The organism is Pseudomonas sp. GW458-11-26-14-LB4, from assembly GCF_059423925.1.
Genome location: NZ_JBWKYU010000016.1, coordinates 57,672 through 115,342, shown reverse-complemented (window position 1 = coordinate 115,342; position 57,671 = coordinate 57,672). Strand labels below are relative to the sequence as shown.

The window sequence follows — 57,671 nt, the reverse complement described above, 5'->3', positions numbered from 1 at the left end:
GCGAGTACTCGATCGCCTCGATTGCCGCCGACGGCGTGCTGGAGCTGATCGTGCGTCAGGAACAACACGCCGACGGCAGCCTCGGCATCGGTTCCGGCTGGCTGACCGAGCATGCTCCGGTCGGCGGCAGCATCAGCCTGCGGGTCCGCCGCAACAGCGGTTTCCATCTGCCGAACGCTCCGGTGCCAATGATCCTGCTGGGCAACGGCACTGGCCTCGCCGGGCTGCGCAGCTTGCTCAAGGCGCGGATCGCCGACAATCAGCAGCGTCATTGGCTGCTGTTTGGCGAGCGCAATCGCGAGCACGATTTCCTCTGCCGTGCGGAGCTGGAAGAGTGGTTGATCAATGGCGATCTGGAACGCCTGGATCTGGCGTTCTCGCGGGATCAGTCCGAGAAGATTTACGTGCAGGATCGTCTGCGCGAATCGGCCGGCGAGTTGAAGAAATGGCTGGCGGACGGTGCGGTGATTTACATCTGCGGCAGCCTTCAAGGCATGGCGTCGGGCGTGGATCAGGTGCTCAATGAAGTGCTGGGCGCCGCTGAAGTCGAACGCCTGATCGAACAGGGTCGCTATCGCCGCGACGTTTACTGATTCACCTTGGGTCACTGTGGGAGCAACCTTGCTCCCACAGATTCAGCGCTGCATTCAGACCGGCTGCAACTTCTGCTCGAACACCGCAACACCCTCCAGATCCCGCAACACCATGCTCATCTCCCCGCTCTGCCCATCAATATTCACCTCTCCGAAAAACTGAAAACCGGCAAACGGTGAAGCGTTTTGCGTCGGGGGCGCTTTGTGAAACACCACTTGCGGGCCAAAGGTCTTGTCCAGCGGATTGGGTCCGAAACTGCCGGCGTTCAACGGTCCTGCGACAAACTCCCAGAATGGTTCGAAATCCTGGAACGCCGCGCGATCAGGGTGATAGTGATGCGCCGCGCAGTAATGCACGTCCGCCGTCAGGAACACGAAATTGCGCACCTGCTGCGCGCGCAAAAAGCCCAGCAGTTCGGCGATTTCCAGCTCACGTCCCTGCGCCGGGCCAGGGTCGCCGTTGGCGACCGCTTCCCAGCGCGCAACACCGGGACTGACCTCGCCATCCGGCACGCCAAGACCAATCGGCATGTCGGCGGCGATGACTTTCCACTGGGCTTTAGAGGCCTTCAATCCGCGCTTGAGCCAGTTCAGTTGCTCACGCCCGAGGAACGGTTTTTCCGCCCCGAGATTGTCATCGTTGGCGCCGCGATAACTGCGCATGTCGAGCACGAACACATCGAGCATCGGCCCGTAACTGAGCTTGCGATAGATCCGCCCGCCGCCATCGGCTGCCTGCAAACGCATCGGCGAATATTCGAGCCAGGCCTGGCGCGCACGACCGACCAGGGTGTGGATATTTTTTTCCTGATAACGCTCGTCGAGCTGTTTGCCCGGCGACCAATTGTTGACCACCTCATGGTCGTCCCACTGCCAGATCTGCGGCACTTCGGCATTGAAGCGGCGGACGTTTTCGTCCATCAGGTTGTAGCGGTAATTGCCGCGATAATCGTCGAGGGTCTGGGCGACTTTGCTCTTGGCCTCCGTGGTGAGGTTACGCCAGATCCGGCCACCCTCCGTGGTCAGTTGCGCCGGCACCGGGCCGTCGGCATAGATGGTGTCGCCGCTGTGGATAAAGAAGTCCGGCAGGCGCATGCGCATGGCTTCATAGATGCGCATGCCGCCGATATCGGGGTTGATGCCGAAGCCCTGGCCGACGGTGTCGCCGCTCCACACGAAGCGGATATTGCGCCGCGCGGTCGGTGCACTGCGCAAGTGACCGAGCCACGGTTCGCTGGCGACGCCGGTGCGGGCGTCCTTGAAATACACGCGGTAGAAAATCGCCTGATCGGCGGGCAGCCCGGTAAGTTCGACGCGAGCGGTGAAATCGCTGCGGGCATCGGCCAGTGCCGAGACGACCCGGCGCGGATGGCGGAACTGGCTGCGGGTGTCCCACTCCACCACCATCTGCGCCGGGCGGTCGGCGCGGCTCCAGATCATCGCCCGGTCGCCCTGCAAGTCGCCGGATTGCACGCCGTCAGTGAGTTGCGGTCGATCCTTGACCGACGCGATCACGGCCGGCGCCAGCCCCGGCATCAGCAGTCCGGCACCGACGGCTTGCATCACGCGCCGGCGACCGGGATTGAAATCGCTCATGGTGTTCTCCCTGAAAAAAGGAAAACTTAAGCACTGCTAGATGAAAGGGGTGTGACACCTCACGCCTTCGCGGGCTCCAGCGCCAGCTCCACGGCTTCCGGCCGCTTGACCAGCGCGTACACCACCGCCGTCAGCAGACTGCCCGCGACAATCGCCAGCAGGTACAACAGCGCATGGTTGATCGCGTTCGGAATCGCCAGCACGAACAGCCCACCGTGCGGCGCCATCAGCTTGCAGCCGAAATACATCGACAGCGCACCGGTCAACGCACCGCCGGCAATGCTCGCCGGGATCACCCGCAACGGGTCTTTCGCGGCAAACGGAATCGCCCCTTCGGAGATGAAGCACAACCCGAGCACCAGCGCCGCTTTACCGGCTTCGCGCTCAGTCTGGGCGAACTTGCGCCGGGCGATGAACGTGGCGATGCCCAGACCAATCGGCGGCACCATGCCGGCGGCCATGGTCGCGGCCATCGGTGCGTAACTCTGCGAGGCCAGCAGCCCCACCGAGAATGCATACGCAGCCTTGTTGATCGGCCCGCCGAGATCGACGCACATCATGCCGCCCAGCAGCACACCGAGCAGAATCGCGTTGGTGGTGCCCATGCTGTCGAGGAAATGCGTCAGCGCCGCGAGCATCCCGGCCACCGGTTTGCCGACCACGTAAATCATCACCAGTCCGGTGAACAGACTGGCGAACAACGGGATGATCAGAATCGGCTTCAGCGCCTCCAGACTTTGCGGCAACGCGACATAACGACTGATCGCCTTGGCCGCGTAGCCTGCGATAAAACCGGCAACGATCCCGCCAATGAAACCGGCGCCCAGGGTGCTCGCCAGCAAACCACCGATCATGCCCGGCGCGAGTCCGGGGCGGTCGGCAATCGACCAGGCGATGTAACCGGCCAGCAACGGCACCATCAATTTGAACGCGGTCTCGCCACCGATCTGCATCAGCGCCGCCGCCAGCGTGCCTTCTTCCTTGAACGCGGTGATGCCGAACACGAACGACAAGGCGATCATCAGACCACCCGCCACCACCATCGGCAGCATGAACGACACACCGGTCAGCAGGTGTTTGTAGACGCCGCTTTTCTCTTGTTTGGCCGGGGCCTTGCCGTCGCTCGCAGCGCTTTCCTGCTTGCCTTCGGCCAGGGCTTTTTTCAGCGTGGCTTCGGACTGCTTCAACGCAATCCCGGTGCCGCAGCGATAGATTTTCTTGCCGGCGAAACGCTCGGTCGCGACTTCGATATCGGCCGCCAGCAGCACCACGTCAGCCTCGGCGATGGCTGCCGCACTCAGCGGATTTCGCGCGCCGACCGAGCCCTGGGTTTCGACTTGCAGGTCGTAGCCCAGACGCTTGGCAGCCTGCTGCAAGGCTTCGGCGGCCATGAAGGTGTGGGCGACGCCGGTCGGGCACGCAGTGACCGCGACCAGTCGCGGCGCTTGCGCGCTGGCAACCACCGGCGGCGCTTCGGCAGCGACGTAAACCTCGGCCTCGACGGCGCCACGCCGCAGTACTTCTTCGACATCCTGCAGGGCTTGCGCCGGTGCAATCCGAAAGACTTTCTTGCCGATGAACCGGGTCATGTCCACCGGTCCCGTGGCCACCAGCAACACCCACTCGGCAGCCTCGATGGTGGCCGCCGACAATTCACGTTCCGGGTGCGCCGCGTCCACCACTTCGACGCTGGTGCTCCAGCCCTGACGCTGGGCCGCGGCATCCAGCAGCCGGGCGCACAGCACACTGGTGACCATGCCGTTCGGGCAGGCCGTGACAATGGCTAACTTCATGACAAACCCTCTTATTGTTCTGTCAGGGGGCGCACGCGCACGCCCTGTTCGAGCTGCGCCAGTTGCGCGGCATCGTGAATACCGAAACCGATCTGGGTCACCGCCTGCGCCGCAATCGCGGTGGCCGTGCGCAGGGTTTGCTCCGGCGTGTCGGCGCTGAGCAGACCGTGGAGCATGCCGGCCAGCAACGAATCGCCGGCCCCGACCGTGCTGGCGACGCTGACTTTCGGCGGCGTCGCATGCAGCGCCGAGCCGACGCTGAACCAGTTCACACCGTCGGCGCCGTGGGAAATCACCACATGCTCGATGCCCTGGGCGTGCAACCGATTGGCCGCTTCAGCCTGAGACGCGTGGGACACCACTTCACAACCCAGCGCATCGGCCAGCTCTTCGGTATTCGGTTTGATCAACCATGGACCGGCCTTGAGCGCTGCGCGCAAAGCTTCGCCGCTGGTGTCCAGAGCGACTTTCAGGCCCAACGTTTTCAAGCGTCCGACCAGTTCGCGCAACCACTGTGCAGTGACTCCGCGCGGCAAGCTGCCCGCAACTACAACCGCGTCATGCCCCGGCGCGATCTGCACCAGTCGATCCAGCAACGCCTGTTGCGCCACTACGCCGACCACCGGCCCCGGGCCGTTGATGTCGGTGATGCGTCCATCCTGCTCAGCGACCTTGATGTTGCTGCGGGTTTCGCCGGGCACCCGGATAAACGCATCGGTGAAGCCACGTTTGGCGAACAGGGTTTCGAAGGCTTGCAGATTGTCTTCGCCGAGAAAGCCGCTGACCGTCAGTTCATGACCGAGGTCGGCCAGCACTTGTGCGACGTTGACGCCCTTGCCGGCGGCGTGGGTATGCATCTCGTCGCTGCGATTGACCTGACCGGCCTCCAGACGTGGCAACTGCACCGTAAGGTCCAGCGCCGGGTTGAGGGTCAGGGTGAGAATCTTGGCCATTACAGGGCCTCCACTAATGCGCGCACTTCGTTGGCGCTGCCCACGGCCAGGGCTTGTTGAGCAAGGGTTTGCGATTGCGTCAGGCTGAGTTCGCGGATGCGCGCCTTGACCTCGGCGATGCTGCGCCCGGAGACGCTCAGTTCATCCACACCGAGGCCGACCAGCACCGGCACCGCCAGCGGATCCGCCGCCAGCTCGCCGCACACACCGACCCATTTGCCATGGGCATGGGCCGCGCGCACGGTGATGTCGATCAGTTGCAGCACCGCCGGGTGCAGGCCGTCAGCCTGGGCGGACAGGGTCGGATGACCACGGTCGATGGCCAGGGTGTATTGGGTCAGGTCGTTGGTGCCGACGCTGAAGAAATCCACTTCCTTGGCCAGGACCGGCGCCAGCAAGGCGGCGGACGGCACTTCAATCATGATCCCCAGTTGCAGGTCAGCAACCGGGATTTCCAGGCGCAGCCGTTCGGTCATGTCGCGGGCCTGACGCCACTCTTCGACGCTGCCGACCATCGGGAACATGATCCGCAATGGTCGGTTGTCCGCCGAACGCAGCAAGGCGCGCAACTGCGCTTCCATGATCTGCGGACGCTGCAAGGTCAGGCGAATCCCGCGTACGCCGAGGAACGGGTTTTCTTCCTTGGCGATCGGCCAGTACGGCAGCGGTTTGTCGCCGCCGACATCGAGGGTGCGCACCACCAGCGGCCGACCGGCGAGGCCGTCGAGGACGCGGCGGTATTCGGCTTCCTGGGTCGCCTCGTCCGGCGCCTGTGGATGAGCCATGAAAATCAGTTCGGTGCGCAACAGACCGATGCCTTCGGCGCCCTGCTCCACCGCGCTGATCACACCGGCGCTTTCACCGATGTTGGCGAACACTTCCACGGCGTGGCCATCGGTAGTGTGCGCCGGTTGATGGCGTTGTTCGGCGGCGGCTTTCAGGCGTTGTTCGCGGGTGTCGCGCTCCTCGCTGGCGCGTTGCAGGGTCGCTGCATCCGCGTCCACATGCAGGCGACCGCGCTGGCCGTCGAGCAGCAGCGGCGTGCCCGGTTTCAGCAGCAATACCGCAGCGCCCGCGCCGACCAGCGCCGGAATCCCCAACGCGCGAGCCACGATGGCACTGTGCGCGGTGGCGCCGCCACGGGCGGTGAGAATCCCCGCGACCCGTGCCGGATCCAGACGCGCTACGTCGGACGGGCCGACCTCATCCATCACCAGAATGTACGGTTGCTCAGGCTCGGCGGGCGTCTGTACGCCACACAGTTGCGCCAGCACCCGGCGGCCAATGTCGCGCAGGTCGGCGGCACGTTCAGCGAGCAACGCGTCCTGCAACGCTTCCTGTTGTTTCGCGGCGGCCTCGATCACGGCCATCCAGGCTGCTTCGGCGCTTTCGCCCTGCTTGAGGCGAGTGTCGACTTCGTCGGTGAGTTCCGGGTCGTCGAGCATTTCCTGGTGGGTGATGAAAATCTCGCGGATCGCCTTGGCCTTGCTGCGTTCGATCAGGCCTTGAATGTCCTGACGCACGTCGGCCAGCGCTTGCTTGAGACGCTCGCGCTCGATGGCAGCGGACTCGCCGCGCAACGGGTAATCGATGGTTTGCTGGACCTGAATGTGCGCCGGGCCGATGGCGATGCCGGGGGCGGCAGGGATCGCTTGCAGCAGACTGCCGGAGGCCGGGGCAGTCAGCACTTCTGCAATGTCCGTAATCACTTCACGCTGTTGACTGACTGCGGGCAACGGTTCGACTTCTTCGCCGAGGCCTTCTTCGATGGCGGCCAGCAACGCCGGCAATGCGTCAGCGGCGATGCTCGGTTCGGCGATAATTTCCAGCACCTGCCCGCGACGGGCGCCGAGGCTCAGCAGTTTGCTCAGGCTTTTCACCGATACCGCGCTGTCCTGACCGTCGACGATGCGCACACGGATTTCGCCGTCAAAACTCTTCGCCAGTTGCGCGAGGATCTTCGCCGGCCGCGCGTGCAGACCATGGGCGTTGGCCAATGCGATACGCGCACTCGGCCAGTCGGCCGGCAACTCACCGCCGAGCACCTCGAGGACTTTGCGGCTGCTGGTGGCGCGGCCCAGTTCATGGCCGCGACCTTCGATCAGCAACGCGCACAACCGCTCAAGCAACGCCTGATGCGCTTCACCGAGACTGGCCAGACAGAACAGACCGCTGAGCGGCTGGCCGAGGTAGCGCATCGGTTTGTCCGGCGTGACGAACGCCAGCCCTGGACGCTTCACGGTCTGTTCGCTGTGCAGCCACCACAGGCCATCGCCCAGCGGCAGCGCTTCAACTTGCTGCAACACCCCTGCGAAACCGTTGCTCACGCAATCGGCCTGGCGCAGCAGACGTGCCCCGCGCCAGACCAATTCTTCGAAATCGTCGGCGGAAACCCCGAGGCCAATCATCTGCGCATCCAGCGCCAGCTCTTGCGGCGCGCCTTGCAGCAGTTTCAGCAGCGCTTCGGGCGAACTCGCGCGGCGCAGGGCCTGACCCAGATCGGTCTCGCCGAGGGCGCGGGTCAGCAGTTGCAGCAGGCGCAGGTGTTCGTCGGATTTGGCGGCGATGCCGATGGCCAGATAAACGATCTGGCCATCGCCCCAGTCCACGCCGTCGGGAAACTGCATCAGGCGCACGCCGGTGGCGAACACCTGATCGCGGGTTTCGGGCGTGCCGTGGGGGATCGCAATGCCTTGGCCGAGGAAGGTCGAACCCTGAGCCTCCCGGGCCTGCAGGCCGGCGAGGTATCCGTCGGCGACCAGACCATCGGCGACCAGATGACTGGCCAGCAATTGCAAAGCGGCGGGTTTATCCACAGCCGACTGGCCCATGGATATCTGCTCTACAGTGAGCTCGAGCATGCGATCTCCTTTTTGGCGCGGTGGTGCGCCAGGTATTGTTTTGAATGGTTGCAGCTTAGGCGCTGTAGGCCATCCTTTTCAGGAGGCAGTTTTGGCGGTTTCACGGCAGAACCGGCCAAAGGCGTCTAAAACGTAGAAAATACGCTTGCTGAAACGTTTAATCTAGATTGATCGGCACGTTACTCGATAATGTCCCATCCTTGAAGTCCAACTTGTCGGATGCGCTGCGACAATGGTCGCCTGCCTGAATCGGGTAGGATTGGCGAAAATGTCGCGGCAAGCTCGAAAAAAAAGGAAATCCCGGGTTGAAACTCAGTGATATCGCGCGGTTGGCCGGAGTGTCCGTGACCACCGCCAGCTACGTCATCAACGGCAAGGCCGAACAGCAACGCATCAGCACCGCCACCGTCGAGCGGGTGCGGGCGGTGGTCGATCTGCACGGCTTTACCCCCAATCCACAGGCGGCCGGGCTGCGCAGTCGGCACACCCGGACCCTGGGTTTTATCCTGCCGGATCTGGAAAACCCCAGTTACGCGCGGATCGCCAAACTGCTGGAGCAAGGCGCCCGTGCGCGGGGCTATCAGCTGCTGATCGCCAGCTCCGACGATGCACCGGACAGCGAGCGGCAACTGCTGCAACTGTTCCGCGCCCGACGCTGCGATGCGTTGATCGTCGCCAGTTGTCTGCCGGCCGGTGACGACAGTTATCGCCAGTTGCAGGCCAAGGGTCTGCCGATCATTGCCATCGACCGGGTGATGGATGCCGAGCATTTCTGTTCGGTGGTCAGCGATGACCGCGAAGCCAGCCTGCACCTGACCGAAAGCCTGCTCGACCCGCAGCCGAAACAGATCGTGCTGCTGGGCGCCCGCCCGGAACTGAGCATCAGCCAGGAACGTGAAGCCGGGTTCAAGCAAGCCCTGGCCGGGTTCAAGGGCGAAGTGCTGATCGAACACGCCGAGTCCTTCAGCCGCGAGTGCGGCAAGCAGTTGATGGAAGAACTCCTGCAACGCCTCGGGCATTTGCCGGATGCGCTGGTGACCACGTCCTACGTACTGTTGCAGGGCGTGTTCGACGCGCTGCATGACTTCCCGTTAAAAAACCGTCCGCTGCGCCTCGGCACATTCGGCGACACCCAGTTGCTCGACTTCCTGCCGCTGCCGGTCAACGCCATGGCCCAGCAGCACCAGTTGATCGCCGACAAGGCGCTGGAACTGGCACTCGCAGCGGTCGAGCAATCGGACTATCAGTCTGGCGTGCAAGCCATTGCCCGTACCTTCAAGCAGCGTATTCACCGGGATTGAGCCGTGGAGCTGATCGACAGCCACACCCATCTGGACTTCCCCGACTTCGACGCCGACCGCGCGGCGCTGCTCACCGAAAGCCGCGCCCTCGGGGTGCGGCGAATGGTGGTGCTCGGGGTCTACGAGGGGAACTGGCAGCGGGTGTGGGATCTGGTGCAAAGCGACGCCGATTTGTACGCTGCGTTCGGATTGCATCCGGTCTATCTCGATCAGCATCGGCCTGAAGACCTGCATGCACTGGGCGATTGGCTGACACGGCTGAAGGGTCATCGGCAGCTGTGTGCGGTCGGCGAAATCGGCCTGGACTACTTCATCGAAACCCTCGACCGCGAACGCCAGCAAGCGCTTTTCGAGGCACAACTACAATTGGCGGCAGATTTTGAACTGCCGGCATTGATCCATGTGCGGCGCAGCCATGCGGCGGTGATCGCCACGCTCAAGCGCTTCAAGCTCAAACGCGCCGGCATCATTCACGCCTTCGCAGGCAGCCGTGAAGAAGCGCGGGAATACATCAAGCTCGGTTTCAAACTGGGTCTTGGCGGTGCGCCAACCTGGCCGCAGGCGTTGCGCATGCACCGGGTGCTGGCCGACTTGCCGCTGGATTCGGTGGTATTGGAAACCGACTCACCGGACATGGCACCCGCCATGTTCCCCGGCGTGCGCAATACGCCGGCGCATTTGCCGGCGATCTGCACGTCACTCGCCGCTTTGATGAACATCGATCCGGAACAACTGGCCGCCGCCAGTACGGCTAACGCTTGCCAACTGTTTCACTGGTAAACAGTCGGCAGGACACGTCAAACCCGGAACGCGCTGATCAATTGCTTCAACTCGACCACCTGCGCCGACAACGCGCGGCTGGCATCTTCGGTCTGATGCGCGCCTTCTGCGGTGCGCTCACCGGCACGGTTGATCTCGACGATGTTCTGGTCAATGTCGTGGGCCACGGCGGTCTGCTGCTCGACGGCGGCGGCGATTTGCTGATTCTGGTCGACGATCATGCCGACAGCGCCGAGGATGTTTTCCAGCGCCTGCTGGACCTTTTCTGACTGCCCCACCGTGCCGTTGGCCATCTGATGGCTGACGCCCATGGCCTTCACCGCCGCACCGACGCCACCGTGAAGCTTGGCGATCATCTGCTCGATTTCTTCGGTCGATTGCTGAGTGCGTTTGGCCAGCGTCCGGACTTCGTCAGCGACCACGGCAAAACCGCGCCCCTGTTCGCCAGCCCGCGCAGCCTCGATCGCGGCATTGAGCGCCAGCAGGTTGGTCTGTTCGGCGATGCTCTTGATCACTTCCAGAACGCGGCTGATCGACTGACTGTCGCTGGCCAACTGGTTGATCACCAGCACCGACTGATCGATTTCGCTCGCCAGTGCCGCGATGCTGCCCTGCTGCGATTCCACCAGTCCGCGACCACTGATGGTTTCGTCGTTCACGCTGTGGGCGCTGCTGACCGCGGCCGCCGCACTGCGTGCCACCTCCAGCGACGTTGCCGACATCTGGTTCATCGCCGTCGCCACTTGTTCGATCTGTGTGCGTTGCCCGGCGACCGCCTGATTGCTTTGCGCCGAGACGTTTTCCACCTGCCCCGCCTGCCGCTCGACCTCGCCAACGGTGTGGCCGACCCGTTCGATCAGGTCATGGATCTTCCTCACCGTACCGTTGAACACTTCGCCCAACTCGCCGAGTTCATCGCGGCTGTTGGCGCGGAAATTCACCGTCATGTCGCCTGCCGCCACCTTGTCCATCATTGCGCCGAGGTTTTTCAGGGTGGCGCGGGTCGAGGCATAGAAGCCACCGTAGAGATAGAAAATCAGCACGAACACCAGCGACAACGCCACGGCTTGCAGCACCATGTGCGTACGATTTTGCCCCAGGCGCTGTTGCAATTGGGTGTCGAGGAATTTCAGGGTGGCGTCGTTGAGCTGATAGGTCTGGTCCATCAGCCCGGTGACCTGGTCATAAAACCCCTGCCATGGAGCGTCGAGGGTTTCGGCCATCACCACTTGTTCTTCGATCAGTGTGCCGGCCTGTTTCAGCGATGCCTTGCTGGCATCGGCCGGTGCACTCAGGGAATCACGGGCGGCTTTGCTGGAGCCCAGCGCGTCCTGCAATTTCAGGCCATATTCGGCCTGAAGTTTTTCGATCTGCACCAGCAACTCGTCGAAGCGGGTGCTCGACGAACTGTTGAGAAAGCCCTGGCCCAATGAATACGAGCCCATCGCCCGACCTTCGCCCAAGGCCTGGGTGATGGCCGGCGTGGTCGCGGTGATCAGCTCGCTGAGCTGGCGTATGTCGCTCTGATTGTCGCGACTCAATCCGGCCTGACTGGCCACGATCTGGCTGAAAATCTGCGCATTGCCCAGCAGTTTGCCGATCAGCGCACTTTTGCTTTGCAGGGAGTTTTCCGCTTGCTGGGCCTTGAAGGCGGCGATCATTTCATCGCGCTTGGTCTCGAAGAACTTGATCTGCTCCGGATCCTCCGTCATGGGCGTCAGCCCTTGCAGGCGCGCCAGGACGTTTTGCTCAAGGCTGGTGATCTGCGCCTCGACATTGCCGGCCTTGCCGGACTGGCCGAGGGTGACATTGATCTGCACCAGATTGTTGAGGGTTTCCAGATCCCGGCGCAGGGTCAGGCTGCTGCCCAGCAGATCGAGGCTCTGCAGCTCCACCCGGGTGCCCTGGAATTCACGGTAGGAATCGCGCACCAGATAGAAATTGGTCACCAGCATCGGCACCAGGAACAGCACGCTGATCAGGCTGAACTTCATGCCGAAGCTCAAGCGGTTCATCAGCGAGACGGCGGGATAGAGCAAGCTCTTCACTGGAAGTCTCCCTTGGTTTTTTCTTGTTTTTATTGGCAGGCGCGGGGCGACAGCAGATAGCCACTATCGGGCGCCATCTCTGTATAGCTCAAATCGAAGGGAGGTTTTGTAACTTAAGGTTAACGAGGGGGATTGCCCCCCTCGTCACGCGAACGGCCTACGCCAGCACTGTCCACAGGGCAAATCCGGCATACCACAACACCGCCGCCCGCAGCAGCAGTTCCCACAGGCAGTCGAGGGTGTTGATGCCTTCGGGACCAACAGCGGCCGGCGGGATTTCCCCGGCAGCCAGCCCGACCTTGTTGATCAGTTGGGCGGCGCTGATGTTCCAGTTCAGCAGTTCGTGCAGCATCACCCGGCTGACCGCGACGAAGTTGCCGACCAGAGCAAGACTCGCCGCCAGCAGGCGTACCGGCACCCAGTCGAAGGCGTGGCGCAGTTGCCCTGCCCGTTCCGCCACCGCCGGGTTCTGGGCATTTTCTTCCGCCAGCGCCAGCAAGCGATAGCTCAGCGCCGCGACCGGGCCGAGCAGGAAGTACCAGAAAATCACCGCAAAGAAACTCTGGTAGGCCTGCCACAACAGATGCCGTTGCACTTGCTCCAGCAATTGCTCGCCGCTTTCGGCGCAGATGTTCAGATCACGCTTGGCCACATGGGCGGCGGCCTGCAGATCCTCACGGCGCCAGGCGTCGCGAAACGGCCCGAGTTCGCCGAGCAGGTCACCCCGCCCCAGGCTGTAAATCACCACCAGCAAATGCACCGGCAACGCCAGCAGACCGTAGGCCACCGGGTCCAGCACCACCAGCAGCAATCCCAGCAGCGCTACCGGCAACAGAACCAGAACGGTCAGCACCAGCCACGGCTGTTTGGCCAGCCCGCCGGTTTCCAGCTTGTGCAGTTCGCGGATCCATCCGCCATCGCGTTGAACCCGTTGGCGCAGGGCCGAGAACTTCTCGATCCATACCGCCAGCAGTAACACCAGAAAACTCATTGTCCTTCCTCTTGTGCCAGGGCGGCGCGGTAGCGTGCCCAGTCGAATGCGGGTCCGGGGTCGGTCTTGCGTCCGGGGGCGATGTCGCTGTGCCCGCAGATGCGCTCGACGGTGATCGCCGGAAACGCCGCCTGTATCTGCCGGGTCAGCACGGTCAGCGCCTGGTACTGCGCATCGGTGAACGGCAGATCATCGGTGCCTTCCAGCTCGATGCCTACGGAAAAATCGTTACAGGTTTCCCGTCCCTCGAACACCGAAACGCCGGCATGCCAGGCACGCTCAAGACAGGAGACAAACTGGGTCACCTTGCCGTCACGTTCGATCAGAAAATGCGCAGACACGCGCAGGTCGGCGATCCCGGCAAAGTAGGGATGTTCCGTGACATCCAGACGATTCTGGAAAAATTCCTGCACCTTGCCGGTGGCGAACTGCGCCGGCGGCAGGCTGATGTTGTGGATGACCAACAGGGAGACTTCGCCCGCCGGGCGTTCATTGAAGTTGGGCGAAGGGCAGACCTGCACCCCGTGACACCACCCGCTTGCGGGATCCAACTGCATACCGATTCCTTCAACGCCGACTGTGTTGGCGACCAGTATGCCGTGATCGGCTCCCGGCGCGCGATCACTTGCCGCGATTGAGCCGCCGCAGATTGCCGATTACCGACTCCAGCGCACGGTCGAACAACAAGGTGTCGTCCAGCGTCCGCACCGCGCCGCGACGGAATGCCAGGGCCAGTTCAGTGCGGTCGCGCTCCAGCACTTTCATCCCGGTGCGGTCGACGAACACGTACTTGTTGGTGGCCTCGATGATCGCCGCCAGCTTGCAGCGCAGGGTGTGTTCTTCGTCTTCTTCGAACGCCACCCAACTGCCCAGGCGCAACTGATCGACCTGACGCAAACCTGCGTCGTCGGCCGGCAAACGCGCCGGCGTGCGTGGCTGAAGGCCATCGTCGGCCATCTGCAAGACAATCGCCTGCGACACTTCAATCATTTCCGGCAATGCGGTTTGATCCGGCTCGCTGGACGGTTCGAGCAGGCGCACATGCAGCGCTTCCAGTTCACTGAAGAAGCCGCTGGTGGCAAACGGATCGAAGGCCGAACTGCTCAGGCCGTCGCGCAATGACTTGAGCAACCCCGGCACCAGTGCCAGCAGACGCAGACCGGCTTCGGCGTCGTCTTGGCGCTGCACGCTCCAGATCAATTGCTCCATGGTCTGCACGTCGGCCTGCCACTCGGCAGACTGATCGCCGTGCTTGAGGCAGGTCAGCAGCAATACCTTGCTCCAGGCCTCCTGCACGAACGTCACCACCGACGGTGGCAAGACTTTGCCCAGCAACGCCTGATTCAGCGCCTGCTCGACACGCTGGCGGGCCAGTTCGGTTTTCGCCCGGCCCTCTTCGGCATCGCGTAAACGCTGTTCAAGCAATTCGCTGCGACGGCGTTCGTCACTGGTGAACGCGAGGAAGTCCGCCAGCAACTCGGAAAAAATCGCCGGGTCATCGTCGAAATCCGTCAGCAGGCGCTGCACCACTTGCTCGATGCGCAGGTACAGGCTGTCGCGCGCATTGCCGTCACACTCGCCCCAGCCCATCGCCGCTTCGGCGATTTCATTGAGCAGGCGGCGCGCCGGGTGGCTGCTGCGGCTGAAGAAGCTTTTGTCGATCACCGCGACCTTCAACATCGGGATCTGCAACCGGGCGATCAGTGCCTTGAGCGAATCCGGCAGATTGCGATCATCCAGGATGCAGTCGAATACCATCGCCACCAGATTGATCACGTCCTCGTCCGCCCCGCCGACGATTCGTGATTTGCCGCTGCGTACGCTCACTCGGGTCAGCAATTGTTCAAGCTGATGGCGCAGATCGAAATCGTCCTGCACCGCCAGCGCCGGCACGTATTGCTGCAGGTGCGAGAGCAGGCGCAGCAGGTCGCGGGTGGAAATCGGTTGGGCGGGAGCGCTGGGTTCAAGGGTCGGCGCAACGGTGCCGCGCACGTGCAGCAGCAACTCCTGCAACGCGGTGAAGACTTCCTGCACGCCGGCATCGGTCTGGGTTTTGTCGACGCCCTCGAATTCGCTCTGCACGCTGGCCACAGCCTGATCGAGGGCGCGACGGGCCGGCGCCGGCTTGAGCTCGGGCAACACGCCCGTGGCGATCAGCAGTTGATTGGCTTCGGCGTAAAGTTGATCGGTATCGGCCAGCACATAGCGCTCGAACAGTTTGAGCAGGATCAGTTTGACCTTGATCTCCACGCCCAGATTGCGCCCGGCCTGCAGGAAGTATTCGCAAAGCATCGCCGGGCCCAGCGGGTTGTATTGATCGTCCAGGGTCTTGCCCAACAGCGCATTGAATCGCGCGGTCAGTTGGTCGAGGGCGAACCCGTCGCGATTCAGCACGCGGCCGACCATGGTTTCGACCGCGACGTTGCGCTCCATGTCGTCGGTGCGCGCGGTAGTGTCCTCATTCTGCAAGGCATGAGAGAGGACGGTGGGGACGGGATCGAATTGAGTGAGGCCGACAAAGGCTTCGAAAAATTGCTCGAGAAAGCCGCGCTCGATGTTCTTGCGCTTGAGGCGCAGGTCGCGCATGGCTTCGAAGAAAATGTTCTGTTCGACGTCGTTGCGTGCCCGGTCGGCCATTTCGAACAGGGTGTCGTCGGCGTTATCGAACAGTTCCTGCAAACCGTTGCGCAGGCGCTGGGCAGCCTTGTCGCGAACCTGAAGCAGAATCACAGGCAGGCGGGCGAGCGGCGAGTGAGTCGCCTGATCGGTAGTGGCCTTGTGCAGAGGCACTACATTCCCGTCGTTGTGCATCCAAGCCTCCTGAAACGGTGATTCGCCGACGTCAAAGTCATGGCGTCAAATGCAAGGCGGATTATCTTGCAAAAGATGTCCCCGGCGCCAGAGCCGTCAGGGTTTCCCCTATGCGCCGACACCTTGCAGTGACCACGACAGGAACGGGTTTGCTCAAAGAAAATCGACCGGATGCAGCGCTGCGTGGCTGTTCTCGCCTTGGGTTGGCCGACGCCATGCCCCTATAATCGGGCCACTTAGTTTGTGGAGCCCGTTATGCCGAATCTACGTCTCGCCGATTTGACCGCCGAAATCGAAGCCAACGTGCGCCGTGCGTTGCTCGAAGACATCGGCAGCGGCGACATCACCGCGCAACTGATCCCGGCCGAACGCCTGGCCAAAGCCACCATCATCACCCGCGACGCCGCCGTCATCAGTGGCACAGCCTGGGTCGATGCGGTGTTTCGTCAGCTCGATCCACGGGTGGCGGTGCATTGGCAGGTGCGCGATGGCGAACGGGTTTCGCCGAATCAGCCGCTGTTTCATCTGGAAGGCCCTGCCCGTTCGCTGCTGACCGGTGAGCGCAGCGCCCTGAACTTCCTGCAATTGTTGTCAGGCGTAGCGACCCGCGCGCAGTACCTTGCGGACTTCGTTGCCGAGACGTCGGTGAAACTGCTCGACACCCGCAAGACCCTGCCGGGCCTGCGTCTGGCGCAGAAATATGCGGTCACCTGCGGCGGCTGCCATAACCACCGCATCGGCCTGTACGACGCGTTCCTGATCAAGGAAAACCACATCGCCGCCAGCGGTGGCATCCCGCAGGCCATTGCCGCCGCGCACAAGATCGCCCCGGGCAAACCGGTGGAAATCGAAGTGGAAAGTCTGGAGGAGCTGAAGGAGGCGCTGGCCGCCGGTGCCGATATCATCATGCTCGACGAACTGAGCCTCGATGACATGCGCGAAGCCGTGCGCCTGAACGGCGGCAAGGCAAAACTGGAAGCCAGTGGCGGCATCAACGAAAGCACGCTGCTGCCGATCGCTCAGACCGGGGTGGACTACATCTCGATCGGCGCGATGACCAAGGATGTGAAGGCCGTGGACCTGTCGATGCGCCTGAGCATTTAAGGGCAGCGGCAAGATGCGAGCTACAAGCTGCAAGCCAAAGCGGTTGTGCTTTTACTTGTAGCTTGCGGCTTGTAGCTGGCAGCTCTCGTCAAACGACGAGATTGTTCATCTCGCAGTACTCTTCCCACTCGACGCCCAACACTTCAGCCGCTTCCTTGTGCAGCTCCAGGCGCTTGGCCTCGAACTCTTCAGGGGTGCTGGTGTACTTGAGGGTCAATTCCCAAGGCTGCAGACCCTGGGCTTCGGCTTCGTCTTCGAACGCCCACTGGATCTGGTCTTTCTGATCATCGGGACTCAGGTCCTTGATCTCTTCCTTCAGATCCGGAACATCCAGGATGTATTTTCTAAGCGCTTCTTCGTGACGTTGCTCTTGAGTTAATTCGGTCATGGCGTTCTCGCTGATCATGGGAATGGAGGATGGATCTGGATCATCAAGGATCTCTCTGACGCGGACTGTCCGGCCTTCGGAACCATTCGGGATCATCTGAAAACTGCTAAGCGATGCTCATGCAGGCACCGAATATAGGACGTTTGCATGACGAATTACACGGCTCTTTACATCTCTCCCACAAAAAGTTGACCTGTGGAACATAAATGCCGGTTCAAAAGGATTGGGGAGAGGTGGTGCCCGAGACAGGAATCGAACCTGCGACCTTCGCGTTACGAGTGCGCTGCTCTACCGGCTGAGCTACACGGGCGGTGGGCTAAACCTAGCACTGGTCTTGCAGGTCGGCAACTTCGTCGAATGACTCGATATTTCACGGACAAAAAAATGCCCCGCCGTTTTCACGGCGGGGCATTTTCATTGCGCTAGGACTGCGGGTGATTAAACGCCCGAAGCCTTGGCAGCTGCAACGTCTTTGATGGACAGCTTGATACGGCCGCGGTTGTCCACGTCCAGTACCAGCACTTCCACTTCCTGGCCTTCTTTCAGGATGTCGGTCACTTTCTCTACGCGAGCGTCGCTCAGCATCGAGATGTGAACCAGACCGTCCTTGCCCGGCAGGATATTGACGAATGCGCCGAAGTCGACGATGCGCTCAACCTTGCCGACGTAGATCTTGCCGATCTCGGCCTCTGCGGTGATACCCAGAACGCGCTGACGTGCTGCTTCAGCCGCTTCCTTGGTTTCGCCGAAGATCTTGATCGAGCCGTCGTCTTCGATGTCGATCGAAGCCTTGGTCTCTTCGCAGATCGCACGGATGGTCGCGCCGCCTTTACCGATAACGTCACGGATCTTGTCGGTGTCGATCTTCATCGCGATCATGGTCGGAGCGTTGGCCGACAGTTCGGTACGCGACTGGCCGATGATCTGGTTCATCTGACCGAGGATGTTCAGGCGCGCTTCCAGGGCTTGGCCCAGAGCGATTTCCATGATCTCTTCGGTGATGCCCTTGATCTTGATGTCCATCTGCAGCGCGGTCACACCTTTGGCGGTACCGGCAACTTTGAAGTCCATGTCGCCCAGGTGGTCTTCGTCACCCAGGATGTCGGTCAGAACAGCGAATTTCTCGCCTTCTTTAACCAGACCCATGGCGATACCGGCAACCGGCGCCTTCATCGGAACACCAGCGTCCATCAGGGCCAGGGAAGCGCCGCAAACGGAAGCCATCGAGCTCGAACCGTTGGACTCGGTGATTTCCGATACCACACGGATGGTGTACGGGAACACGTCAGCGGCTGGCAGCATCGCCGAAACCGAACGACGGGCCAGACGGCCGTGACCGATTTCACGACGACCGGCGCCACCCATGCGACCACACTCGCCCACCGAGAACGGAGGGAAGTTGTAGTGCAGCATGAACGGGTCTTTTTTCTCGCCTTCCAGAGTGTCCAGCAGTTGTGCGTCACGGGCGGTGCCCAGCGTCGCGACGACCAGAGCCTGGGTTTCACCACGGGTGAACAGTGCCGAACCGTGGGTCTTCGGCAGAACGCCGACTTCGATGTTCAGCGGACGTACGGTGCGGGTGTCGCGACCGTCGATACGTGGCTTGCCGTTAACGATGTTTTCGCGAACGGTGCGGTATTCGATTTCGCCGAAAGCGGCTTTGACGTCGGCAGCCGAAGGTTGGCCTTCTTCACCGGACAGCTTGGCAACAACCTGATCACGCAGCTCGCCCAGACGCGCATAACGGTCGGCCTTGATGGTGATGGTGTAAGCCTGGGAGATCGCTTCGCCGAACTCGGAACGGATAGCAGCCAGCAGCTCGGTGGCTTCTGGAGCAGGTGCCCAGGTCCAGGTTGGCTTGGCAGCTTCGGCAGCCAGTTCTTTAACGGCGTTGATTACGACCTGGAACTCGTCGTGAGCAAACAGTACTGCGCCCAGCATCTGGTCTTCGGTCAGCTCTTTGGCTTCCGATTCAACCATCAGCACGGCGTCCGAAGTACCGGCAACAACCATGTCCAGGCTCGAGGCAGCTTGCTGCTCGTAGGTCGGGTTCAGCAGGTAGCCGGTGCTTTCGTGGAAAGCAACGCGAGCGGCGCCGATCGGGCCGTCGAAAGGAATGCCGGAGATCGCCAGGGCTGCCGAGGTACCGATCATCGCAGCGATGTCCGGATCGGTCTTTTTGCTGGTGGAAACGACGGTGCAGACAACCTGCACTTCGTTCATGAAACCTTCCGGGAACAGCGGACGGATCGGACGGTCGATCAGTCGGGAAGTCAGGGTTTCCTTCTCGGAAGGACGGCCTTCACGCTTGAAGAAACCGCCAGGGATCTTACCGGCAGCGTAAGTCTTTTCCTGGTAGTGAACGGACAGAGGGAAGAAGCCCTTGCCCGGATCGGCTTGCTTGGCACCAACTACGGTCACCAATACGCTGACGTCGTCGTCAACGGTGACCAATACTGCGCCGGAGGCCTGACGGGCGATACGGCCAGTCTCGAGGGTAACGGTCGACTGACCGAACTGGAATTTTTTGATTACCGGGTTCACGGTGTCCTACCTTCTTTGTGGCTCTTGGGGGAACTGGTTTCTTGCGAAATTCTTGGGCAATGCCGGGAATCGGCCCGACGCCTGTCCAGGGTAAAACGTGTATCCAGATAAAACTTGAGGCTGGGAGCCTGCCGGACGCCGGCGGAAACCCGCTGACATCTGACAGACAACCAACCTCATAGCGCAATCGCTGATTAGCGACGCAGACCCAGGCGAGCGATCAGAGCGCTGTAACGGCTCACGTCCTTGCCTTTCAGGTAGTCCAGCAGCTTGCGACGCTGGTTAACCATGCGGATCAGACCACGACGGGAGTGGTGGTCTTTACCGTTGGCCTTGAAGTGACCTTGCAGTTTGTTGATGTTGGCGGTCAGCAGTGCAACTTGCACTTCTGGCGAACCAGTGTCACCAACAGCTTGCTGGTAGTCGGCAACGATTTGAGCTTTTTCTTGAACGTCGAGAGCCATGAGGCAATCCTTTTATCAGGAAACCGTTTCAAAAACAGTTTCAACAGGCCAGGGACAAATCCCTGTATCTATAAATGAGTAGTGACCGTGCCTGTTGACAGCCACACTCGCCGGCCTGCTGTTACACAGACCGGTTTCCGGTCATTCTGACCGAATCAGTCGACGCGGCGCGATGCGCCCGTCTTCGCTCACTTCACCGATACCGATGAAGCGACCGTTGTGATCCTGTACCCGCACCATGCCGAACTTCGGAGCATCCGGGGCACGTACCGGCTGGCCGTTGAGCCAGTAGAACGCGCTCGCTTCCGAGAACTGCAGCAACGGCCAATCCTGCAGGCCGCTGTCCGATGGCATCAGGAAGCGGTCGACCGCTTCGTTGCCGCCTTCGGCATGTACCGCTTCCAGCTCTTCGAGGGTCACGGTCTGCGCCAGGGTGAAAGGCCCGGCCTGGGTACGACGCAGTTCAGCGACGTACGCACCACAACCGAGTTGCTCACCGATATCCTCCACCAGGGTGCGAATATAGGTGCCCTTGCTGCAATCCACCGCAAGACGCGCAGTATCGCCTTCGAAGGCCAGCAATTCCAAGCGCGCAATAGTAACAGAACGCGGTTCGCGCTCCACTACTTCGCCTGCACGGGCCAACTTGTACAGCGGCTGGCCATCACGCTTGAGAGCGGAGTACATCGGCGGTATCTGACTGATTTGCCCACGAAATTTCGGCAGAACCGCTTCAATGTCGGCCTGACCAACGGTCACCGGACGCTCCTGCAAAACCTCACCTTCGGCGTCCGCCGTGGTGGTGGTCTTGCCCAGTTGCGCCAGGGTTTCGTAACCCTTGTCGGAATCGAGCAGATACTGCGAGAACTTGGTCGCCTCGCCAAAGCACAGCGGCAGAACGCCGGTGGCCAGGGGATCGAGACTGCCGGTGTGACCGGCCTTCTCGGCGTTGAGCAACCAGCGGACCTTCTGCAACGCGGCGTTGGAGGTGAACCCCAGCGGCTTGTCGAGCAGGATGATGCCGCTGACGTTACGACGGATACGTTTGACCTGAGCCACCGAGTTACTCCTTGGTGTCTTCGGGTTCTGCCGCAGCCACGTGCTGATTGTCCTCAGCCACGGCGCGCTCGATCAGGGCCGACAGGTGCGCACCCCGCACGACGCTTTCGTCGTAGTGGAAGTGCAATTGCGGCACGCTGCGCAGCTTCATTTCGCGGGCCAGCTGCATGCGCAGGAAACCGGCAGCAGCGTTGAGCACCTTGATGCTTTGCGCGATGTCTTCAGCGTTGTCCTGCCCCATCACGGTGATGAAGATCTTCGCGTGACCGACGTCACGGCTGACTTCCACAGCGGTAATGGTGACCAGACCGACGCGCGGGTCTTTGACTTCACGACGGATCAGTTGGGCCAGCTCACGCTGCATCTGATCGCCGATACGTTGGGTACGGCTGTATTCTTTTGCCATGATTTGTTACCTGTTACTGCCCCGCGGTGAAACCCGCAAGGTCTGAAAGCGGCAAACGCCCGGCCTGACAAAAGCCAGACCGGGCGTTGCGTTTAGAGTCCTGACGCCGTGCCGCGCACTTGCATGCGGCGGCCCGACGTGGCCCTTGAAGTGCGCGAGTCAGAGGCTGCGAGCAACCTGAACCTTCTCGAAGACTTCGATCTTGTCGCCGACTTTGACGTCGTTGTAGCTCTTCACGCCGATACCGCACTCCATGCCGGCACGTACTTCGGAAGCGTCATCCTTGAAGCGGCGCAGGGATTCCAGCTCGCCTTCGAAGATAACGATGTCTTCACGCAGTACACGGATCGGACGGTTACGGTGAACAGTACCCTCGATCACCATGCAGCCGGCGATGGCGCCGAACTTAGGCGAACGGAACACGTCACGGACTTCGGCCACACCGAGGATGTTCTCACGAACGTCGCTGCCAAGCATGCCGGTCAGGGCTTTCTTGACGTCTTCGATGATGTCGTAGATCACGTTGTAGTAACGCATGTCCAGACCTTCCTGCTCGACGATCTTCCGTGCGCCGGCATCGGCACGCACGTTGAAGCCGAACAGTACAGCGTTGGAAGCCAGTGCCAGGTTGGCATCGGATTCGGTGATACCACCGACGCCGCCACCGACCACGCGCACTTGCACTTCGTCGTTGCCCAGGCCGTTCAGAGCGCCCTGCAAGGCTTCCAGCGAACCACGGACGTCGGATTTGAGGACGATGTTGAGCGTCTTCTTCTCTTCCTGACCCATGCTTTCGAAGATGTTTTCCAGCTTGCCGGCGTGAGCGCGAGCCAGTTTGACTTCGCGGAACTTGCCTTGACGGAACAGAGCCACTTCACGGGCTTTCTTCTCGTCGGCAACCACGCTCATCTCGTCGCCAGCGTCAGGCGTACCGTCCAGGCCGAGGATCTCGACCGGAATGGCCGGGCCCGCTTCCTTGATCGGCTTGCCGTTCTCGTCGAGCATGGCGCGCACGCGGCCATAGTTCGAGCCGACCAGCACCATGTCGCCTTGACGCAGCGTACCGTCCTGAACCAGAACAGTCGCCACCGGGCCACGGCCCTTGTCCAGACGCGATTCAACCACGACACCACGGCCAGGAGCCGATGGAGTGGCAGTCAGTTCGAGGACTTCGGCTTGCAGCAATACAGCTTCAAGCAGTTCGTCGACGCCGGTACCCATCTTCGCCGAAACCGGAACGAATGGAGTGTCGCCACCCCAGTCTTCGGAGGTCACGCCGTGGGCCGACAGTTCGCTACGGATGCGATCGAGATCTGCACCCGGCTTGTCGATCTTGTTCACCGCAACTACCAGCGGAACGCCAGCAGCAACAGCGTGCTGAACAGCTTCGATGGTTTGTGGCATCACGCCGTCGTCCGCCGCAACCACCAGGATCACGATGTCCGTCGCCTTGGCACCACGGGCACGCATGGCGGTAAACGCGGCGTGACCAGGGGTGTCGAGGAAGGTGACCATGCCGCGTTCGGTTTCAACGTGGTATGCACCGATGTGCTGGGTGATACCGCCGGCTTCGCCAGCAGCTACCTTGGCACGACGGATGTAGTCGAGCAGCGAGGTCTTACCGTGGTCAACGTGACCCATTACGGTCACAACCGGCGCACGAGGAACTGCTTCACCTTCGAACTTCAGGGACTCGGCCAGGGAATCTTCCAGAGCGGTGTCGCTGACCAGGGTCACTTTGTGGCCCAGTTCTTCGGCTACCAGTTGAGCAGTTTCCTGATCAAGCACCTGGTTGATGGTCGCTGGAGTACCCAGTTTGAACATGAACTTGATGATTTCGGCAGCTTTAACCGACATCTGCTGAGCGAGATCGCCAACAGTGATGGTTTCGCCGATCTTCACTTCACGCACGACAGGACCGGTAGGGCTCTGGAAACCGTGGGCGTTGCGTTTCTTCAGCTTGGCCTTGCCGCGACCGCCGCGACGGAAGCCATCGCTTTCTTCATCGGTAGTACGTGGCGCCACACGTGGAGCCGGAGCCTTTTCCTTGACCGATGCGCGATGCGGAGCGTTTTTGCGCTCGCCATCACCACCGCCACGACGGTTGTTGTCGTCGGCACGTGGTTTGTCCGGACGGCGCTGTTCGTCACGCTTGCGAGTGTCGGCAGCTGGGGCAGCAGCCACAACCGGCGCGGCTTCGCGCACTGGTTCGGCCACTGGCGCAGGTGCAGCGACGGCTTCGGCAGGAGCGGACGGCGCAGCAGGCTGGCGACGCGCTTCTTCTTCGGCGCGAACGCGGGCTTCTTCTTCAGCCTTCTGACGGGCAGCATTTTCTACTGCGCGACGTTCATCCAGTTCACGCTTGCGCTCGGCTTCGATTTCTTCCGGGCTACGCTGTACGAAAACTTTCTTCTTGCGGACTTCAACGCTGATGCTTTTGCTGCCAGCCACACGCAGGGTGCTGGTGGTTTTACGCTGCAGCGTGATCTTGCGTGGTTCTTCCACTTTCGCCTTGTGGCTGCTTTTCAAGTGGGTCAGCAGGGATTGCTTCTCACTGTCAGTCACATTTTCTTCGGCGGCGGTGTGCGGCAGACCTGCCTCACGCATCTGCTGCAACAGGCGCTCTACCGGTGTTTTGACCTCATCGGCCAGTTGTTTCACCGTGACTTGCGTCATGCACTTCTCTCCTCAGGCCGCGCCTAATTACTCGAACCAGTGGGCTCGGGCGGCCATGATCAACTTGCCGGCACGATCATCGTCAATGCCGTCGATGTCGAGCAGGTCGTCAATAGACTGCTCGGCCAGGTCTTCGCGGGTAATTACGCCGCGCACCGCCAGTTCCATCGCCAAATCCTTGTCCATACCCTCAAGCGAGAGCAGGTCTTCGGCCGGATGGGCGTCTGCCAGCTTTTCCTCAGTAGCGATGGCATTGGTCAACAAGCGATCCTTGGCACGAGCGCGAAGCTCGTTGACGATGTCTTCGTCAAAGCCGTCGATGTTGAGCATTTCTTCCAACGGTACGTAGGCAATCTCTTCCAGGCTGGTGAAGCCTTCGTCTACCAGCACCTGAGCCAGCTCTTCGTCGACTTCCAGCTCGTCGATGAAGTTGCGCAGGATGTCGCCGGTTTCCGCTTGTTGCTTAGCCTGGATGTCCGATTCGGTCATCACGTTCAGGGTCCAGCCAGTCAGCTGGCTCGCCAGACGCACGTTCTGACCACCACGACCGATGGCCTGAGCCAGATTGTCTGCGCCAACGGCGATATCCATGGCATGGGCATCTTCGTCAACGATGATGGCCGCCACTTCTGCCGGCGACATGGCATTGATCACGAACTGAGCCGGGTTGTCGTCCCACAGGACGATATCGACACGCTCGCCACCCAACTCGCCCGACACGGCCTGGACGCGCGAACCGCGCATACCGATGCACGCGCCTTGCGGGTCGATGCGTTTGTCCTTGGAGCGGACAGCGATCTTGGCACGCGAACCCGGATCACGGGATGCGGCCATGACTTCGATCAGGCCTTCAGCGATTTCCGGCACTTCGATACGGAACAGCTCGATCAGCATTTCCGGCGCGGTACGCGACAGGATCAGCTGAGGGCCGCGGTTCTCGGTGCGGATTTCCTTGAGCAGCGCACGCAGACGCACGCCAACACGGAAGGTTTCGCGAGAGATGATGTCTTCACGGGCCAGCAACGCTTCAGCGTTATTACCCAGGTCGACGATCACGTTGTCGCGGGTCACTTTCTTCACGGTGCCGGAGATGATTTCTCCCAGGCGCTCGCGATAAGCGTCAACCACTTGAGCGCGCTCGGCTTCGCGCACTTTCTGCACGATGACCTGCTTGGCGGTCTGCGCAGCGATGCGGCCGAACTCGATGGACTCGATCTTTTCTTCAACGACGTCGCCAACCTTGGCGCCAGGGTGCGTTTCAGCAACCTTGCTCGGCCAGGTTTCGATGGCCGGATCATCGAGATCATTCTCTTCGACGACCGTCCAGCGACGGAAAGTTTCGTAAGAACCGGTGTGGCGGTTGATTTCCACACGCAGATCAACTTCGTCTTCAAAACGCTTTTTGGTAGCAGTGGCCAGAGCCAGCTCCAGCGCTTCAAAAATTACGCTTGCCGGTACACCCTTTTCATTGGATACCGACTCAACAACCAGCAGTACTTCTTTGCTCATCGTACGCCTCGCCTTTCGCAAGCCATTGGATCCGCGGGATCCGCGTCTCAGTCAAAACTGGGAATAATGTTGGCCTTGTCGATCATATCGATCGGCAACAGGAACTCATGGTCATCTACCTGCACCACGACGTCCTGCTCTTCTACACCGCGCAGAAGGCCCTGAAAGTTGCGTCGACCTTCGAAAGGCGAGCGCAGCTTGATCTTCACTTGTTCACCGACATATTTGGCAAACTGCTCAAGAGTGAACAGTGGGCGTTCCATGCCTGGCGAGGAAACTTCAAGGGTGTATTCAACGGAGATCGGATCTTCAACATCCAGCACACCGCTGATCTGACGGCTGACGATGGCGCAATCGTCCACCAGTACGCCGCCTTCCTTATCGATATAAACGCGCAACATTGAGTGGCGACCTTGAGCCGAAAACTCAATACCCCAGCATTCATAGCCTAGGGCCACGACCACCGGGGCCAGCAAGGCCTGCAACTCTTCTAGCTTGCTCGACACCTGAACCCCCTCGTGCATGTATGTGCATGCTATGCAAAATAAAAAAATGGGCGAAACGCCCATCCTTGAAACGCCGTCGAACAGCGGCGTCGAAAGTGTCCAGCTAACAAAAAGCCCCTTAAAAGGGGCTCCTTAAACTGGTTGCGGGGGCCGGATTTGAACCGACGACCTTCGGGTTATGAGCCCGACGAGCTACCAGACTGCTCCACCCCGCGACAAAGCTGGGGCGGAAGTATACGACCGATCCCTTATAGGGTCAATGTAACCTTCCACCTGCAAGAAAGCCCGCAACAGCGGGCTCTCCTGACTAATTGGTACCGAGAAGGGGACTCGAACCCCTACACCCTATGGGCACAACCACCTCAAGGTTGCGTGTCTACCAATTCCACCACCTCGGCAATACTACGTTTGAAACTCTTCTTACTTCTGCTCTTGAGCTGGAGGTACGTCAGTCGCTGGAGTAGCCGACTTTTGCTCTTGAAGCACCGGGACATCATCAGAAGCCGGTTGTTGCTTTGGAACTTCCAACACTGCCGGGTTTGGCAAACCTGCTTGAGTCAGCAGATGAGCCTTCTCTTTAGCAAAGTATCCTAACCCCAAGCTGGTTATGAAGAAACCGGCGGCAAGTATAGCAGTAAACTTACTAAGAAAGGTAGAGGAACCTTGGCTTCCGAACACAGTATTTGAAGCACCTGCTCCGAAAGACGCGCCAGCATCCGCACCTTTACCCTGCTGCAGCAAAACCAGAGCAACTACGCCCAATGCACCCAGCAGATGAAAAACGACTACGACTGTTTCCAGCATTTTTTCAGTTTCCCGCGGCGCGACAAATCGCACCGAACTCATCTGCATTCAGGGAAGCTCCACCAATGAGCCCCCCATCGATATCCGGCATGCCGAACAGTTCGACCGCATTGGCCGCCTTCACGCTGCCGCCGTATAGAAGCCGCACACCTCGTGCCACTTCAGAATTCTCTGCCGCCAACTGCTCGCGAATGACTTTATGCACATCCTGAGCCTGTTGCGGCGTTGCAGTCAGTCCAGTACCAATCGCCCAGACCGGCTCGTAAGCGATCACTGCGTTGGCAAAAGCACCGACACCCAGCTCCTCGATGATACTGCCCAGCTGACGCCCGACAACCTCAAGAGTTTTTCCGGCTTCACGCTGCTCCAGGGTCTCCCCTACGCACAACACCGGAATCAAGCCACATGCCTGTGCCGCTGCGAACTTGCGATTCAGCATTCCGTCTCGCTCGCCCATGATCTGACGGCGTTCGGAGTGCCCGACAAGCACCAGGGAACAACCTGCATCCACCAACTGACTCGGCGCAATCTCGCCCGTCAACGCACCTTGCATGGATTCCACCGCAGAGTTCTGCGCACCGACCGAAATCGATTTGCCTTTCAAGCCATCAATCACTTGATTGATATACAAGCAAGGCGGGAATACCGCGACATCAACACCGCTTGGCAAGGCCAGATGACGAAGGCCGTTGATCAGCTCAGCGACGCTGGCGCGGGTACCGTGCATCTTCCAGTTACCAGCTACCATAGGGCGACGCATGCTGTACCTCGTCGGTCAAAGTGGGCGCAGATGTTACCCAACACAATCATGGCTGGCAAGCCGAATCAGGCAGAAACTTCAGTTACCAGTTTTGCCAGTTCTTCGGCATAGCCACGAACCTGGGTTTCGTCCTCACCTTCGACCATCACACGCACCAGAGGCTCTGTCCCGGACTTGCGCAAAAGCACACGGCCACGACCCGCCATCGCCTCGGTCACACGCTTGCTGGCTTCCTTGACAGCCGGATGATCAAGCGGGCTGTCGCCACCGCCGAAACGTACATTGATCAGCACCTGAGGACACTTGCGCAGGGCCTGGCGCGTTTGCGCCAACCCTTCGTTACGGGCTTTCAACGCCATCAACACCTGCAACGCCGCGATGATCGCATCGCCAGTCGTCGTGTGATTGAAGCAGACGACATGTCCGGAGTTCTCGCCCCCGACCAGCCAATCACGCTCCAGCAATTCGGCAATCACATAGCGGTCGCCGACATTTGCACGCACAAAAGGAATACCCAGATCCGCCAGAGCCAGCTCCAGACCCAGATTGCTCATCAGCGTACCGACCACACCACCCTGCAACTTGCCTCGCTCATGCAGATCGCGCGCAATAATGAAGATCAGCTCATCGCCATCAACAATCGCACCCGTGTGATCAACCATCAACACCCGGTCGCCATCGCCGTCGAATGCGATCCCGAGGTCAGCGTGCTCCGACAGCACCGCCGCCTGCAACTGCCCCATGTGAGTGGAGCCACAGTTGTCGTTGATATTCAGACCATTGGGCTGCGCGGACAGCACCACGACTTCGGCACCCAGCTCACGAAAAACGCTCGGTGCGACCTTGTAGGTCGCTCCGTGTGCGCAGTCGATGACAATTTTCAGGCCAGAAAAACTGGTACCCGTCGGTACAGAACTCTTGCAGAACTCGATATAGCGACCGGACGCATCATTGATTCGCGAAACCTTGCCGATCTTGCTCGACTCAACGACCGTCATCGGCGTGTCGAGCAGCTCTTCGATCATCAGCTCCAGCTCATCAGGCAGCTTGGTACCTCTACCGGAGAAAAACTTGATGCCATTGTCGTCATGCGGATTGTGCGATGCGCTGATCACGATTCCGGCCTCGGCCTGGAATGTACGCGACAAATAGGCGATGGCCGGAGTCGGCATCGGACCGAGCAGCATCACATCAGCACCTGCGGAAGTCAGGCCGGCCTCAAGAGCCGACTCGAACATGTAGCCGGAAATCCGCGTGTCCTTGCCGACCAGCACCTTGCAGGCGCCCATCTTGCGAAAGGCCATGCCGGCAGCCCAGCCGAGCTTGAGCATGAAGTCAGGAGTAATCGGATATTCCCCGACACGACCACGAATGCCGTCAGTACCAAAATATTTCTTGCTCATAAGTGCTCCATCATTCTTATTCGGCTGATTCCACGGCTGCGAGCATTCGCACCACGTCCACCGTTTCCGCCACATCATGGACGCGCAATATACGCGCACCCTTCACCGACGCCAGTGCAGCCAGTGCCAAACCACCGTATAGACGCTCGCCCACCGGGCGATTCAATGCGTGACCGATCATGCTTTTGCGCGAAACGCCCACCAACAGTGGCCGCCCCAGCGCATGCAGGGCTTCCATATGCTTGAACAAGCTTAGATTGTGCTGCAGGGTTTTGGCGAAGCCGAAGCCCGGATCAAGAATGATCCGCTCGGCCGGAATACCTGCCACCTCACACTGAGCCATGCGCTCGGCGAGAAATTCGCCCACTTCCCGGGTGACATCCTGATAACGCGGATCATCCTGCATGTCGCCAGGCTCGCCGAGCATATGCATGAGACATACAGGCAACCCGGTGGCAGCAGCAGCATCCAACGCGCCATCCCGCCGTAGCGAACGAACGTCATTGATCAAACCGGCACCCAACCGCGCTGTTTCGCGCATGACCGCCGGAGTGGACGTATCGACCGATATGACCACATCCAGCTCGCGGTTGATCAGCTCAACGACAGGAGCGACACGTTCCAGCTCCTCCAATGGAGAAACCGCCCGCGCGCCGGGCCGGGTTGACTCCCCACCCACATCGATCAGCGTTGCACCCGCCGCAACCATGGCTTCGGCATGACGCAAGGCCGCATCGAGCTGGCTGTATCGGCCACCGTCGGAAAATGAATCGGGAGTGACATTGAGAATGCCCATGACATGCGTCCGGGCCAAATCAAGAACCCGGTTGCCGCAAGGCAACCGGGTCAGGGACTGTACAGAAGTCATTTCAAACCTTAAACGTCGGCAGCCGGACCGCCAATCGGTGTTTCCGGACGCTCGCCCTGAATGACAGGAGGCGTACCAGTACCGGTACCGCCCGACCAGTCGCGAGGCTCGCGAGGTGTACGACCGGCCATGATGTCGTCGATCTGTTCGGCATCGATCGTCTCGTACTTCATCAGGGCATCCGCCATGGCATCGAGCTTGTCGCGATTGTCCGTAAGGATCTGCTTGGCGGTGCCGTAGCACTGATCGATGATGCTGCGTACTTCGGAGTCGATCAGCTTGGCTGTCTCACCGGAGAAACTGGCATTCTGACCGCCACCGCCGCGACCGAGGAATACTTCACCCTCTTCTTCGGCGTACATCAACGGACCGAGTTTTTCCGACAGACCCCACTTGGTCACCATGTTCCGCGCAATCTGACTCGCGCGCATGATGTCGTTGGAAGCACCTGTGGTCACACCGTCGAAGCCCAAAGTCATCTCTTCAGCAATACGGCCGCCGTACAGCGAGCAGATCTGACTGATCAGCGCACGCTTGGACAGACTGTAGCGATCCTCTTCCGGCAGGAACATGGTCACACCCAGCGCACGACCGCGCGGGATGATCGACACCTTGTAGACCGGATCATGCTCGGGCACGACGCGACCAACAATGGCGTGGCCTGCTTCGTGATAAGCGGTGTTCTGCTTTTCCTTCTCGGACATGACCATGGATTTGCGCTCGGCGCCCATCATGATCTTGTCTTTGGCCAGTTCGAACTCTTTCATTTCGACGATGCGCTTGCCGGCACGGGCGGCGAACAGCGAAGCCTCGTTGACCAGGTTCGCCAGATCGGCACCGGAGAACCCCGGAGTACCACGTGCGATAACGGCCGGAGCAACGTCGTCACCCATTGGCACTTTACGCATGTGAACCTTGAGGATCTGCTCACGACCACGGATGTCCGGCAAACCAACCACCACCTGACGGTCGAAACGACCAGGTCGCAGCAACGCAGGGTCCAGCACGTCAGGACGGTTGGTCGCAGCGATGACGATGATGCCGTCATTCATTTCGAAACCGTCCATCTCGACCAGCAACTGGTTGAGCGTCTGTTCGCGCTCGTCGTGACCGCCACCCATGCCCGCACCACGATGGCGACCAACGGCGTCGATCTCGTCGATGAAGATAATGCACGGAGCGTGTTTCTTGGCCTGTTCGAACATGTCACGAACGCGGCTGGCACCGACACCTACGAACATTTCGACGAAGTCGGAACCGGAAATGGTGAAGAACGGCACTTTGGCTTCGCCGGCAATCGCCTTGGCCAGCAAGGTTTTACCGGTACCCGGAGGGCCGACCATCAGCACGCCGCGAGGAATGCGGCCGCCCAGGCGCTGGAACTTGCCCGGATCACGGAGGAACTCGACCAGTTCGCCCACTTCTTCCTTGGCTTCGTCGCAACCGGCAACGTCAGCCAGGGTGGTTTTCACCTGATCTTCGGACAGCAGACGCGCCTTGCTCTTGCCAAAGCTCATCGGCCCGCCCTTGCCGCCCGCACCGCCCTGCATCTGGCGCATGAAGAACATGAACACCGCGATGATCACCAGGATCGGGAAGCTGGCCACCAGAAGCTGGGTCCAGATGCTTTGCTGCTCAGGCTGCTTGCCTTCGACTACAACGTGGTTGTCGACAAGATCGCCGATCAGGCCATTGTCCTGAATTGCCGGACGAATGGTCTTGAAGCTGTCGCCATCGTTGCGCTTGCCGGTAATCACGTAGCCGTCGACGGCCACGCGCTCGACCTTGCCATCCTTGACCTGCTGGATGAAGTCGGAATAGTTGAGGGTCTGCGGCTCGTTAGGGCTGGAGAAGTTGTTCATCACCGTCACCAGGACAGCCGCGATGATCAACCACAGGATCAGATTCTTTGCCATATCGTTCAATTAACTACCCTCTGAAGCAAGCTCCGCTACTGGCGCGCGCTTCGCATGATATTCACCGGCCTAACTTACTACATTACCTACAGCTCTGGCAGGCGCCGTCTGTAACCCTTTGTGAAACACTTTCTACACAATATTCGCTTATGCGCGCGGGGCGAAATACGAAAAACCTATCACCCCGCCAAAAAACCTCGTTTTACTCGCTACGACCGCGATAGCCCCAAGCCAGCATGTACTGCTCGCGAGAGCTGCCACGAGAGGAGTCCGGCTTGATCATCTGGATCTTGTCGAACTTCTTTCGAGCATCCTTCAGGTAAACATCGAACCCTTCGCCCTGAAAAATCTTGATCACAAAATTGCCACCCGGCTTGAGTATCCGCTCCGCCAGATCAAGCGCCAGCTCGCAAAGGAACATGGCTTTTGGCATATCCACTTCAGGCGTACCACTCATATTGGGGGCCATATCGGAAATCACAAGGTCCACCTGCGAATTACCCACAGCCTCAAGGATCTGAGCGAGCACTGCATCCTCGGTGAAGTCACCCTGAATGAAAGTCACGTCCGGAATGCTGTCCATTTCCAGGATGTCCGAGGCGATCAATCGCCCCTGACCACCGATCAGCCGGCTGGTGACCTGCGACCAGCCGCCAGGTGCCGCGCCGAGGTCGACGACGTTCATGCCCGGACGGATCAGTTTGTATTTCTCCTGGATCTCCAGAAGCTTGTAACTCGCACGCGAGCGGTAGCCATCCTTCTGCGCTTGCTTCACATAGGGATCATTGACATGTCTTTTCAGCCAACCAAGGCTTGTCTTGGAACGCGCCATTGGGCACCTCGTTGATTAGGGTCGTGATTAATTGGGCGGATCCACGAGCCCTCGGGTAAAATGGCCGCCATTTTACAGAATCCAGACGAAAGGGTCAGATTATGCCGCTCACTCCAGAGCAGAAGAAACAGTACAAATCCATTGGCCACCACCTGAAACCAGTTCTGACTGTGGCTGACAACGGTTTGACTGAGGGTGTTCTAGCCGAACTCGAACGCGCATTGGCAGATCACGAGCTGATCAAGATCAAGCTCAACATCCTCGATCGCGAGGCGCGCCTGGCGTCCGTTGCAGAGCTGTGCAAGACCGGCAAGGCCGATCTGGTGCAAGTCATCGGCAAGATGGCACTGATTTACCGCAAGAACTTCAGCGTCAACAAGCAGCTGTCGAACGTCCATCGCTTCAAGTGATGGCAAGGGTCAAGGGTGTGCTTCGCGCACCCTGCCACTCCATCCCGGCACCGGCTGCAATACCAGCACCAACCCGGAAAAACCCAACACAAGAAAGCTGAACACCTGCCAGCGCTGCGCATCCGGCCAGCCGACACGCACTGCGACAAACATCGCACACGCATACAACGCCATCAGCAACACCTGCCCGCGAAAATCCCGCCATAGACTGGCAAGGCCCTCGGCCTGTACCAGCACCAAAGCCTGAAATATCACACACGCGACGGCAAAACCCACTACCGCCACTTCAAACGTACTTGCAACTTCGTCGATCAGCAGCGGAGCCAGGCCAATCCGACCCAGCACCGGCCGCAGACCGAGATGTACCAACCACAGGCCACCGACCCACAACATCTGGGCCAGTTGCCAGAGCATCGCGCCCGCATGCAGCGGGCGCCCACCCTCAGATGTGACGGACTTCGACAATCTCGTACTCGATATCGCCACCTGGCGTTTTCACGACGACCGTATCGCCCTCTTCCTTGGCAATCAAGGCGCGAGCGATCGGCGAGCCGACCGAAATCTTGCCGAGTTTGATGTCCGCCTCATCCTCACCCACGATCTGGTAAGTCACGCTTTCATCAGTCTCGACGTTGGCGATTTCGACGGTAGTGCCGAAAATCACTTTGCCGGTGTGCGGAATGGTCGTCACGTCAATGATCACCGCGTTCTGCAGGCGACCTTCGATGTCACGGATCCGCGCCTCGACCATGCCTTGCTGTTCGCGCGCAGCATGGTATTCAGCGTTTTCTTTCAAATCACCCAACTCGCGGGCCGTACCGATGTCCTGGCTGAGCTTCGGACGAACGACCTTGGTCAGGTGAGCATGCTCTTCTTCCAGGGCCTTGGAGCCCTGGACGGTCATTGGGTATTTATTCATGCCTTCAATCCTGCGTGTAGATCCTGCAAGCGGCGTACGGTCTTCTCGGGACCGAACTTCAGCGCTTCGCAGATAGCTTCGCCAGCAGCAATGGTGGTGGTGCAGTAAATCTTGTGCTGCAAGGCGTTACGGCGAATGGAATAGGAATCGGCGATCGACTGGCGACCTTCGGTGGTGTTGATGATCAGGGTGACTTCGTCATTCTTGATCATGTCGACCACGTGCGGACGACCCTCGGTCACCTTGTTCACGCGACGCACTTTCAGACCTGCGGCTTCGATCAGCTTGGCAGTGCCGGCAGTGGCGACGACTTCGAAGCCCAAGTTGATCAGATCACGGGCCACGCCTGCAACCAGTGGCTTGTCATCGTCACGCACGCTGATGAATGCGGTACCGCCGGTCGGCAGCACTTCGCTGGCGCCCATCTGGGCTTTGGCAAAGGCTTCGCCGAAGGTGTCGCCGACGCCCATCACTTCACCGGTGGATTTCATCTCTGGGCCGAGAATCGGGTCAACACCTGGGAACTTGGCGAACGGGAACACCGCCTCTTTCACGCTGTAGAAGTTCGGGATGATTTCCTTGGTGAAGCCGATTTCCTTCAGGGTTTTACCGGCCATCACGCGAGCCGCGACCATTGCCAGGGAAATACCGATGCACTTCGACACGAACGGTACGGTACGGGAAGCACGCGGGTTGACTTCGATGACGTAGATGTCTTCGCCTTGCAGCGCCAACTGAACGTTCATCAGGCCGACCACGCCCAGTTCCAGGGCCATTTTCTTGACCTGTTCGCGCATCTCGTCCTGGATGTGCGCCGGCAGCGAGTACGGCGGCAGCGAGCACGCGGAGTCACCGGAGTGAACGCCCGCCTGTTCGATGTGCTGCATGATCGCGCCGATCACTACGTCCTTGCCGTCGCAGACCGCATCCACGTCCATCTCGATGGCGCAGTTGAGGAAGTGGTCGAGCAGCACCGGGCTGTCGTTCGACACTTGCACCGCGTCACGCAGGTAACGCTTGAGTTCTTCTTCCTTGTAAACAATTTCCATCGCCCGGCCGCCCAGTACATAGGACGGACGCACCACCAGCGGGTAACCGATCTTCGCGGCTGCGCGAACAGCTTCGTCTTCGCTGCGCACGGTGGCGTTTGGCGGCTGACGCAGGTTCAAGCGCTCAACCATTTGCTGGAAGCGCTCACGGTCTTCGGCACGGTCGATGGCGTCAGGGCTGGTGCCGATGATCGGCACGCCGGCTGCTTCCAGAGCACGAGCCAGTTTCAGAGGCGTTTGGCCGCCGTACTGGACGATCACGCCTTTCGGCTTCTCGACGCGGCAGATTTCCAGCACGTCTTCCAGGGTCACTGGTTCGAAGTACAGACGATCGGAAGTGTCGTAGTCAGTGGAAACGGTTTCCGGGTTGCAGTTGACCATGATGGTCTCGTAACCGTCATCGCGCAGCGCCAGTGCCGCGTGTACGCAGCAGTAGTCGAACTCGATGCCCTGACCGATACGGTTCGGGCCACCGCCGAGGATGATGATTTTGTCGCGACCGGACGGCGCAGCTTCGCACTCTTCCTCGTAGGTCGAGTACAGATAGGCGGTGTCGGTGGCGAACTCGGCCGCGCAGGTGTCGACGCGCTTGTAGACCGGGAACACTTCCAGCTTGTGGCGGTGAGTGCGCAGGTTCTTCTCGGTGACGCCCAGCAGCTTCGCCAGACGCTGGTCGGAGAAACCTTTGCGCTTGAGCTTGTACATCAGGTCGCGGTCGATAGCGGACAGACCGAGGGTCTTGACCTTCTCTTCGTCCTTGATCAGATCTTCGATCTGTACCAGGAACCAAGGATCGATCATGTTCATGCCGAAGATTTCTTCGACGGTCATGCCGGCGCGGAAGGCGTCCGCCACGTACCAGATACGCTCGGCGCCCGGCACGGTCAGTTCGCGCTTGAGCACGCTCATGCTTTCCGGGTTGCTCAGGTCGACTTTCTCGTCCAGACCGCAAACGCCCACTTCCAGACCGCGCAGGGCTTTCTGCAGGGATTCCTGGAAGGTACGGCCGATGGCCATGACTTCACCGACCGACTTCATCTGGGTGGTCAGGCGCGCGTCAGCGTTGGCGAACTTCTCGAAGGCGAAGCGCGGCAGCTTGGTCACGACGTAGTCGATGGACGGCTCGAAGGACGCCGGGGTACGGCCGCCGGTGATGTCGTTCTGCAGTTCGTCGAGGGTGTAACCGACGGCCAGCTTGGCCGCGATCTTGGCGATCGGGAAACCGGTGGCTTTCGAGGCCAGAGCCGACGAGCGGGATACACGCGGGTTCATCTCGATCACGACCATACGGCCGGTGTCCGGGCAGATACCGAACTGAACGTTGGAACCGCCGGTCTCGACGCCGATCTCGCGCAGTACCGCCAGCGAGGCGTTGCGCAGGATCTGGTATTCCTTGTCAGTCAGGGTCTGAGCCGGGGCAACGGTGATCGAGTCACCGGTGTGCACGCCCATCGGGTCGAAGTTTTCGATCGAGCAGACGATGATGCAGTTGTCCTTTTTGTCGCGGACAACTTCCATTTCATATTCTTTCCAGCCGATCAGGGATTCGTCGATCAGCAGTTCCTTGGTTGGCGACAGGTCCAGACCACGGGCGCAGATTTCTTCGAACTCTTCACGGTTGTAAGCGATACCGCCACCGGTGCCGCCCATGGTGAAGGACGGACGGATGATGCACGGGAAGCCCAGGCGCTCGAGTACCGCGTTGGCTTCTTCCATGCTGTGGGCGATACCGGAACGCGGGCATTCCAGCCCGATGGCTTTCATCGCCTTGTCGAAACGCGAACGGTCTTCAGCCTTGTCGATGGTATCGGCGTTGGCGCCGATCATCTCTACGCCGAACTTCTCCAGAACGCCTTCGCGCTCCAGGTCCAGGGCGCAGTTCAGAGCAGTCTGGCCGCCCATGGTTGGCAGCACGGCATCCGGACGCTCTTTTTCGATGATCTTGGCAACGGTCTGCCACTTGATCGGCTCAATGTAGGTCGCGTCGGCCATGTCCGGGTCGGTCATGATGGTGGCCGGGTTGGAGTTCACCAGGATGACGCGGTAACCCTCTTCGCGCAGGGCTTTACAGGCCTGGGCGCCTGAGTAGTCGAATTCGCAGGCCTGGCCGATAACGATCGGGCCAGCGCCGAGAATCAGGATGCTTTTAATGTCTGTACGTTTTGGCATGGGTTTGTCACTCAAATCCGCAGGTCAGTCGGCAAGCCGTCTTGATCGATTTCTGAAGTCCCGAGGGGGCCGCCGGTTCCGGGGCCGCCCTCGAGGTGCTTCTCGCTACAGTCTCAAGGCGAGCGCTTAGCGTCGCTTGGCCATCTCGTTGATGAAGCGGTCAAACAGAGGGGCCACATCGTTCGGGCCCGGGCTCGCTTCAGGGTGACCCTGGAAGCTGAACGCGCTCTTGTCGGTGCGCTCGATACCCTGCAGGGTGCCGTCGAACAGCGATTTGTGGATCGCGCGGACGTTGGCTGGCAGGGTTTCTTCGTCAACCGCGAAGCCGTGGTTCTGGCTGGTGATCATCACGACGCCCGTGTCCAGATCCTGAACCGGGTGGTTGGCACCGTGGTGGCCGTGGCCCATTTTCAGGGTCTTGGCGCCGGAGGCCAGAGCCAGCAGCTGGTGGCCGAGGCAGATGCCGAAGACCGGAATTTCGGTTTCCAGTACTTCCTTGATCGCCTTGATCGCGTAGTCGCAAGGCTCCGGATCACCAGGGCCGTTGGACAGGAACACGCCGTCCGGCTTCAGAGCCAGTACGTCGGCAGCCGGGGTTTGCGCCGGAACCACGGTCACGCGGCAACCGCGCTCGACCAGCATGCGCAGGATGTTGACCTTGACGCCGTAGTCGTAGGCAACCACGTGATAAGGCAGCTCGGAGGCTTCGATGGTCGCGTGGCTGTCGGTTTTCAGATCCCAGACAGTGGAGCGCCATTCGTATTGGGTCTTGGTGCTGACGACTTTCGCCAGGTCCATGCCCTTCAGGCCCGGGAAGCCTTGCGCCGCGGCGATGGCCGCTTCTTCGGAGATGTTGTCGCCGGCCATGATGCAGCCGTTCTGTGCGCCTTTTTCACGCAGGATGCGGGTCAGGCGGCGGGTGTCGATACCGGCGATCGCCACAACGTTGTTGGCTTTCAGGTAATCGGACAGGGACATCGTGTTACGCCAGTTGCTCGCTACCAGCGGCAGGTCACGGATGACCAGGCCAGCGGACCAGACGCGATCGGACTCGGCATCTTCCGGCGTGGTGCCGGTGTTGCCGATGTGCGGGTAAGTCAGGGTAACGATCTGTTGGGCGTAGGAAGGATCGGTAAGGATTTCCTGATAGCCGGTCATTGCGGTGTTGAACACCACCTCACCAACGGTCTGACCGTCGGCTCCAATGGCTTCGCCGCGAAAAATGCTGCCATCAGCAAGGGCGAGTATGGCTGGCTTAGTCAAGAAGACCTCCCGTAAATAACGCATGAAAGGGCAATCGCAGGTTGTAAAAAAGCGGAGTGACGTATGGACACGTCACCCCGCTTCTTCACTGAATTATTCTGCGCGCTTTTAGTGGACACACTAAAGCTGTAGCTTACAGAAAAAGGGATTTTTGGTCTACCGTCAATGAGGCCGAAAGGCCGGAGAATGCGACAGGGCGTCGCTCGGCGGAGTAAAACCGGCGCAAACAGGGCGTTTGCGCCGGCTTCAGAACATCTCAATGCAGGTCGAGCACGTCCTGCATGTCGTACAAACCAGACTCACGAGCATCCAGCCACAACGCCGCACGCACCGCGCCCTTGGCGAACGTCATGCGACTCGAAGCCTTGTGCGTGATCTCCAGTCGCTCGCCCTCGCAGGCGAACAATACCGTGTGATCACCCACCACATCACCACCGCGAACAGTGGCGAAACCGATGGTTTCGCGCTCACGAGCACCGGTGTGGCCTTCACGACCATAGACCGCGACTTTCTGCAGATCACGATCCAGCGCATTGGCGATCACTTCACCCATGCGCAGGGCCGTACCCGACGGCGCATCAATCTTGTGCCGGTGATGGGCTTCGATGATTTCGATGTCCGCATCATCCGCCAACACCCGTGCCGCCATGTCGAGCAGCTTCAGCGACAGATTGACGCCGACACTGAAGTTGGCGGCGAAGACGATCGGGATATCCTTGCCCGCGTCGGCCAGCAATTGCTTCTGCGCAGCATCCAGCCCGGTCGTGCCGATCACCATCGCCTTGCCGGCCTTGCGGCAGAAGGCCAGGTTTTTCAGCATCACTTCCGGCAGGGTGAAGTCGATCAACACATCGAACTCTTCCGCCACTGATTCCAGATTCCCGGACAGCGGCACGCCGATTCGACCGAGCGAAGCCAGCTCACCGGCATCCACACCGATCAGCGTACTGCCAGGGCGGACAATCGCGGCCGTCAGACCGGTCAGCGGCGCGCGCTGCTGCACCGCCTCGACCAGAATCTTGCCCATGCGCCCGGCAGCGCCCATCACAGCTATACGTCGCATGCCGACTCCTTACAGATCGCCGAAGAAGCGTTTCACACCGTCGAACCAACCGGTGGTTTTCGGGGAGTGGCTGTTGTCGTCCGCCAGGGAGCTGCGGAACTCTTCCAGCAGTTCACGTTGACGACGGGTCAGGTTGACCGGCGTTTCGACGGCCACACGGCACATCAGATCGCCCGCCCCACCGCCACGCACTGGCGCAACACCCTTGCCGCGTACGCGGAACTGCTTGCCGGTCTGAGTTCCTTCCGGAATCTTCAGTTTGACGCGACCGTCGAGGGTCGGAATTTCCAGCTCGCCGCCCAGGGCCGCGTCGACGAAGCTGATCGGCACTTCGCAGAACAGATGCTTGCCGTCACGCTGGAAGATGTCGTGTTCGCGGACATTGATCACCACGTACAGGTCGCCGGTCGGGCCACCCTGAGTGCCCGCCTCGCCTTCACCGGACAGACGAATGCGGTCACCGGTGTCGACACCGGCCGGCACTTTGACGGAAAGGGTTTTGTATTCTTCGACGCGACCGTCGCCGTGGCATGAGTCGCACGGATCGGAAATGATCTTGCCCTGACCATGGCAACGTGGGCAGGTCTGCTGCACCGAGAAGAAGCCTTGCTGCATGCGTACCTGACCGATGCCGCCGCACGTCGGGCACGTCGATGGCGACGAGCCTTTCTTGGCACCCGATCCATCACATGGTTTGCAATTGACCAATGTCGGAACGCGGATATTCACGGTAGTACCGCGTACCGCTTCTTCCAGGTTCAGCTCCAGGGTGTAGCGCAAATCGCTGCCACGCTGGGCGCCGCCACGGGAACCGCCGCGACCGCCACCGAAGAAGTCACTGAAGACATCACCGAAGATGTCGGAGAAGTTCTGACCGCCGAAGCCTGCACCGCCGCCACCCATGCTCGGGTCGACGCCGGCATGACCGTACTGGTCGTACGCTGCGCGCTTGCTGGAATCGGACAGCACTTCGTAGGCTTCGTTGGCCTCTTTGAACAGTTCTTCCGACGCTTTGTCATCGGGATTACGGTCCGGGTGATGCTTCATCGCCAGACGGCGATAGGCCTTTTTCAGGTCTGCTTCGCTTGAGCCGCGCTCAACACCCAACACTTCGTAATAGTCACGCTTAGCCATAAGTTCTTCATACTCTTGAGGACGTTCGGCAAACCCCTCCTGAGCTTCGCCAAACTCGTTGAGCCCCAATACAGGCCCGGACCCAACTCACGTCAATTCAACGATCCTGGTCTTTGGTTCATGCGGTATTTGCGGCGCGAAAAGCAGGAGCATTCCCGGCCATACCGCCAGCACCCGAACCTTGTCGCATGCTGTAAAAATTCGCGTATTCCAGATACGCCAACGCGGGAGCAAGCTCCCGCGCGGCGACATCCTACCAGTCACCGCCGCAAGGCAGTCAACCGGGCGACCAACAACTTACTTGTGGTCTTTGACTTCTTCGAACTCGGCATCGACAACATCGTCAGCCTTTTCAGCTTTCTCGTCGTGCGGTGCCGCGCCTTCAGCAGGCTGAGCCTGTTCGGCGTACATCTTCTGAGCAACCGGTGCAGAGACTTTCGACAGCTCTTCAACCTTGGCGTCGATGGCAGCCTTGTCGTCGCCTTTGACGGCAGCTTCCAGGGCAACCACAGCCGCTTCGATTGCAGTCTTCTCTTCTGCAGTCACTTTGTCGCCAGCGTCGGCGATCATCTTGCGAGTCGAGTGAACCAGTGCATCACCCTGGTTACGGGCAGCGGCCAGCTCTTCGAACTTGCGGTCTTCCTCGGCGTTCAGCTCGGCGTCGCGCACCATCTTCTGGATTTCTTCATCCGACAGACCAGAGTTGGCCTTGATGGTGATCTTCTGCTCTTTGCCAGTCGCCTTGTCCTTCGCACCTACGTGCAGGATGCCGTTGGCGTCGATGTCGAAGGTCACTTCGATCTGCGGCACACCACGTGGAGCAGGTGGAATGTCGGCCAGGTCGAACTTGCCCAGGGACTTGTTCTGTGCGGCTTGCTTGCGCTCGCCTTGCAGGACGTGAATGGTCACGGCGCCCTGGTTGTCGTCGGCCGTCGAGAACACTTGCGATTTCTTGGTAGGAATCGTGGTGTTTTTCTCGATCAGCGCGGTCATCACGCCACCCATGGTTTCGATACCCAGGGTCAGCGGGCTGACGTCGAGCAGCAGAACGTCTTTCACGTCACCGGCCAGAACGGCGCCCTGGATCGCAGCACCCATGGCAACGGCTTCGTCCGGGTTCACGTCTTTACGTGCTTCTTTACCGAAGAAATCGGTAACTGCCTTCTGCACCAGTGGCATACGAGTCTGACCACCAACCAGAATCACGTCGTCAATTTTGCTGGCGTCGATACCGGCGTCTTTCAGAGCAATACGGCACGGCTCGATGGTACGGTTCACCAGGTCTTCGACCAGCGACTCGAGCTTGGCACGAGAGATCTTCACGTTCAGGTGCTTAGGACCAGTCGCATCTGCTGTGATGTACGGCAGGTTGACGTCGGTCGACTGCGAAGAAGACAGCTCGATCTTGGCCTTCTCAGCGGCTTCTTTCAGACGCTGCAGGGCCAGAGGATCGTTCTTCAGGTCCATGCCGGACTCTTTCTTGAACTCGTCGACGAGGTAGTCGATCAGGCGCATGTCAAAGTCTTCGCCGCCCAGGAAGGTGTCACCGTTGGTGGCCAGAACTTCAAACTGGTGCTCGCCGTCAACTTCGGCGATTTCGATCACGGAAACGTCGAAGGTACCACCACCCAGGTCGTAAACGATCACGGTGTGATCGCCCTTGGCCTTGTCCATACCGTAAGCCAGAGCAGCTGCGGTCGGTTCGTTGATGATACGTTTTACGTCCAGACCGGCGATGCGGCCAGCATCTTTAGTTGCCTGACGCTGACTGTCGTTGAAGTACGCCGGAACGGTGATCACCGCTTCGGTCACAGCCTCACCGAGATAGTCTTCGGCGGTCTTCTTCATCTTTTTCAGGACTTCGGCGCTGATTTGCGGCGGAGCCATCTGCTTGCCGGAAGCCTCGACCCAGGCGTCACCGTTGTTGGCCTTGACGATCTTGTAAGGCACCAGCTTGATGTCTTTCTGTACAACTTCTTCGTCGAAGCGGCGGCCAATCAGGCGCTTCACTGCGAACAGTGTGTTGTGCGGGTTGGTCACAGCCTGACGCTTGGCGGACTGACCCACCAGAATTTCACCATCATTGGCGTAAGCGATGATCGACGGCGTTGTACGCGCGCCTTCGGCGTTCTCAATAACTTTGGCCACGCCGTTTTCCAGCACGGAGACGCAGGAGTTGGTAGTCCCCAGGTCGATACCGATAATTTTGCCCATGTTCACTCTCCCGAAACTTTGGATTTTTTTGCCGCAGCAGTGGTGGCTGACTGCGGTAATACTTAAACGCTTGACTTGTAAATGGGGGCCTTGCGGCTAATTTCAAGCCTTCTCGTCAATCGAAGGCGAAACTGGCGCCGGCGCCTTGCTGACCACGACCATCGCCGGACGCAACAGGCGACCGTTGAGCTGATAGCCCTTCTGGAACACCTTCAGAATGCTGTTCGGCTCCAGATCAGCACTTTCCTGCATGGCCATCGCCTGATGCTCCACGGCATTGAACGGTTCGCCTTCCTGCGGGCTTACAGCGACAAGCTGATAGCGCGTGAGGGTGTCGTGAAACATTTTCAGGGTCAGCTCGATGCCTTCGCGCATCGGACGGATGCTTTCGTCATCAGGGCTCGACAGCTCGAGACCACGCTCCAGGCTGTCGACGATCGGCAGCAGATCGCCGGCGAATTTTTCCAGCGCAAACTTGTGCGCCTTTTCGACATCCTGCTCGGCACGTCGGCGGACGTTCTGCAGATCGGCAGCTACGCGCAGCGATTGATCCTGCGCGGCGGCCAATTGCTCTTCGAGCACTTGTACACGGGTCGCCAGGTCATCACCCGAAGTCTCGGGCGCCTGATTGGCTTCTGGGTTTTGCGTATCTACTGTCTGTTCGTCAGCCATAGAATTCTCCTTTCAATATCGTCCGCGAGTTCGATTCGCGCTTCTGCCCCGATATATGGGGCCGCAAAATCAGGCTTCAAGGGCTGACAACGATTAACCCTACAAAAAAGTGCTGCATTGCCATTCCCTGGCGCGATAGGCATTTGATCGGATCATCCCCATCGACCTCGGCGAGGGCATTGTCAGCTCGAAACAAAACACTGTATAAATAACCAGACCTGAAGCCTGGGAGCGGCCTTTATGCTGGTGCACCTGTCCGTACACAACTACGCCATCGTTGAACATCTCGATCTCGAACTCGATCGCGGCATGAGCGTGATTACCGGGGAAACCGGCGCCGGCAAGTCGATCATGCTCGACGCCCTGGGCCTGACGCTCGGTGATCGCGCCGACAGCGGCGTGGTTCGACCGGGCGCCGACAAGGCCGATATCCTGGCGACCTTCGATCTGGCCGACATTCCCGAGGCCAGCGCCTGGCTCGCGGAACGCGACCTGGAAATCGACGGCCCGTGCATCCTGCGCCGGGTCATCACGTCCGAAGGTCGCTCACGCGGCTATATAAATGGCACGCCCTGCCCGCTCGGCGACCTTAAGGCTCTCGGTGAGCTGCTGATCGATATCCACAGCCAGCACGAACACCAATCCCTGCTCAAGACCGACACCCACCGGCGCCTGCTCGACGAATACGCCGGGGCCACCGATCTGGCGCGCCAGGTTCACCTGGCCGCCCAGCGCTGGCGCCAGACCCGTCAGGAGCTGGAGCGCCTTTCCAATTCCGGCGACGAACAGCGCGCGCGCCATCAGCTGCTCAGCTACCAGCTCGAAGAACTGGAAAACCTCGGCCTAGGCGAAAACGAGCTGGAAGAACTGGAGCAGGAACACAAGAACCTGACCAATGCCGAAACCCTGCTCGGCATCTGCCGACAAGTGGTCGAGCAATGCAGCGAAAGCGATTCCGGCAACGTGCTGAATGCCCTGACGGCCAGCCTCAATCGCCTGTCGAGCGTGAACAACTCGGTCGGCGCGCTGGGTGAGGCGAGCAGCCTGCTGACCAGTGCGCAGATCCAGGTCGAAGAAGCCGTCGGCGAACTCAATCGTTTTCTCGACAACTTCGATGCCGATCCAGCGCGCCTGCAATATCTGGAGGAACGTCTGGACTCCATTTACACGCTGGCACGCAAACACCGTATTCAGCCGACGGAGGTGGCAGAGATGCAGCAGAAGCTGCTCGATGAAATCGAAGCCCTCGACGCCAACGATGAATCCATCGAACGCCTTGCCGAGGAACTCGCATCCTATGCCCGCCACTATCAGGAAAAGGCCCGGGAACTGAGCGAGCTGCGTCATCAGGCGGCCGGCAGCCTGGCCAGCGCGGTGGAGCAGGAGATACAGCGCCTGGGCATGCCCGGCGGTCGCTTCACCATCGAATTGCGCGCCAACAACAGCAGCGAACTGCAACCCAATGGTCTGGAGCAAGTCGAGTTGCTGGTCAGCGCCAACCCTGGCCAACCCCTGAAGGCCCTGGCCAAAGTGGCCTCCGGCGGTGAGCTGTCACGGATCAGCCTGGCCATCCAGGTGATTACCGCCCAGACCTCTCGTGTTCCGACGCTGGTGTTCGACGAAGTGGACGTGGGCATTGGCGGTCCGACGGCCGAAATCGTCGGCCAGTTGCTGCGCCGCCTCGGGGATCGCGGACAGGTACTGACGGTCACACACTTACCGCAAGTCGCGGCCCAGGGACATCAGCACCTGTTCGTGCATAAAGTGCGCGGCGAGCAGGCGACTCACACAGCCGTTTCGAAGCTGAGCAAGAATGACCGTATAGAAGAAGTCGCGCGGATGCTTGGCGGCATCGATCTGACCAAAGAGTCTTTGGCGCACGCGAAAAAGATGGTCGTTACCGCAAAGGTTTAAGCACGCCAGAAAGCACGAAGGCGACCCTTGGGTCGCCTTCGCTCGTTTCGCGAACCTGAAATTCGCGCGACATGCTTACTTTTTGTTGCGTACGTACAGTACGAGATTGTGATCAACCATCTCGTAACCGTGCTTCTCGACGATCGCCTTCTGAAGTTTTTCGATTTCTTCGTCGAAGAATTCGATGACTTCGCCCGACTCCACGTTAACCATATGGTCGTGGTGGCCACCGTCGGCCAATTCGAATACCGCGTGGCCGCCGTCGAAGTTGTGACGGACCACGAGGCCAGCCGCTTCGAACTGGGTCAGAACACGGTAAACCGTGGCCAGACCGACATCCTCGCCAGCTTCCATCAACGCCTTGTAGACGTCCTCGGCACTCATGTGACGCTGCTCTGTAGAGTCGAGCATTTGCAGGATCTTGACCCGTGGCAGGGTCACTTTGAGGCCGGCTTTGCGTAGTTCGCTATTTTCAACCATGGTCAGCTTTCTCGCGATGCTGCTTCGCAGCTTCTCTTAATGCGGGTATGATCGGCGTTTACGTTGTCCCAGCCAAGATAGTGGAAGTCGCCCACCGATGCAAAACACCAAGCTCTTGCTAACCAGTTTCACCTTTGTGGGACTGCTCGCACTCGCCGGTTGTTCATTCCCCGGGGTTTACAAAATCGACATCCAGCAGGGCAATGTCGTCACGCAGGACATGATAGACCAGTTACGCCCGGGAATGACCCGGCCGCAAGTACGGTTTATCATGGGTAACCCTCTGCTTGCCGACACGTTCCATGCCAACCGCTGGGATTACCTGTACAGCCTGCAACCTGGTGGCGGTGAACGTCAGCAGGAACGCATGAGTGTCATTTTCGACTCGAATGACCGTCTTGTCAGCCTGTCCGGTGACTTCATGCCGGGCGTCAGCCGTGATGAAGCCATTCTCGGCAAGGACAGTGGCACCAGCGTGACCACTCCTGCTGAAAACGCCGAACAGCCGAAACCGGAAAAACCGGCCAAGCCAGGCTCCTTGCTGGATCAGATCCAGAAGGACGTCGATGGTGTGGAAACCGTTCCGGTTCCAACGCCAGAACCGCTGGACACCTCGCCGCAATAATTTGCGACGCAATAAAAAACCCGGAAGTTCCGGGTTTTTTATTGCCTGCCGTTTGGCCAACCTACTGATTTTTCGCCTTGGCCTCGGCAGCCTTGGCGGCGCGCAGACGGCGCACCTCTTTCGGATCAGCCAACAGTGGCCGATAGATCTCGATGCGATCACCTTCCTGAACCTGTCGGGTATCCGGATCAGCGATCACTTTGCCGAAAATCCCCAAGGGACAACTGCTCAGATCCAACTCCGGAAATTCACCATCAATCCCGGACGCCATCAGCGCCGCACGCACCGTCGTACCTTCGGCAACACTGGTTACACGCAACACCTGACGATCAACCGCCGCATACACCACTTCGATTTCGATCACCGGCTCAACCATGCATCTGCTTGGCGCGCTGGCAGAACGCGTCCACCAGCGTATTGGCTGCCTGATTGAACAAAGGCCCGAGCGTCGCGCGGACCAGCGGCCCGGCGTAGTCGAAAGACAGATCCAGACTGATCTTGCAGGCCTTCTCGTTCAGCGCCTTGAACACCCAGACGCCGTGCAGCTGATTGAACGGCCCCTCCTCCAGGTTCATCTCGATCGACTGACCCGGCACCAGCGTATTGCGCGTCACGAAATGCTGACTGAGGCCGCCCTTGGCCACGCCGACACTGGCGCGCATATGCTCAGGCGAGCTTTCCAGGACTTCAGCAGACGAGCACCACGGCAGAAATTCCGGGTAACGTGCCACGTCATTGACGAGGTCGTAGAGAAATTGCGCCGGATAAGGCAGCAGCGCCGATCGTTGAATATGTGTCGTCATGTAAGCGTCACTTCCAGAGCTGGGCGGCAAACACTACAAGAATGCCGATGGGCGCCACATAGCGCATCAAGAACAGAGACAGGGCGAACAGCGCCGGGCTGCGAATCGACAACTCGTCACGCACCGCCTCACGCCCCATCACCCAACCGGCAAACAGCACGAAGCACAGTCCGCCGAGCGGCAACATGATCCGCGAGGTGAAGAAGTCGATCACACCAAAGAAGTCCAGGCCACCGGCCGCACCCAATTGGTAGAGATGGAACACCCCGCCATCGTTCACGAAAAATTTGGCTTCCTTCCAGATATTGAAGGAAAACACCGTGCCCAGGCCGACGAACCAGCAGGTGAACGCCAACCAGAATGTCACCCAGACACGACTGATTTTAGTCCGCTCGACCAGATAGGCGACCATCGGCTCTAGCAGGGAAATCGCTGAGCTCCAGGCCGCAATGGCCACCAGAACGAAGAACACCACGCCCATCAACTGGCCGAACAGCACGTTACCGAAAGCAAATGGCAGGCTGACAAACATCAGCCCCGGGCCTTCGCTCGGGTTCAAACCACCGGCGAACACAATCGGAAACAAGGCCAGACCGGCCACCAGCGAAACAAAGGTATCGAGCAGCGCCACACCGACGACCGTGCCGGACAGCGAGGCTTCCTTGGTCATGTAGGCGCCGTAGATCATGATCGAGCCCACGCCCACGCTCAGGGAGAAGAACGCGTGGCCCATGGCCGGCAGCAAGCCGTCGAGGACTTTTTCCGGGTGGAAGTCGAACATGAAGTGCACGCCCTCCATGAAATGCCCGGTAGTCATGCTGTAGCCCAGCAGAACCAGCACCATCACGAACAGCAGCGGCATCATGATCCGCAGGCTGCGCTCGAGCCCGGCGACCACGCCCTTGGCGATCACTACTGCAGACAACAGCATGAAAACCGTGTGCCAAAGTGTCAGGCGCCACGGATCGGAGATGACATTACCGAAATACGCCCCGACCTGATCGGCCGTCGCGCCCTGGAAGTCTCCGCGCCCCATATCAATGATGTAATCCAGCGACCAGCCGCCGACCACACTGTAAAAAGACAGAATCAGCAACGCCGTGATCATCCCGGCGAACGCGCCCCACGACCACTTGCCCGAGTGCCCCGCTTCCAGCGCCAGCACCTTCAGGGCATTCGCCGGACTCTGGCGGGCACGGCGGCCGATCAGGGTTTCGGCGAGCATTACCGGGATGCCGATCAGCGCGATACACGCCAGAAACATCAGCACGAAGGCGCCGCCACCGTAGACCCCGACCATGTAGGGGAATTTCCAGATGCTGCCCAATCCCACGGCCGAACCGGTCGCGGCGAATATGAAAACCCAGCGGCTAGCCCAACTGCCGTGGACAGAAACCTTGTCTGTCGACATCGTTTATCACGCCCAAGCGTTAGAAAAAGAGGCCGCATTGTCCGGGATTCACTCAACCTGCTCAAGCACGCAGCATCACCGTAGCCGACAGCCGTTTATCTCCATATAATGCCGCCCCTATGGCTAAACAGAAGAAACACCCAACAGGGACCATCGCGCAAAACAAAAAGGCGCGACACGATTACTTCATCGAGCACAAGTTCGAGGCTGGTCTGGTCCTGGCCGGCTGGGAAGTAAAAAGTCTGCGGGCAAGCAAACTGCAACTGGTCGACAGTTACGTGTTGCTCAAGGATGGCGAAGCCTGGTTGCTCGGCAGCCACATCACGCCTCTGATGACCGCCAGCACCCACGTCATTGCCGACCCGGTGCGTACCCGCAAGCTGCTGCTCAACCGCCGCGAGCTGGACAAGCTCGCCGCCGCCGTGCAGCAAAAGGGTTACGCCTGCGTGTGCCTGTCCTGGTACTGGAGCAAGCACATGGTCAAGTGCGAGATCGCACTGGGCAAGGGCAAGAAGGAATACGACAAGCGTGACACCGAACGCGAACGCGACGCCGGTCGCGAGTTACAGCGTGCGGTGCGCAACAAGGGCAAGGAAGACTGATTCTTCTGCCTGAATGACCGTTCCCGCGCCTCGCACGGGAGCGGTCTTTTTTACATCCCTTTACGTCGCTCGGCGCGAGCCATGCGCTGCACTTCCTGACGCACCTCTTCCAGCACTTCTTGCACATACAGAATGTGTCGGCTGGACACCTCACGCGCCTGTTCCGCGCGACCCTCGATAATCGCCAGATACAACTCCCGATGCTGCGTGATCAGCATGTCGCGAGTTTCCGTGCGCTGCTTGTACATGCCACCGATGTTGGTCACCACGTTGCGCTTGAGCAAATCGAACAGCCCGCGAATGGTGTGCAGCAACACCGCGTTATGACTGGCTTCGGCAATCGCCAGGTGGAATTTCGCATCCGCCGCGCCCTCTTCCGCCCGGCTCACTTCGTCATGACGCGAATAGCAGTCCTGTAACTCTTCAAACGCAGCCGTCAGCCGTTCACGATCCACATCCGTGGCGCGCAATGCTGCGTAATAGGCACACGATGCCTCCAGCGTGTGGCGAAATTCCAGCAGATCGCGCTGCGCCTCGGGATTGCTTTCCAGCAATTGCAGCAGCGGATCGCTGAACGTCGAACCGAGGCTCTCCACGACATAGTTGCCGCCGCCCTGCTTGCTGACCAGCAACCCCTTGGCCGCAAGCTTCTGAATCGCCTCGCGCAAAGAGGGCCGGGAAACGCCGAACTGTTCCGCCAGAGTCCGCTCGGCCGGCAGACGCTCGCCAGACTTCAACGTGCCCTCGAGAATCATCCCTTCCAGTCGCTCGACAATGTCGTCAGACAAACGGCGCTGACGTATCTGATCAAACCCCATCACTCAACTCTCCACCATCCCGACCGCTCGCCGGGCTCTCTATTCTGGCCTATCGGCGCGTTGCCGACACCTGCCAGATGACACTTGGGCGACCGGATCAGATCGAGCTCTGCACCGGTGATTCGACAAAAGTTTTAGGGCGGCAAATTGACACACCGACATCAAGGCTTTTACCCTAGCCAACAGCGATTGTAAATTGGTATTACCAATTAACCAAGAACGCTGACAGTGCCTGACCAACAACAATTAGGGGCCACCCCATATGCAAACCTGGCAACAGCTCTACAGCCCGCTCGGCAGTCTCGGCGTGTCCGCACTCGCGGCCGTCATCCCCATCGTGTTCTTCTTCCTCGCTCTGGCGGTGTTCCGCCTCAAAGGTCATGTAGCCGGCAGCATCACGCTCGCCCTGGCGATCCTTGTGGCGATCTTCGCGTTCCAGATGCCGGTCGACATGGCGTTCGCCGCTGCCGGATATGGCTTCGCCTATGGTCTGTGGCCGATTGCCTGGATCATTGTGGCGGCGGTGTTCCTGTACAAACTGACGGTCAAGAGCGGTCAGTTCGAGGTCATCCGCAGCTCGGTGCTGTCGATCACTGACGACCAACGCCTGCAGGTGCTGCTGATCGGTTTCTGCTTCGGCGCCTTCCTCGAAGGTGCCGCCGGCTTCGGCGCGCCAGTGGCGATTACCGCTGCGCTGCTGGTTGGCCTGGGTTTCAACCCGCTGTACGCCGCCGGCCTGTGCCTGATTGCCAACACCGCACCGGTGGCGTTCGGCGCACTGGGGATTCCAATCATCGTGGCCGGGCAAGTCACCGGTATCGACGCGTTCAAGATCGGCGCCATGACCGGCCGCCAACTGCCGCTGCTGTCGCTGTTCGTGCCGTTCTGGCTGGTGTTCATGATGGACGGCCTGCGCGGCGTGCGTGAAACCTGGCCAGCCGCACTGGTTGCCGGCCTGAGCTTCGCTGTCACCCAATACTTCACTTCGAATTTCATCGGCCCGGAGCTGCCGGACATCACGTCGGCCCTGGCCAGTCTGATTTCGCTGACCCTGTTCCTGAAGGTCTGGCAACCGAAACGTGCCGCCGGCCAGCACATCGTCGGCGCCGTATCCGCTTCGGTGGTCTCCGCCAGCGTCGGCGGTTTCGGCCAGAAGCGCACCACCGTCGCTTCGCCCTACAGCCTCGGGGAAATCTTCAAGGCGTGGTCGCCGTTCCTGATCCTCACCGTGCTGGTGACCATCTGGACCCTCAAGCCTTTCAAAGCCATGTTCGCCGCCGGCGGTTCGATGTACGCCTGGGTGTTCAACTTCGCGATTCCGCACCTGGATCAACTGGTGATCAAGACCGCTCCGATCGTTGCTGCTCCGACCGCGATCCCGGCCGTATTCAAACTCGATCCGATTTCCGCGACCGGCACGGCAATTTTCTTCTCCGCACTGATCTCGATGCTGGTGCTGAAGATCAATTTCAAAACTGGTCTGACCACTTTGAAAGAGACCTTCTACGAACTGCGCTGGCCGATCCTGTCGATCGGCATGGTGCTGGCGTTTGCCTTCGTCACCAACTATTCCGGCATGTCCTCGACCATGGCTCTGGTGCTGGCCGGTACTGGCGCAGCGTTTCCGTTCTTCTCGCCGTTCCTCGGCTGGCTCGGCGTGTTCCTGACCGGTTCCGATACCTCGTCCAACGCCCTGTTCAGTTCGCTGCAAGCGACCACCGCGCACCAGATCGGGGTCAACGACACCCTGCTGGTGGCGGCCAATACCAGCGGCGGCGTGACCGGCAAAATGATTTCGCCACAATCGATCGCCGTGGCCTGCGCCGCGACCGGGCTGGTGGGCAAGGAATCCGATCTGTTCCGCTTCACCCTCAAGCACAGCCTATTCTTTGCCACGATCGTCGGCCTGATCACGTTGGCCCAGGCCTATTGGTTTACCGGCATGCTGGTGCATTAAGACTACAAGCGACATGGAAATAACCGACGCCAGTTCGTGATTCCGGCGTCAGCAATTCACAACCCGGTCTGTAAGGCTGCTGAAAGCAACGAGCTCTATATTCGGCAGCCTCAACAGACGGATAACCGGGCCCACCCGGAGACACGCCTGATGAGCGAGCTTTTTTACAACGCTGTGCCCAACGCCACTCGCGTCGCACCGCCACTGCCCGAACCCCGGCAATACCCCAGCGAGAAACCGTCGCGGGTCTACCTGTTCGGCACGTGCGTGGTCGACCTGTTCTATCCGGAAGCCGGGATGGACGCGATCCACTTGCTGGAGCGCGAAGGCATCCGGGTCGACTACCCGCAAGGGCAGAGCTGCTGCGGACAACCGGCCTACACCTCGGGTTACACCGAGCAGGCACGGACGGTGGCGCGCTCGCAACTGGCGCTGTTTGCCGGGGACTATCCGGTGGTGGTGCCGTCGGGTTCCTGCGCCGGAATGATCCGCGAGCATTACGCCGACTTGTTCAAGGACGAGCCGGAAACGCTGAAACAGGTTCAGGCCCTCGCGGCCCGCACCTATGAGCTGGCCGAGTTTCTGCTGTTCGTCTGCAAGGTGCAGCTCAAGGACAGCGGCGAGCCGGTAAAAGTGGCGCTGCACACCTCGTGTTCGGCGCGACGGGAAATGAACACCCACCTGCACGGCCGCGAGTTGTTGGCGCAGTTGAGCAACGTGGAACGGGTCAATCACGATCACGAAAGCGAATGCTGTGGCTTCGGTGGGACATTCAGCGTCCGTATGCCAGACATTTCCGGCGCGATGGTGGCTGACAAGACCCGGGCGTTGAAGGAATCCGGTGCGCATCAGGTACTCAGTGCCGATTGCGGCTGCTTGATGAACATCAACGGCTCGCTGGAAAAACAGCAGGAAGCGCTGCGCGGGCAACACCTGGCGAGCTTCCTCTGGCAACGAACCGGAGGTGCGCGATGAGCACTTCCACGATTATTCCTACGGTTGCCGTAGAAGAAGACTTCCGCACCCGGGCACACAACGCCCTGGGCGACTCGCAGTTACGGAACAACTTCCGCACTGCGATGGATTCACTGATGACCAAGCGGGCAGCGGCTTTCAGCGATGCCCACGAAAGAGAACACTTGCGCGCCCTGGGCAACTCGATCAGGGCGCGTGCGCTCTCCAAGTTGCCCGACCTGCTCGAGCAACTGGAACAGAACCTGACCCGCAACGGTGTGACAGTGCACTGGGCGGAAACGGTGGACGAGGCCAATGGCATCGTCCTTTCGATCATCCGCGCTCACGAGGCGCGGCAAGTGATCAAGGGCAAATCGATGGTCAGCGAAGAGATGGAGATGAACCATTTCCTCGAGGCTCGGGACATTGAATGTCTGGAGTCCGACATGGGGGAGTACATCGTCCAGCTCGACCACGAGAAGCCTTCACACATAATCATGCCGGCAATCCACAAGAATGCCGGTCAGGTCGCGTCCTTGTTCCACGACAAACTTGGCGTGGAATACACCAAGGACGTTGACCAACTCATTCAGATCGGTCGCAGGGTCCTGCGGCAGAAATTCTTCGAAGCGGACATCGGCGTTTCCGGTGTCAACTTCGCCGTGGCCGAAACCGGCACCCTGCTGCTGGTGGAAAACGAAGGCAACGGCCGCATGACCACCACCGTGCCGCCGGTGCACATCGCCGTCACCGGCATCGAAAAGGTCGTGGAAAACCTGCGCGACGTGGTGCCGCTGCTGTCATTGCTGACCCGCTCGGCGCTGGGCATTCCGATCACCACCTACGTCAACATGATCTCCGGCCCGCGCAAGGAACACGAACTCGACGGCCCGCAGGAAGTGCATCTGGTACTGCTCGACAACGGTCGCAGCCAGGCCTTCGCCGACAGTGAATTGCGCCAGACGTTGAATTGCATCCGCTGCGGCGCCTGCATGAATCATTGCCCGGTCTACACCCGCGTCGGCGGCCATACCTATGGCGAGGTTTATCCCGGCCCGATCGGCAAAATCATCACCCCGCACATGGTCGGCCTGGCGAAAGTCCCGGATCACCCGAGCGCTTCTTCGTTATGCGGCGCCTGCGGTGAAGTGTGTCCGGTAAAAATTCCTATTCCTGCACTGCTGCGCCGCCTACGCGAAGAGAACGTCAAATCCCCCGACAGTCCTCATCAAGTGATGCGCGGCCAGGGCAGCAAGTATTCGCGCAAGGAACGCTTCATCTGGAACGCCTGGGCGAAGCTCAACAGCTCGCCGACCCTGTATCGACTGTTTGCGTTTTTCGCCACACGCCTGCGGGCCTTGGCGCCGAACAACGTCGGCCCGTGGACGCAGAATCACAGCGCGCCGAAACCCGCCGCCCGCTCATTGCATGACATGGCTCGCGAACACCTCGCCAAACAAGGAGACCGTTGATGAGCGCCAAGCAAAATATCCTCGGCAAGTTGCGCAAAAGTCTGACCGGCACCACACCGATTGCCGACAACTTTGACGTCGATCTGGTGACTCAGCCTTACACCTACAGCGCCGAACAACGGATCCCGCAGCTGCGCAAACTGATGGAAGCGGTGCACACCGAGATCCACCTGACTTCCGCTGATGCGTGGCCGGCGCTGCTGGCGCAATTGCTGCGTGACCGCCAGTTGCCGAGCCTGTTGATCGCACCGACTACACCTCACGGGCAGCGCATCACACAACACTGGGCGAACAATCCTGATCTGCCGGCGCTGAAGTCCTACGACCGACCGATGGAAGAGTGGAAAGCCGAGTTGTTCAACGACACCCCGGCCAGCCTGACCGGCACCCTCGGCGCGATTGCCGCCACCGGCAGCCTGATCCTGTGGCCGACCCGCGAAGAGCCACGGCTGATGAGCCTGGTGCCGCCGGTGCATTTCGCCCTGCTCAAGGCCAGCCAGATCCGCGACAACTTCTATCAGGTGCAGCAGGAATTCGAGTGGGCACAAGGCATGCCGACCAATGCGCTGCTGGTGTCCGGCCCGTCGAAAACCGCCGACATCGAGCAAGTCCTGGCCTACGGCGCCCACGGCCCGAAAGACTTGGTGGTGTTGATCCTGGAGGACCAATGACCTTACCGGCGAATTTCCTGCGCGATGCGCAGCAACTGATTCCGGCCGAGCGCCGCTTCGACGATCCGCTGTCGACCCTGGCCTTCGGCACCGATGCCAGTTTCTACCGGTTGATTCCGCAACTGGTGATCCGCGTCGAATCCGAAGATGAAGTGGTGGCGCTGCTGAAGCTGGCCCAGCGCGATCAGGTCCCGGTGACCTTCCGCGCCGCCGGCACCAGCCTGTCCGGCCAGGCGATCAGCGATTCGGTGCTGATCGTGCTGGGGGATAACTGGAACGCCCGGGAGATCCGAGGGCAAGGCACGCAAATCCGCCTGCAACCGGGGGTGATCGGCGCCCAGGCCAACGCGTGGCTTGCGCCATTCGGACGCAAGATCGGCCCGGATCCGGCGTCGATCAACGCCTGCAAGATCGGCGGCATCGTCGCCAACAACGCCAGCGGCATGTGCTGCGGCACCGCGCAAAACACCTATCACACGCTGGCCGGGATTCGTCTGGTACTGGCCGACGGCACACGTCTGGATACCGAAGATGCTGCCAGCGTCGAGGCGTTTCGAGTCAGCCACGGTCAATTGCTGGAACGCCTGGCGACATTGGGCCGCGAGACCCGCGCCAATGCCGAACTGGCCGCACGAATCCGCCACAAATACCGTCTGAAAAATACCACCGGCCTGTCGCTCAACGCCCTGGTGGATTTCGATGAGCCTGTGGATATCTTGAGCCACTTGCTGGTCGGTTCCGAAGGCACCCTCGGCTTCATCAGCGCGGTGACCTACGACACGGTGATCGACCACCCGAACAAGGCCTCGGCGCTGATCGTATTCCCGGATGTGGAAACCTGCTGCAACGCCGTCACCGTGCTGAAAAGCCAACCGGTGTCGGCCGTGGAACTGCTCGACCGCCGCAGCCTGCGCTCGGTGCAGGACAAACCCGGCATGCCGGCTTTCGTACAGCAGCTGTCGAACAATGCCTGCGCGCTGTTGATCGAATCCCGCGCCGCTTCTTCCACTTTGCTGCAGGAACAACTGGCGCAGATCATGGCCTCGCTCAGCGCCTTCCCGGTGGAGAAACAGGTCGACTTCACCGAAGACCCGGTCGAAAACGCCCGCCTCTGGGCGATCCGCAAGGACACCTTCCCTGCCGTCGGCGCCGTGCGCAAGACCGGCACCACGGTGATCATCGAAGACGTCACCTTCCCGGTGGAGCAACTGGCGATCGGCGTGAACCGTCTGATCGAGCTGTTCGACAAACATCACTACGACGAAGCGATCCTTTTCGGACACGCGCTGGAAGGCAATCTGCACTTCGTCTTCACCCAAGGCTTCAACAGCCCGGAAGAAGTCGCACGCTATCAGGCGTTCATGGACGACGTGGCGCAACTGGTGGCCGTGGAGTTTGGCGGTTCGCTGAAGGCGGAACACGGCACCGGACGCAACATGGCGCCCTTCGTCGAACTCGAATGGGGCAGCGACGCCTATCAATTGATGTGGCAGCTCAAACGCCTGCTCGACCCCAACGGCATTCTCAATCCGGACGTGGTGCTCAGCGAAGACCCGCAGATCCACCTCAAGCACCTGAAACCGCTGCCGGCGGCTGACGAGATTGTGGATAAATGCATCGAGTGCGGTTTCTGCGAGCCGGTCTGCCCCTCAAAAGGTCTGACCCTGAGCCCGCGCCAGCGCATCGTGATCTGGCGCGATATCCAGGCGCGAAAACGCGCCGGGATCGACACCACCGAACTGGAAAAAGCCTACGATTACCAAGGCATCGATACCTGCGCAGCAACCGGTTTGTGTGCACAACGTTGTCCTGTAGGCATCAACACCGGCGAGCTGGTGAAAAAGCTTCGCGGCCTTCACGCGACGCATACGAAAACTGCCAACTTCATCGAAGGAAATTTCGCCACCACCCTGCAAGGTGCGCGTTTCACCCTGCATGTGGCCAACGGTGCGCGGATGCTGTTGGGTGCACCGCGCCTGGCGAAGCTTTCCGCCACCCTGACGCGGCTGTCCAAAGGTCAGGTGCCGCTGTGGACCAACGCGATGCCGCAGCCGGAAAAAGCCATTCGCTTCAGCCCGGCCGTGTCTGACGAGCGCCCGCGCGTT

48 protein-coding genes and 3 tRNA genes (2 of these 51 cut by a window edge) are annotated in these 57,671 nt (G+C 60.1%); 13 read left to right on the top strand and 38 right to left on the bottom strand.

Annotated features, from left to right (window positions below; genetic code table 11):
• On the top strand, window positions 1-593 hold the end of the coding sequence (locus AC07XZ_RS20825) for a PepSY domain-containing protein (RefSeq protein WP_102687356.1). Its footprint begins 1,936 nt before the window's first position; only the last 593 of its 2,529 coding nucleotides appear in the window; its start codon lies beyond the left edge, outside the window; it ends in the stop codon at window positions 591-593.
• Window positions 594-647: 54 nt separating this feature from the next.
• Here the strand turns inward: AC07XZ_RS20825 and AC07XZ_RS20820 are convergent, their stop codons facing one another.
• From AC07XZ_RS20820 to ptsP, 4 genes are read right to left on the bottom strand one after another with little or no spacing between them, the layout of a single operon-like run.
• Window positions 648-2,189, bottom strand: a complete 1,542-nt coding sequence (locus AC07XZ_RS20820) for an alkaline phosphatase D family protein (protein WP_102687355.1) — start codon at window positions 2,187-2,189, stop codon at window positions 648-650.
• Window positions 2,190-2,248: 59 nt separating this feature from the next.
• Window positions 2,249-3,982, bottom strand: a complete 1,734-nt coding sequence (locus AC07XZ_RS20815) for a PTS fructose-like transporter subunit IIB (protein WP_102687354.1) — start codon at window positions 3,980-3,982, stop codon at window positions 2,249-2,251.
• A gap of 11 nt (window positions 3,983-3,993) precedes the next feature.
• A complete protein-coding gene (gene pfkB / locus AC07XZ_RS20810; protein WP_102687353.1) occupies window positions 3,994-4,935 on the bottom strand; it encodes a 1-phosphofructokinase in 942 nt (313 codons plus the stop codon).
• Window positions 4,935-7,796: a phosphoenolpyruvate--protein phosphotransferase gene (ptsP, locus tag AC07XZ_RS20805; protein ID WP_102687352.1), complete on the bottom strand. Its 2,862-nt coding sequence runs from the start codon at window positions 7,794-7,796 to the stop codon at window positions 4,935-4,937. The genes pfkB and ptsP overlap by 1 nt, the downstream gene beginning before the upstream one ends.
• 305 nt (window positions 7,797-8,101) lie before the next feature.
• Between ptsP and cra the strand changes: the two genes are divergently transcribed.
• Entirely contained in the window at window positions 8,102-9,097 is a 996-nt protein-coding gene (gene cra / locus AC07XZ_RS20800) for a catabolite repressor/activator (protein WP_085746890.1), read from the top strand.
• Between the two features lie 3 nt (window positions 9,098-9,100).
• Window positions 9,101-9,877: a TatD family hydrolase gene (locus AC07XZ_RS20795; RefSeq protein WP_102687351.1), complete on the top strand. Its 777-nt coding sequence runs from the start codon at window positions 9,101-9,103 to the stop codon at window positions 9,875-9,877.
• A 17-nt stretch (window positions 9,878-9,894) separates the two neighbouring features.
• Here the strand turns inward: AC07XZ_RS20795 and AC07XZ_RS20790 are convergent, their stop codons facing one another.
• The 4 genes from AC07XZ_RS20790 to AC07XZ_RS20775 all read right to left on the bottom strand — a co-directional run bounded on the left by AC07XZ_RS20790 (window position 9,895) and on the right by AC07XZ_RS20775 (window position 15,727).
• A complete protein-coding gene (locus tag AC07XZ_RS20790) occupies window positions 9,895-11,925 on the bottom strand; it encodes a methyl-accepting chemotaxis protein (RefSeq protein WP_102687350.1) in 2,031 nt (676 codons plus the stop codon).
• A gap of 157 nt (window positions 11,926-12,082) precedes the next feature.
• A complete protein-coding gene (gene ampE / locus AC07XZ_RS20785; protein WP_085608040.1) occupies window positions 12,083-12,916 on the bottom strand; it encodes a regulatory signaling modulator protein AmpE in 834 nt (277 codons plus the stop codon).
• Window positions 12,913-13,473 carry a 1,6-anhydro-N-acetylmuramyl-L-alanine amidase AmpD gene (gene ampD, locus AC07XZ_RS20780; RefSeq protein WP_011332414.1) on the bottom strand — a complete coding sequence of 187 codons (561 nt, stop codon included), beginning with the start codon at window positions 13,471-13,473 and terminating at the stop codon, window positions 12,913-12,915. Before ampD ends, ampE begins: the two co-directional genes overlap by 4 nt.
• Before the next feature lie 64 nt (window positions 13,474-13,537).
• A complete protein-coding gene (locus AC07XZ_RS20775; RefSeq protein WP_102687349.1) occupies window positions 13,538-15,727 on the bottom strand; it encodes a DUF1631 domain-containing protein in 2,190 nt (729 codons plus the stop codon).
• Window positions 15,728-15,982: 255 nt separating this feature from the next.
• Between AC07XZ_RS20775 and nadC the strand changes: the two genes are divergently transcribed.
• Window positions 15,983-16,831: a carboxylating nicotinate-nucleotide diphosphorylase gene (gene nadC, locus AC07XZ_RS20770; protein ID WP_007953729.1), complete on the top strand. Its 849-nt coding sequence runs from the start codon at window positions 15,983-15,985 to the stop codon at window positions 16,829-16,831.
• 88 nt (window positions 16,832-16,919) lie between these two features.
• On the opposite strand, the gene AC07XZ_RS20765 is transcribed toward nadC, so the two are convergent.
• The 17 genes from AC07XZ_RS20765 to rlmE all read right to left on the bottom strand — a co-directional run bounded on the left by AC07XZ_RS20765 (window position 16,920) and on the right by rlmE (window position 32,966).
• Window positions 16,920-17,219: a DUF6388 family protein gene (locus AC07XZ_RS20765; protein ID WP_039769697.1), complete on the bottom strand. Its 300-nt coding sequence runs from the start codon at window positions 17,217-17,219 to the stop codon at window positions 16,920-16,922.
• Window positions 17,220-17,453: 234 nt separating this feature from the next.
• A tRNA-Thr gene (locus AC07XZ_RS20760) sits at window positions 17,454-17,529 on the bottom strand.
• A gap of 128 nt (window positions 17,530-17,657) precedes the next feature.
• Complete coding sequence (gene pnp / locus AC07XZ_RS20755; protein ID WP_011332410.1) at window positions 17,658-19,763, bottom strand: polyribonucleotide nucleotidyltransferase; 2,106 nt, start codon at window positions 19,761-19,763, stop codon at window positions 17,658-17,660.
• Between the two features lie 194 nt (window positions 19,764-19,957).
• The gene (gene rpsO / locus AC07XZ_RS20750) at window positions 19,958-20,227 is read right to left on the bottom strand and encodes a 30S ribosomal protein S15 (protein ID WP_011332409.1); all 270 of its coding nucleotides are present in this window, start codon (window positions 20,225-20,227) and stop codon (window positions 19,958-19,960) included.
• A 141-nt stretch (window positions 20,228-20,368) separates the two neighbouring features.
• Window positions 20,369-21,286, bottom strand: a complete 918-nt coding sequence (truB, locus tag AC07XZ_RS20745) for a tRNA pseudouridine(55) synthase TruB (RefSeq protein WP_007953739.1) — start codon at window positions 21,284-21,286, stop codon at window positions 20,369-20,371.
• A gap of 4 nt (window positions 21,287-21,290) precedes the next feature.
• On the bottom strand, window positions 21,291-21,692 hold the full coding sequence (gene rbfA, locus AC07XZ_RS20740) for a 30S ribosome-binding factor RbfA (protein WP_007953741.1): 402 nt from the start codon (window positions 21,690-21,692) through the stop codon (window positions 21,291-21,293).
• Window positions 21,693-21,851: 159 nt separating this feature from the next.
• Window positions 21,852-24,368: a translation initiation factor IF-2 gene (infB, locus tag AC07XZ_RS20735; RefSeq protein ID WP_007953742.1), complete on the bottom strand. Its 2,517-nt coding sequence runs from the start codon at window positions 24,366-24,368 to the stop codon at window positions 21,852-21,854.
• A 27-nt stretch (window positions 24,369-24,395) separates the two neighbouring features.
• Window positions 24,396-25,877, bottom strand: coding sequence for a transcription termination factor NusA (gene nusA, locus AC07XZ_RS20730; protein WP_102687348.1), 1,482 nt, complete (start codon window positions 25,875-25,877; stop codon window positions 24,396-24,398).
• A gap of 47 nt (window positions 25,878-25,924) precedes the next feature.
• Window positions 25,925-26,383 carry a ribosome maturation factor RimP gene (gene rimP / locus AC07XZ_RS20725; protein WP_039769696.1) on the bottom strand — a complete coding sequence of 153 codons (459 nt, stop codon included), beginning with the start codon at window positions 26,381-26,383 and terminating at the stop codon, window positions 25,925-25,927.
• A 138-nt stretch (window positions 26,384-26,521) separates the two neighbouring features.
• A tRNA-Met gene (locus tag AC07XZ_RS20720) sits at window positions 26,522-26,598 on the bottom strand.
• 97 nt (window positions 26,599-26,695) lie between these two features.
• A tRNA-Leu gene (locus tag AC07XZ_RS20715) sits at window positions 26,696-26,781 on the bottom strand.
• 22 nt (window positions 26,782-26,803) lie between these two features.
• On the bottom strand, window positions 26,804-27,187 hold the full coding sequence (secG, locus tag AC07XZ_RS20710; protein WP_102687347.1) for a preprotein translocase subunit SecG: 384 nt from the start codon (window positions 27,185-27,187) through the stop codon (window positions 26,804-26,806).
• A gap of 4 nt (window positions 27,188-27,191) precedes the next feature.
• A complete protein-coding gene (tpiA, locus tag AC07XZ_RS20705; RefSeq protein WP_102687346.1) occupies window positions 27,192-27,947 on the bottom strand; it encodes a triose-phosphate isomerase in 756 nt (251 codons plus the stop codon).
• 65 nt (window positions 27,948-28,012) lie between these two features.
• Complete coding sequence (gene glmM, locus AC07XZ_RS20700) at window positions 28,013-29,350, bottom strand: phosphoglucosamine mutase (RefSeq protein WP_085746884.1); 1,338 nt, start codon at window positions 29,348-29,350, stop codon at window positions 28,013-28,015.
• A gap of 16 nt (window positions 29,351-29,366) precedes the next feature.
• Entirely contained in the window at window positions 29,367-30,218 is an 852-nt protein-coding gene (gene folP, locus AC07XZ_RS20695; protein WP_085685618.1) for a dihydropteroate synthase, read from the bottom strand.
• A gap of 8 nt (window positions 30,219-30,226) precedes the next feature.
• A complete protein-coding gene (gene ftsH / locus AC07XZ_RS20690) occupies window positions 30,227-32,134 on the bottom strand; it encodes an ATP-dependent zinc metalloprotease FtsH (RefSeq protein WP_011332403.1) in 1,908 nt (635 codons plus the stop codon).
• Between the two features lie 202 nt (window positions 32,135-32,336).
• Window positions 32,337-32,966, bottom strand: a complete 630-nt coding sequence (gene rlmE, locus AC07XZ_RS20685; RefSeq protein WP_007953751.1) for a 23S rRNA (uridine(2552)-2'-O)-methyltransferase RlmE — start codon at window positions 32,964-32,966, stop codon at window positions 32,337-32,339.
• Between the two features lie 101 nt (window positions 32,967-33,067).
• Here rlmE and AC07XZ_RS20680 point away from each other — a divergent pair, with 101 nt between their 5' ends.
• Window positions 33,068-33,376, top strand: coding sequence for a YhbY family RNA-binding protein (locus tag AC07XZ_RS20680; protein ID WP_007953753.1), 309 nt, complete (start codon window positions 33,068-33,070; stop codon window positions 33,374-33,376).
• Between the two features lie 9 nt (window positions 33,377-33,385).
• Here AC07XZ_RS20680 and AC07XZ_RS20675 read toward each other — a convergent pair whose 3' ends face one another.
• The 8 genes from AC07XZ_RS20675 to grpE all read right to left on the bottom strand — a co-directional run bounded on the left by AC07XZ_RS20675 (window position 33,386) and on the right by grpE (window position 43,859).
• The gene (locus AC07XZ_RS20675; RefSeq protein WP_085746882.1) at window positions 33,386-33,790 is read right to left on the bottom strand and encodes an MFS transporter; all 405 of its coding nucleotides are present in this window, start codon (window positions 33,788-33,790) and stop codon (window positions 33,386-33,388) included.
• A gap of 28 nt (window positions 33,791-33,818) precedes the next feature.
• Window positions 33,819-34,295, bottom strand: coding sequence for a transcription elongation factor GreA (gene greA / locus AC07XZ_RS20670; protein WP_007953757.1), 477 nt, complete (start codon window positions 34,293-34,295; stop codon window positions 33,819-33,821).
• Window positions 34,292-37,513 carry a carbamoyl-phosphate synthase large subunit gene (carB, locus tag AC07XZ_RS20665; protein ID WP_039769162.1) on the bottom strand — a complete coding sequence of 1,074 codons (3,222 nt, stop codon included), beginning with the start codon at window positions 37,511-37,513 and terminating at the stop codon, window positions 34,292-34,294. The genes greA and carB overlap by 4 nt, the downstream gene beginning before the upstream one ends.
• 126 nt (window positions 37,514-37,639) lie before the next feature.
• Entirely contained in the window at window positions 37,640-38,776 is a 1,137-nt protein-coding gene (carA, locus tag AC07XZ_RS20660; RefSeq protein ID WP_007953761.1) for a glutamine-hydrolyzing carbamoyl-phosphate synthase small subunit, read from the bottom strand.
• Between the two features lie 256 nt (window positions 38,777-39,032).
• Window positions 39,033-39,839 (bottom strand): 4-hydroxy-tetrahydrodipicolinate reductase, encoded by an 807-nt coding sequence (dapB, locus tag AC07XZ_RS20655; RefSeq protein WP_102687345.1) that lies wholly within the window; start codon window positions 39,837-39,839, stop codon window positions 39,033-39,035.
• 9 nt (window positions 39,840-39,848) lie between these two features.
• Window positions 39,849-40,973, bottom strand: coding sequence for a molecular chaperone DnaJ (dnaJ, locus tag AC07XZ_RS20650; protein WP_102687344.1), 1,125 nt, complete (start codon window positions 40,971-40,973; stop codon window positions 39,849-39,851).
• A gap of 297 nt (window positions 40,974-41,270) precedes the next feature.
• Window positions 41,271-43,187, bottom strand: a complete 1,917-nt coding sequence (gene dnaK, locus AC07XZ_RS20645) for a molecular chaperone DnaK (protein ID WP_085746880.1) — start codon at window positions 43,185-43,187, stop codon at window positions 41,271-41,273.
• A gap of 102 nt (window positions 43,188-43,289) precedes the next feature.
• On the bottom strand, window positions 43,290-43,859 hold the full coding sequence (grpE, locus tag AC07XZ_RS20640; protein ID WP_085746879.1) for a nucleotide exchange factor GrpE: 570 nt from the start codon (window positions 43,857-43,859) through the stop codon (window positions 43,290-43,292).
• Window positions 43,860-44,099: 240 nt separating this feature from the next.
• On the opposite strand from grpE, the gene recN reads away from it, so the two are divergent.
• Window positions 44,100-45,773 carry a DNA repair protein RecN gene (recN, locus tag AC07XZ_RS20635; RefSeq protein ID WP_085608031.1) on the top strand — a complete coding sequence of 558 codons (1,674 nt, stop codon included), beginning with the start codon at window positions 44,100-44,102 and terminating at the stop codon, window positions 45,771-45,773.
• Window positions 45,774-45,848: 75 nt separating this feature from the next.
• Here recN and fur read toward each other — a convergent pair whose 3' ends face one another.
• A complete protein-coding gene (gene fur / locus AC07XZ_RS20630; RefSeq protein WP_039769149.1) occupies window positions 45,849-46,253 on the bottom strand; it encodes a ferric iron uptake transcriptional regulator in 405 nt (134 codons plus the stop codon).
• 97 nt (window positions 46,254-46,350) lie between these two features.
• On the opposite strand from fur, the gene AC07XZ_RS20625 reads away from it, so the two are divergent.
• Window positions 46,351-46,878: an outer membrane protein assembly factor BamE gene (locus AC07XZ_RS20625; protein ID WP_085746878.1), complete on the top strand. Its 528-nt coding sequence runs from the start codon at window positions 46,351-46,353 to the stop codon at window positions 46,876-46,878.
• Window positions 46,879-46,939: 61 nt separating this feature from the next.
• Here AC07XZ_RS20625 and AC07XZ_RS20620 read toward each other — a convergent pair whose 3' ends face one another.
• Genes AC07XZ_RS20620 through AC07XZ_RS20610 form a run of 3 tightly spaced genes read right to left on the bottom strand, consistent with a single transcriptional unit; the run spans window position 46,940 to window position 49,092 of the window.
• Complete coding sequence (locus tag AC07XZ_RS20620; RefSeq protein WP_102687343.1) at window positions 46,940-47,254, bottom strand: RnfH family protein; 315 nt, start codon at window positions 47,252-47,254, stop codon at window positions 46,940-46,942.
• A complete protein-coding gene (locus AC07XZ_RS20615; protein ID WP_003221509.1) occupies window positions 47,247-47,681 on the bottom strand; it encodes a type II toxin-antitoxin system RatA family toxin in 435 nt (144 codons plus the stop codon). The genes AC07XZ_RS20620 and AC07XZ_RS20615 overlap by 8 nt, the downstream gene beginning before the upstream one ends.
• Window positions 47,682-47,688: 7 nt before the next feature.
• Window positions 47,689-49,092, bottom strand: coding sequence for a sodium-dependent transporter (locus tag AC07XZ_RS20610; protein WP_102687342.1), 1,404 nt, complete (start codon window positions 49,090-49,092; stop codon window positions 47,689-47,691).
• A 119-nt stretch (window positions 49,093-49,211) separates the two neighbouring features.
• Between AC07XZ_RS20610 and smpB the strand changes: the two genes are divergently transcribed.
• Window positions 49,212-49,694, top strand: a complete 483-nt coding sequence (smpB, locus tag AC07XZ_RS20605) for an SsrA-binding protein SmpB (protein WP_007953781.1) — start codon at window positions 49,212-49,214, stop codon at window positions 49,692-49,694.
• Window positions 49,695-49,744: 50 nt separating this feature from the next.
• Here the strand turns inward: smpB and AC07XZ_RS20600 are convergent, their stop codons facing one another.
• Window positions 49,745-50,512, bottom strand: coding sequence for an FCD domain-containing protein (locus AC07XZ_RS20600; RefSeq protein WP_039769141.1), 768 nt, complete (start codon window positions 50,510-50,512; stop codon window positions 49,745-49,747).
• Window positions 50,513-50,774: 262 nt separating this feature from the next.
• On the opposite strand from AC07XZ_RS20600, the gene AC07XZ_RS20595 reads away from it, so the two are divergent.
• From AC07XZ_RS20595 to AC07XZ_RS20575, 5 genes are all read left to right on the top strand, one after another.
• Entirely contained in the window at window positions 50,775-52,469 is a 1,695-nt protein-coding gene (locus AC07XZ_RS20595) for a lactate permease LctP family transporter (protein WP_085746875.1), read from the top strand.
• Window positions 52,470-52,619: 150 nt separating this feature from the next.
• Entirely contained in the window at window positions 52,620-53,444 is an 825-nt protein-coding gene (locus tag AC07XZ_RS20590; protein WP_039769136.1) for a (Fe-S)-binding protein, read from the top strand.
• Window positions 53,441-54,895, top strand: coding sequence for a LutB/LldF family L-lactate oxidation iron-sulfur protein (locus AC07XZ_RS20585; RefSeq protein ID WP_102687341.1), 1,455 nt, complete (start codon window positions 53,441-53,443; stop codon window positions 54,893-54,895). The genes AC07XZ_RS20590 and AC07XZ_RS20585 overlap by 4 nt, the downstream gene beginning before the upstream one ends.
• A complete protein-coding gene (locus tag AC07XZ_RS20580; RefSeq protein WP_102687340.1) occupies window positions 54,895-55,566 on the top strand; it encodes a LutC/YkgG family protein in 672 nt (223 codons plus the stop codon). Before AC07XZ_RS20585 ends, AC07XZ_RS20580 begins: the two co-directional genes overlap by 1 nt.
• Window positions 55,563-57,671, top strand: partial view of an FAD-binding and (Fe-S)-binding domain-containing protein gene (locus AC07XZ_RS20575; RefSeq protein ID WP_102687339.1) — the 5' portion only. It continues 714 nt past the right edge of the window; 2,109 of the gene's 2,823 nt are visible here — the first part of the coding sequence; it begins with the start codon at window positions 55,563-55,565; its stop codon lies off the right edge, out of view. Before AC07XZ_RS20580 ends, AC07XZ_RS20575 begins: the two co-directional genes overlap by 4 nt.

Excerpts from the sequence above, each read along its gene's own strand:
- AC07XZ_RS20775 (WP_102687349.1), bottom strand. The coding sequence starts at position 15,727 with ATGCACAACGACGGGAATGTAGTGCCTCTGCACAAGGCCACTACCGAT.
- AC07XZ_RS20595 (WP_085746875.1), top strand. The coding sequence starts at position 50,775 with ATGCAAACCTGGCAACAGCTCTACAGCCCGCTCGGCAGTCTCGGCGTG.
- rbfA (WP_007953741.1), bottom strand. The coding sequence starts at position 21,692 with ATGGCAAAAGAATACAGCCGTACCCAACGTATCGGCGATCAGATGCAG.
- grpE (WP_085746879.1), bottom strand. The coding sequence starts at position 43,859 with ATGGCTGACGAACAGACAGTAGATACGCAAAACCCAGAAGCCAATCAG.
- ampD (WP_011332414.1), bottom strand. The coding sequence starts at position 13,473 with ATGCAGTTGGATCCCGCAAGCGGGTGGTGTCACGGGGTGCAGGTCTGC.
- AC07XZ_RS20820 (WP_102687355.1), bottom strand. The coding sequence starts at position 2,189 with ATGAGCGATTTCAATCCCGGTCGCCGGCGCGTGATGCAAGCCGTCGGT.
- smpB (WP_007953781.1), top strand. The coding sequence starts at position 49,212 with ATGGCTAAACAGAAGAAACACCCAACAGGGACCATCGCGCAAAACAAA.
- ptsP (WP_102687352.1), bottom strand. The coding sequence starts at position 7,796 with ATGCTCGAGCTCACTGTAGAGCAGATATCCATGGGCCAGTCGGCTGTG.
- rlmE (WP_007953751.1), bottom strand. The coding sequence starts at position 32,966 with ATGGCGCGTTCCAAGACAAGCCTTGGTTGGCTGAAAAGACATGTCAAT.
- dnaJ (WP_102687344.1), bottom strand. The coding sequence starts at position 40,973 with ATGGCTAAGCGTGACTATTACGAAGTGTTGGGTGTTGAGCGCGGCTCA.
- AC07XZ_RS20765 (WP_039769697.1), bottom strand. The coding sequence starts at position 17,219 with ATGACCGAATTAACTCAAGAGCAACGTCACGAAGAAGCGCTTAGAAAA.
- dnaK (WP_085746880.1), bottom strand. The coding sequence starts at position 43,187 with ATGGGCAAAATTATCGGTATCGACCTGGGGACTACCAACTCCTGCGTC.
- AC07XZ_RS20680 (WP_007953753.1), top strand. The coding sequence starts at position 33,068 with ATGCCGCTCACTCCAGAGCAGAAGAAACAGTACAAATCCATTGGCCAC.
- carB (WP_039769162.1), bottom strand. The coding sequence starts at position 37,513 with ATGCCAAAACGTACAGACATTAAAAGCATCCTGATTCTCGGCGCTGGC.
- AC07XZ_RS20815 (WP_102687354.1), bottom strand. The coding sequence starts at position 3,982 with ATGAAGTTAGCCATTGTCACGGCCTGCCCGAACGGCATGGTCACCAGT.
- greA (WP_007953757.1), bottom strand. The coding sequence starts at position 34,295 with ATGAATAAATACCCAATGACCGTCCAGGGCTCCAAGGCCCTGGAAGAA.
- ftsH (WP_011332403.1), bottom strand. The coding sequence starts at position 32,134 with ATGGCAAAGAATCTGATCCTGTGGTTGATCATCGCGGCTGTCCTGGTG.
- folP (WP_085685618.1), bottom strand. The coding sequence starts at position 30,218 with ATGACTTCTGTACAGTCCCTGACCCGGTTGCCTTGCGGCAACCGGGTT.
- AC07XZ_RS20590 (WP_039769136.1), top strand. The coding sequence starts at position 52,620 with ATGAGCGAGCTTTTTTACAACGCTGTGCCCAACGCCACTCGCGTCGCA.
- ampE (WP_085608040.1), bottom strand. The coding sequence starts at position 12,916 with ATGAGTTTTCTGGTGTTACTGCTGGCGGTATGGATCGAGAAGTTCTCG.
- recN (WP_085608031.1), top strand. The coding sequence starts at position 44,100 with ATGCTGGTGCACCTGTCCGTACACAACTACGCCATCGTTGAACATCTC.
- nadC (WP_007953729.1), top strand. The coding sequence starts at position 15,983 with ATGCCGAATCTACGTCTCGCCGATTTGACCGCCGAAATCGAAGCCAAC.
- glmM (WP_085746884.1), bottom strand. The coding sequence starts at position 29,350 with ATGAGCAAGAAATATTTTGGTACTGACGGCATTCGTGGTCGTGTCGGG.
- AC07XZ_RS20620 (WP_102687343.1), bottom strand. The coding sequence starts at position 47,254 with ATGGTTGAGCCGGTGATCGAAATCGAAGTGGTGTATGCGGCGGTTGAT.
- fur (WP_039769149.1), bottom strand. The coding sequence starts at position 46,253 with ATGGTTGAAAATAGCGAACTACGCAAAGCCGGCCTCAAAGTGACCCTG.
- pfkB (WP_102687353.1), bottom strand. The coding sequence starts at position 4,935 with ATGGCCAAGATTCTCACCCTGACCCTCAACCCGGCGCTGGACCTTACG.
- AC07XZ_RS20625 (WP_085746878.1), top strand. The coding sequence starts at position 46,351 with ATGCAAAACACCAAGCTCTTGCTAACCAGTTTCACCTTTGTGGGACTG.
- AC07XZ_RS20600 (WP_039769141.1), bottom strand. The coding sequence starts at position 50,512 with ATGGGGTTTGATCAGATACGTCAGCGCCGTTTGTCTGACGACATTGTC.
- AC07XZ_RS20615 (WP_003221509.1), bottom strand. The coding sequence starts at position 47,681 with ATGACGACACATATTCAACGATCGGCGCTGCTGCCTTATCCGGCGCAA.
- AC07XZ_RS20585 (WP_102687341.1), top strand. The coding sequence starts at position 53,441 with ATGAGCACTTCCACGATTATTCCTACGGTTGCCGTAGAAGAAGACTTC.
- infB (WP_007953742.1), bottom strand. The coding sequence starts at position 24,368 with ATGACGCAAGTCACGGTGAAACAACTGGCCGATGAGGTCAAAACACCG.
- AC07XZ_RS20580 (WP_102687340.1), top strand. The coding sequence starts at position 54,895 with ATGAGCGCCAAGCAAAATATCCTCGGCAAGTTGCGCAAAAGTCTGACC.
- dapB (WP_102687345.1), bottom strand. The coding sequence starts at position 39,839 with ATGCGACGTATAGCTGTGATGGGCGCTGCCGGGCGCATGGGCAAGATT.
- AC07XZ_RS20675 (WP_085746882.1), bottom strand. The coding sequence starts at position 33,790 with ATGCTCTGGCAACTGGCCCAGATGTTGTGGGTCGGTGGCCTGTGGTTG.
- rpsO (WP_011332409.1), bottom strand. The coding sequence starts at position 20,227 with ATGGCTCTCGACGTTCAAGAAAAAGCTCAAATCGTTGCCGACTACCAG.
- AC07XZ_RS20610 (WP_102687342.1), bottom strand. The coding sequence starts at position 49,092 with ATGTCGACAGACAAGGTTTCTGTCCACGGCAGTTGGGCTAGCCGCTGG.
- tpiA (WP_102687346.1), bottom strand. The coding sequence starts at position 27,947 with ATGCGTCGCCCTATGGTAGCTGGTAACTGGAAGATGCACGGTACCCGC.
- nusA (WP_102687348.1), bottom strand. The coding sequence starts at position 25,877 with ATGAGCAAAGAAGTACTGCTGGTTGTTGAGTCGGTATCCAATGAAAAG.
- secG (WP_102687347.1), bottom strand. The coding sequence starts at position 27,187 with ATGCTGGAAACAGTCGTAGTCGTTTTTCATCTGCTGGGTGCATTGGGC.